The organism is Halomonas stenophila, assembly GCF_014192275.1.
Classification (GTDB): Bacteria; Pseudomonadota; Gammaproteobacteria; order Pseudomonadales; family Halomonadaceae; genus Halomonas; species Halomonas stenophila.
Genome location: NZ_JACHXR010000002.1, coordinates 331,680 through 387,218 on the forward strand (window position 1 = coordinate 331,680; position 55,539 = coordinate 387,218).

General features: G+C 67.9%; 50 protein-coding genes and 8 tRNA genes (1 of these 58 cut by a window edge). 33 read left to right on the forward strand and 25 right to left on the reverse strand.

Annotated elements, in window-relative coordinates; genetic code table 11:
* Positions 1-32: 32 nt before the first annotated feature.
* From FHR97_RS05475 to FHR97_RS05490, 4 genes are all read right to left on the reverse strand, one after another.
* A complete protein-coding gene (locus FHR97_RS05475) occupies positions 33-3,983 on the reverse strand; it encodes a hybrid sensor histidine kinase/response regulator (protein ID WP_183382762.1) in 3,951 nt (1,316 codons plus the stop codon).
* 68 nt (positions 3,984-4,051) lie between these two features.
* Entirely contained in the window at positions 4,052-4,567 is a 516-nt protein-coding gene (locus FHR97_RS05480) for a hypothetical protein (protein ID WP_183382763.1), read from the reverse strand.
* A gap of 93 nt (positions 4,568-4,660) precedes the next feature.
* Positions 4,661-6,427 carry a sodium:solute symporter family protein gene (locus FHR97_RS05485; protein WP_183382764.1) on the reverse strand — a complete coding sequence of 589 codons (1,767 nt, stop codon included), beginning with the start codon at positions 6,425-6,427 and terminating at the stop codon, positions 4,661-4,663.
* 6 nt (positions 6,428-6,433) lie between these two features.
* Positions 6,434-6,694 (reverse strand): DUF4212 domain-containing protein, encoded by a 261-nt coding sequence (locus tag FHR97_RS05490; RefSeq protein ID WP_183382765.1) that lies wholly within the window; start codon positions 6,692-6,694, stop codon positions 6,434-6,436.
* A gap of 663 nt (positions 6,695-7,357) precedes the next feature.
* On the opposite strand from FHR97_RS05490, the gene FHR97_RS05495 reads away from it, so the two are divergent.
* The 3 genes from FHR97_RS05495 to ttcA all read left to right on the forward strand — a co-directional run bounded on the left by FHR97_RS05495 (position 7,358) and on the right by ttcA (position 10,854).
* Positions 7,358-9,181, forward strand: a complete 1,824-nt coding sequence (locus FHR97_RS05495) for a DUF294 nucleotidyltransferase-like domain-containing protein (protein ID WP_183382950.1) — start codon at positions 7,358-7,360, stop codon at positions 9,179-9,181.
* Between the two features lie 40 nt (positions 9,182-9,221).
* A complete protein-coding gene (locus FHR97_RS05500) occupies positions 9,222-9,848 on the forward strand; it encodes a 3'-5' exonuclease (RefSeq protein WP_183382766.1) in 627 nt (208 codons plus the stop codon).
* 94 nt (positions 9,849-9,942) lie between these two features.
* On the forward strand, positions 9,943-10,854 hold the full coding sequence (gene ttcA, locus FHR97_RS05505; RefSeq protein ID WP_183382951.1) for a tRNA 2-thiocytidine(32) synthetase TtcA: 912 nt from the start codon (positions 9,943-9,945) through the stop codon (positions 10,852-10,854).
* 111 nt (positions 10,855-10,965) lie between these two features.
* Here the strand turns inward: ttcA and fnr are convergent, their stop codons facing one another.
* From fnr to ccoN, 11 genes are all read right to left on the reverse strand, one after another.
* A complete protein-coding gene (gene fnr, locus FHR97_RS05510; RefSeq protein ID WP_183382767.1) occupies positions 10,966-11,709 on the reverse strand; it encodes a fumarate/nitrate reduction transcriptional regulator Fnr in 744 nt (247 codons plus the stop codon).
* Between the two features lie 90 nt (positions 11,710-11,799).
* Positions 11,800-12,759 carry a hypothetical protein gene (locus FHR97_RS05515; protein ID WP_183382768.1) on the reverse strand — a complete coding sequence of 320 codons (960 nt, stop codon included), beginning with the start codon at positions 12,757-12,759 and terminating at the stop codon, positions 11,800-11,802.
* A 78-nt stretch (positions 12,760-12,837) separates the two neighbouring features.
* Positions 12,838-13,614, reverse strand: a complete 777-nt coding sequence (locus tag FHR97_RS05520; RefSeq protein WP_183382769.1) for a sulfite exporter TauE/SafE family protein — start codon at positions 13,612-13,614, stop codon at positions 12,838-12,840.
* Entirely contained in the window at positions 13,614-13,853 is a 240-nt protein-coding gene (gene ccoS, locus FHR97_RS05525) for a cbb3-type cytochrome oxidase assembly protein CcoS (protein WP_183382770.1), read from the reverse strand. The genes FHR97_RS05520 and ccoS overlap by 1 nt, the downstream gene beginning before the upstream one ends.
* Positions 13,850-16,309 carry a heavy metal translocating P-type ATPase gene (locus FHR97_RS05530; protein WP_183382771.1) on the reverse strand — a complete coding sequence of 820 codons (2,460 nt, stop codon included), beginning with the start codon at positions 16,307-16,309 and terminating at the stop codon, positions 13,850-13,852. Before FHR97_RS05530 ends, ccoS begins: the two co-directional genes overlap by 4 nt.
* Positions 16,310-16,318: 9 nt before the next feature.
* The gene (locus tag FHR97_RS05535; RefSeq protein WP_183382772.1) at positions 16,319-16,825 is read right to left on the reverse strand and encodes a FixH family protein; all 507 of its coding nucleotides are present in this window, start codon (positions 16,823-16,825) and stop codon (positions 16,319-16,321) included.
* On the reverse strand, positions 16,825-18,258 hold the full coding sequence (ccoG, locus tag FHR97_RS05540; protein WP_183382773.1) for a cytochrome c oxidase accessory protein CcoG: 1,434 nt from the start codon (positions 18,256-18,258) through the stop codon (positions 16,825-16,827). The genes FHR97_RS05535 and ccoG overlap by 1 nt, the downstream gene beginning before the upstream one ends.
* Positions 18,259-18,390: 132 nt before the next feature.
* On the reverse strand, positions 18,391-19,320 hold the full coding sequence (ccoP, locus tag FHR97_RS05545; protein WP_183382774.1) for a cytochrome-c oxidase, cbb3-type subunit III: 930 nt from the start codon (positions 19,318-19,320) through the stop codon (positions 18,391-18,393).
* On the reverse strand, positions 19,317-19,529 hold the full coding sequence (locus tag FHR97_RS05550) for a cbb3-type cytochrome oxidase subunit 3 (protein ID WP_183382775.1): 213 nt from the start codon (positions 19,527-19,529) through the stop codon (positions 19,317-19,319). The genes ccoP and FHR97_RS05550 overlap by 4 nt, the downstream gene beginning before the upstream one ends.
* Positions 19,530-19,531: 2 nt before the next feature.
* Positions 19,532-20,140 (reverse strand): cytochrome-c oxidase, cbb3-type subunit II, encoded by a 609-nt coding sequence (gene ccoO / locus FHR97_RS05555; protein WP_183382776.1) that lies wholly within the window; start codon positions 20,138-20,140, stop codon positions 19,532-19,534.
* Between the two features lie 22 nt (positions 20,141-20,162).
* A complete protein-coding gene (gene ccoN / locus FHR97_RS05560; protein ID WP_183382777.1) occupies positions 20,163-21,587 on the reverse strand; it encodes a cytochrome-c oxidase, cbb3-type subunit I in 1,425 nt (474 codons plus the stop codon).
* A 164-nt stretch (positions 21,588-21,751) separates the two neighbouring features.
* Between ccoN and FHR97_RS05565 the strand changes: the two genes are divergently transcribed.
* The 10 genes from FHR97_RS05565 (at position 21,752) to FHR97_RS05610 (ending at position 30,354) form a co-directional block, all read left to right on the forward strand.
* A complete protein-coding gene (locus tag FHR97_RS05565) occupies positions 21,752-22,474 on the forward strand; it encodes an alpha/beta family hydrolase (protein WP_343065556.1) in 723 nt (240 codons plus the stop codon).
* A gap of 117 nt (positions 22,475-22,591) precedes the next feature.
* Positions 22,592-22,667 (forward strand) — tRNA-Val (locus tag FHR97_RS05570).
* A gap of 39 nt (positions 22,668-22,706) precedes the next feature.
* Positions 22,707-22,783: transfer RNA gene (locus tag FHR97_RS05575), tRNA-Asp, on the forward strand.
* Between the two features lie 25 nt (positions 22,784-22,808).
* A tRNA-Asp gene (locus tag FHR97_RS05580) sits at positions 22,809-22,885 on the forward strand.
* A gap of 32 nt (positions 22,886-22,917) precedes the next feature.
* Positions 22,918-22,994: transfer RNA gene (locus FHR97_RS05585), tRNA-Val, on the forward strand.
* A gap of 3 nt (positions 22,995-22,997) precedes the next feature.
* Positions 22,998-23,074, forward strand: a tRNA-Asp gene (locus FHR97_RS05590).
* A gap of 162 nt (positions 23,075-23,236) precedes the next feature.
* Positions 23,237-25,249: an NADPH-dependent 2,4-dienoyl-CoA reductase gene (locus FHR97_RS05595; RefSeq protein WP_183382779.1), complete on the forward strand. Its 2,013-nt coding sequence runs from the start codon at positions 23,237-23,239 to the stop codon at positions 25,247-25,249.
* A 203-nt stretch (positions 25,250-25,452) separates the two neighbouring features.
* Positions 25,453-27,375: a PrkA family serine protein kinase gene (locus tag FHR97_RS05600; protein ID WP_183382780.1), complete on the forward strand. Its 1,923-nt coding sequence runs from the start codon at positions 25,453-25,455 to the stop codon at positions 27,373-27,375.
* Between the two features lie 119 nt (positions 27,376-27,494).
* A complete protein-coding gene (locus FHR97_RS05605) occupies positions 27,495-28,775 on the forward strand; it encodes a YeaH/YhbH family protein (RefSeq protein ID WP_183382781.1) in 1,281 nt (426 codons plus the stop codon).
* A gap of 19 nt (positions 28,776-28,794) precedes the next feature.
* Positions 28,795-30,354 carry a SpoVR family protein gene (locus FHR97_RS05610; protein WP_183382782.1) on the forward strand — a complete coding sequence of 520 codons (1,560 nt, stop codon included), beginning with the start codon at positions 28,795-28,797 and terminating at the stop codon, positions 30,352-30,354.
* A 65-nt stretch (positions 30,355-30,419) separates the two neighbouring features.
* On the opposite strand, the gene FHR97_RS05615 is transcribed toward FHR97_RS05610, so the two are convergent.
* Positions 30,420-30,734: a high-potential iron-sulfur protein gene (locus FHR97_RS05615; RefSeq protein WP_183382783.1), complete on the reverse strand. Its 315-nt coding sequence runs from the start codon at positions 30,732-30,734 to the stop codon at positions 30,420-30,422.
* Positions 30,735-31,013: 279 nt separating this feature from the next.
* Here FHR97_RS05615 and FHR97_RS05620 point away from each other — a divergent pair, with 279 nt between their 5' ends.
* Positions 31,014-31,289: an Lrp/AsnC family transcriptional regulator gene (locus tag FHR97_RS05620; RefSeq protein ID WP_183382784.1), complete on the forward strand. Its 276-nt coding sequence runs from the start codon at positions 31,014-31,016 to the stop codon at positions 31,287-31,289.
* A 26-nt stretch (positions 31,290-31,315) separates the two neighbouring features.
* Positions 31,316-32,185, forward strand: coding sequence for a DNA/RNA non-specific endonuclease (locus tag FHR97_RS05625; RefSeq protein ID WP_246403792.1), 870 nt, complete (start codon positions 31,316-31,318; stop codon positions 32,183-32,185).
* A gap of 122 nt (positions 32,186-32,307) precedes the next feature.
* Here FHR97_RS05625 and FHR97_RS05630 read toward each other — a convergent pair.
* The 3 genes from FHR97_RS05630 to FHR97_RS05640 all read right to left on the reverse strand — a co-directional run bounded on the left by FHR97_RS05630 (position 32,308) and on the right by FHR97_RS05640 (position 32,663).
* Positions 32,308-32,394 (reverse strand) — tRNA-Leu (locus tag FHR97_RS05630).
* 45 nt (positions 32,395-32,439) lie between these two features.
* Positions 32,440-32,526, reverse strand: a tRNA-Leu gene (locus tag FHR97_RS05635).
* A gap of 50 nt (positions 32,527-32,576) precedes the next feature.
* Positions 32,577-32,663 (reverse strand) — tRNA-Leu (locus tag FHR97_RS05640).
* Positions 32,664-32,897: 234 nt separating this feature from the next.
* Between FHR97_RS05640 and rnr the strand changes: the two genes are divergently transcribed.
* From rnr to hemH, 10 genes are all read left to right on the forward strand, one after another.
* Complete coding sequence (gene rnr / locus FHR97_RS05645) at positions 32,898-35,300, forward strand: ribonuclease R (protein ID WP_183382785.1); 2,403 nt, start codon at positions 32,898-32,900, stop codon at positions 35,298-35,300.
* 42 nt (positions 35,301-35,342) lie between these two features.
* Entirely contained in the window at positions 35,343-36,143 is an 801-nt protein-coding gene (gene rlmB / locus FHR97_RS05650) for a 23S rRNA (guanosine(2251)-2'-O)-methyltransferase RlmB (RefSeq protein ID WP_183382786.1), read from the forward strand.
* 313 nt (positions 36,144-36,456) lie between these two features.
* Positions 36,457-36,831 carry a 30S ribosomal protein S6 gene (rpsF, locus tag FHR97_RS05655; RefSeq protein WP_126483457.1) on the forward strand — a complete coding sequence of 125 codons (375 nt, stop codon included), beginning with the start codon at positions 36,457-36,459 and terminating at the stop codon, positions 36,829-36,831.
* A 31-nt stretch (positions 36,832-36,862) separates the two neighbouring features.
* Complete coding sequence (gene rpsR, locus FHR97_RS05660; RefSeq protein WP_016853668.1) at positions 36,863-37,090, forward strand: 30S ribosomal protein S18; 228 nt, start codon at positions 36,863-36,865, stop codon at positions 37,088-37,090.
* Between the two features lie 12 nt (positions 37,091-37,102).
* Positions 37,103-37,954, forward strand: coding sequence for a hypothetical protein (locus FHR97_RS05665; RefSeq protein ID WP_183382953.1), 852 nt, complete (start codon positions 37,103-37,105; stop codon positions 37,952-37,954).
* A 15-nt stretch (positions 37,955-37,969) separates the two neighbouring features.
* Positions 37,970-38,416 carry a 50S ribosomal protein L9 gene (rplI, locus tag FHR97_RS05670; RefSeq protein ID WP_183382787.1) on the forward strand — a complete coding sequence of 149 codons (447 nt, stop codon included), beginning with the start codon at positions 37,970-37,972 and terminating at the stop codon, positions 38,414-38,416.
* A gap of 196 nt (positions 38,417-38,612) precedes the next feature.
* A complete protein-coding gene (gene dnaB, locus FHR97_RS05675) occupies positions 38,613-40,001 on the forward strand; it encodes a replicative DNA helicase (protein WP_183382788.1) in 1,389 nt (462 codons plus the stop codon).
* Between the two features lie 74 nt (positions 40,002-40,075).
* Entirely contained in the window at positions 40,076-40,369 is a 294-nt protein-coding gene (locus FHR97_RS05680) for a hypothetical protein (RefSeq protein ID WP_183382789.1), read from the forward strand.
* Positions 40,370-40,491: 122 nt separating this feature from the next.
* Positions 40,492-40,794 (forward strand): DUF6482 family protein, encoded by a 303-nt coding sequence (locus FHR97_RS05685; protein ID WP_183382790.1) that lies wholly within the window; start codon positions 40,492-40,494, stop codon positions 40,792-40,794.
* A gap of 307 nt (positions 40,795-41,101) precedes the next feature.
* Complete coding sequence (gene hemH / locus FHR97_RS05690) at positions 41,102-42,187, forward strand: ferrochelatase (protein WP_183382791.1); 1,086 nt, start codon at positions 41,102-41,104, stop codon at positions 42,185-42,187.
* Positions 42,188-42,214: 27 nt separating this feature from the next.
* On the opposite strand, the gene FHR97_RS05695 is transcribed toward hemH, so the two are convergent.
* The 6 genes from FHR97_RS05695 to FHR97_RS05720 are packed head-to-tail and all read right to left on the reverse strand — an operon-like array spanning position 42,215 to position 48,124.
* Complete coding sequence (locus tag FHR97_RS05695) at positions 42,215-42,673, reverse strand: Na+/H+ antiporter subunit G (protein ID WP_183382792.1); 459 nt, start codon at positions 42,671-42,673, stop codon at positions 42,215-42,217.
* A 16-nt stretch (positions 42,674-42,689) separates the two neighbouring features.
* The gene (locus FHR97_RS05700) at positions 42,690-42,959 is read right to left on the reverse strand and encodes a K+/H+ antiporter subunit F (protein WP_183382793.1); all 270 of its coding nucleotides are present in this window, start codon (positions 42,957-42,959) and stop codon (positions 42,690-42,692) included.
* Positions 42,953-43,450, reverse strand: a complete 498-nt coding sequence (locus tag FHR97_RS05705; protein ID WP_183382794.1) for a Na+/H+ antiporter subunit E — start codon at positions 43,448-43,450, stop codon at positions 42,953-42,955. The genes FHR97_RS05700 and FHR97_RS05705 overlap by 7 nt, the downstream gene beginning before the upstream one ends.
* On the reverse strand, positions 43,447-44,958 hold the full coding sequence (locus FHR97_RS05710; protein WP_183382795.1) for a monovalent cation/H+ antiporter subunit D: 1,512 nt from the start codon (positions 44,956-44,958) through the stop codon (positions 43,447-43,449). Before FHR97_RS05710 ends, FHR97_RS05705 begins: the two co-directional genes overlap by 4 nt.
* Entirely contained in the window at positions 44,955-45,302 is a 348-nt protein-coding gene (locus FHR97_RS05715) for a Na+/H+ antiporter subunit C (RefSeq protein WP_183382796.1), read from the reverse strand. The genes FHR97_RS05710 and FHR97_RS05715 overlap by 4 nt, the downstream gene beginning before the upstream one ends.
* Positions 45,302-48,124: a monovalent cation/H+ antiporter subunit A gene (locus tag FHR97_RS05720; RefSeq protein ID WP_183382797.1), complete on the reverse strand. Its 2,823-nt coding sequence runs from the start codon at positions 48,122-48,124 to the stop codon at positions 45,302-45,304. Before FHR97_RS05720 ends, FHR97_RS05715 begins: the two co-directional genes overlap by 1 nt.
* A 253-nt stretch (positions 48,125-48,377) precedes the next feature.
* On the opposite strand from FHR97_RS05720, the gene FHR97_RS05725 reads away from it, so the two are divergent.
* From FHR97_RS05725 to FHR97_RS05760, 8 genes are all read left to right on the forward strand, one after another.
* A complete protein-coding gene (locus tag FHR97_RS05725) occupies positions 48,378-50,708 on the forward strand; it encodes a putative monovalent cation/H+ antiporter subunit A (protein WP_183382798.1) in 2,331 nt (776 codons plus the stop codon).
* Complete coding sequence (locus FHR97_RS05730) at positions 50,701-51,135, forward strand: Na+/H+ antiporter subunit B (protein ID WP_183382799.1); 435 nt, start codon at positions 50,701-50,703, stop codon at positions 51,133-51,135. The genes FHR97_RS05725 and FHR97_RS05730 overlap by 8 nt, the downstream gene beginning before the upstream one ends.
* 12 nt (positions 51,136-51,147) lie before the next feature.
* Positions 51,148-51,495: a Na+/H+ antiporter subunit C gene (locus FHR97_RS05735; protein ID WP_183382800.1), complete on the forward strand. Its 348-nt coding sequence runs from the start codon at positions 51,148-51,150 to the stop codon at positions 51,493-51,495.
* Positions 51,492-53,009, forward strand: a complete 1,518-nt coding sequence (locus tag FHR97_RS05740) for a Na+/H+ antiporter subunit D (RefSeq protein WP_183382801.1) — start codon at positions 51,492-51,494, stop codon at positions 53,007-53,009. Before FHR97_RS05735 ends, FHR97_RS05740 begins: the two co-directional genes overlap by 4 nt.
* Complete coding sequence (locus FHR97_RS05745) at positions 53,006-53,479, forward strand: Na+/H+ antiporter subunit E (RefSeq protein WP_183382802.1); 474 nt, start codon at positions 53,006-53,008, stop codon at positions 53,477-53,479. The genes FHR97_RS05740 and FHR97_RS05745 overlap by 4 nt, the downstream gene beginning before the upstream one ends.
* 20 nt (positions 53,480-53,499) lie before the next feature.
* On the forward strand, positions 53,500-53,769 hold the full coding sequence (locus FHR97_RS05750) for a monovalent cation/H+ antiporter complex subunit F (protein ID WP_183382803.1): 270 nt from the start codon (positions 53,500-53,502) through the stop codon (positions 53,767-53,769).
* Positions 53,762-54,163, forward strand: a complete 402-nt coding sequence (mnhG, locus tag FHR97_RS05755; protein ID WP_183382804.1) for a monovalent cation/H(+) antiporter subunit G — start codon at positions 53,762-53,764, stop codon at positions 54,161-54,163. The genes FHR97_RS05750 and mnhG overlap by 8 nt, the downstream gene beginning before the upstream one ends.
* 125 nt (positions 54,164-54,288) lie before the next feature.
* Positions 54,289-55,539, forward strand: partial view of a lytic murein transglycosylase gene (locus FHR97_RS05760; RefSeq protein WP_183382805.1) — the 5' portion only. The gene runs 3 nt beyond the window's last position; the window shows 1,251 of its 1,254 coding nt (coding positions 1-1,251); its start codon is at positions 54,289-54,291; the stop codon falls past the right edge of the window.

Sequence of the window (55,539 nt, forward strand, 5' to 3'; positions counted from 1 at the left end):
CAGCTTCCAGCTTCCAGCTCGCGCGCAGCGCGCTACCCCTCTTGCCGGGTGGCCGCCCGGCTGGCCTGCAGGGTGCGGGTCAGCAAGGCGCGCAGGGCGGCGGGGCGTACCGGCTTGAGCAGCAGTTGGTAGCCGGCGCGGCGGATCTCCTCGGCGACCTCCTCGGTGCGGTCGGCGGTGATCACGATGCCGGGGACGGCGCCATAGAGACGCTCGCTCAGGGCCTCCATGGCCATCAGGCCGGTGACCTCGTTGTCCAGGTGGTAGTCGGCCAGGATCGCGTCCGGGTCGTCGTCGAGATGACGCAGCACCGACTTGGCGCCGCCGATGGAGGTGGCGGTGAACACCTCGCATCCCCAGCCGGAGAGCATGGCCTTCATGCCCTCGAGGATCAGCGATTCATTGTCGATGCACAGGATGCGCTTGCCGGCCAGCTTGTTGCCGGCGCGCCGCGGGGTGGCCACCTCGACGTCTTCCTGGCGGCGGGCGGCCACCACCGGCACGCTGACCGCGAAGACGGTGCCCACGCCCTCCCAGGACCGCACGGTGATCGGGTGGTCGAGCACCCGGCTCATGCGGTCGGCGATCGATAGCCCCAGGCCCAGGCCCTTCTCGCTCTCCTTGTGTCGCGAGGCCTGGTCGAGCCGGCGGAACTCCTGGAAGATCTCGGCCTGCTTGGTCTCGGGGATGCCGGGGCCCGAGTCCCAGACCTCGATGGACAGCCGCTCGCCATGGCGCCGGCAGCCCAGCAACACCCGCCCTTCCTGGGTGTAGCGGATGGCGTTCGACAGGAAGTTCTGCACGATGCGCCGGAGCATCTGGGCATCGCTGTCGACCCAGCAGCGGGTGGCCACCACCACCAGGTCCAGGCCGCGGTCCTCGGCCATCACCTCGAACTCGGCGCGCAGCGGCCGGAAGATGTCGGCCAGGGCGAAATGGCTGCGCCGCGGGGTCAGCGCGCCGGCGTCGAGCTTGGAGATGTCCAGCAGGGTGCCGAGTAGTTCCTCGGCGGCCTGCAGGGAGTTGTCGATATGGCCGATGGTGCGCTTCATGTCGACGGCCTCCATGTCCTGGGACAGCGCCGAGGTGAACAGCCGGGCGGCGTTGAGGGGCTGCAGCAGGTCATGGCTGGCGGCGGCCAGGAAGCGCGTCTTGGAGGCGTTGGCGTCCTCGGCGACCTGCTTGGCCTGGCGCAACGCCTGCTCGGCCTCGGCGCGCACGCGGTTCTCCTGGCGCAGCGCGGCGTTGGCCTCGGAGAGCGCCTGGGTGCGCTCACGGACGCGCTCCTCCAGGGTCTCGTTGGTCTCCTTGAGGGCGATCTCCGCGCGGCGACGCTCGGTGATGTCCTGGTAGAGGGCGAAGAAGCCCAGGATGGCGCCGCTGTCGCCGAAGTGGGGCGTATAGGTGACCAGCATGTAGCGCAGCCCCTCGGCGAGGCGCAGCGAGACCTCGAAGCTCACCCGCTCGCCGGCCAGGGCGCGCTCGATCCACGGCTCGCGTTCCAGGGCCAGCTCCTCCGGAATCACCTCCTGCAGCGGCTTGCCGATCACCGCGTTGCGATCGATGCCGAAGGCCTGCTCGTAGGCGCGGTTGGTGAAGAGGTAGCGGCACTCCTTGTCGAAGTAGGCGATCAGCGCCGGCACGTTGTCGGTGTAGATGCGGATGTTGTTCTCGGAGCGGATCAGCGCTTCCTCGATGCGCTTCTGCTGGGTGATGTCCTGGTAGGTGTAGACGAAGCCGCCGCCGGGCATGGGGTTGCCCTGGACCTCCAGCACGCTGCCGTCCTGACGGTAGCGCACGTAGCGATGGGGCTGGCCCTCGCGGATGTTGTCGAGCAGCAGCTGGACGTGCTCCTCCGGGTCGCCGGGGCCGTACTCGCCGTTGTGGGCGTTGTAGCGAAAGATGCGGTCGATCGGGGCGCCGACCCGGATCAGGTGGTCCGGGAAGCGGAACAGCTCCAGGTAACGCTGGTTCCACACCACCAGGCGCAGGTTCTGATCCACCACGCTGATGCCCTGGTTGATGTTCTCGATGGTGGCCTGGAGCAGGGCGCGGTTGAACTCCAGGACCTGGGAGGCCTCGTCGACGATGGAGATCACGTCGGAGATGCCGATGCCGCGCCCCTGCAGCGCCGAGTTGACGACGATCCGCGCCGAGGAGGCGCCCAGCACCGAGGCCAGGAAGCGCTCGGTGAACTGGATCACGTCGATGGAGGCCCGGGTGTTGTCCTCCAGGGGCTTGCCGGTGCGGCGGGCGTAATCATCGAAGGCGCGGCCGACCTGGCCGGCCCCCAGGAAGCGCTCGCACAGCACCTTGAGGTCGCCGACGGTGGTGGCCCCGGTCCAGGGCCGGTTCACGGAGGTCTGGCGGGTCTCGACGCTGTCGACGAACAGCGAGGCCTGGATGCGTTCCACCACGCGCTGGGGGGTCATCTGGGAGACGAAGATGTAGGCCACCAGGTTCACGCCCAGCGACAGCATCACCCCATGGGTGAAGCTGTCGCCGACGTTGAGGCCGAACAGCGAGGTGGGCGACAGCCAGCCGATGCCCAGGGGGCCACCCGAGAGCCAGGTGGTCGGCAGCACCCCGGCGCCGATCATCGCCGGCATCAGCAGGCTGTAGGCCCAGATGGCGAAGCCGGCGTTCATGCCGACGATGACCCCCAGGCGGTTGCCGCGCTTCCAGTAGAGGCCGCCGATCAACGCCGGGGCGAACTGCGCCGCGGCGGCGAAGGAGAGCATACCGGTCGCGGCCAGGGAGCCGAACTCGCCGATCAGCTGATAGAAGCCGTAGGCCATGGCCAGGATCACCGCGATGGTGATGCGCCGGGCGCGCAGCACCAGGCGGCCGTAGTCGCGGGCCTTGGTGTCGAACCAGCGCAGTCGGAACAGCGCCGGGATGACGATCTCGTTGGAGATCATGATCGATACCGCCACGGCGGCGACGATGACCATGCCGGTGGAGGCCGAGAAGCCGCCGATGAAGGTCAGCAGGGCCAGCCACTCGCTGCCGGCCGCCATGGGCAGGGCCAGCACATAGCTGTCGGGCTCGACGCTGCCGTCGGCGAACAGGGTCAGGCCGGCGGCGGCCAGCGGCAGCACGAAGAAGGCGAAGGCCAGCAGGTAGAGCGGAAACAGCCAGCGGGCCTTGGCGGCATCGTCGCGATGGGTGTTCTCCACTACCGCCACGTGGAACTGGCGGGGCAGGCAGAGGATGGCGAGCATGGCCAGCAGGGTCTGGGCCCAGAAGCTCTGGCCGAAGTCCTGCTGGGCGAGCTGGCGCTGCAGCTGCAACTGGATGTCGGCGAAGGCCAGCAGATCGCCGAGGCCGTCGAACATGCCCCAGGTGACATAGGCACCGAGGATCAGGAAGGCCAGCAGCTTGACCAGCGACTCGAAGGCCACCGCATGGATCAGGCCCTCATGGTGCTCGGTGGCGTCGGTATGGCGGGTGCCGAACAGGATCGCGAACAGCGCCATCACCGCGGCGACATAGAAGGCGGTATCGCCGAACAGTGGCGTGCGGGTAATGTCGCTGGCCTCGGTGAGCACGCTGAAGGAAGTGGATACCGCTTTCAACTGCAAGGCGATGTAGGGCAGGGTGCCGATCAGCGCGACCAGGCTGGCGAAGGCGGCCAGCGACTGCGTCTTGCCGTAGCGCGAGGCGATGAAGTCGGCGATCGAGGTGACGTTCTGGTGCTTGGCGACGCGGATCATCTTGGCCAGCACCGGCCAGAACAGTAGAAAGGTGAGGATCGGCCCCACGAAGATGCTGGCGAAGGACCAGCCCGAGGTGGCGGCCTGGCCCACGGCGCCGTGGAAGGTCCAGGAGGTGCAGTAGATGGCCAGCGCCAGGCTGTAGATCACTGGTCGCCGGCGGGTGGCGCCTCGCTCGCGGGCCTGACGGTCGCCCCGCCAGGCGATGGCGAACAGCACCGCGACGTAGAGCAGCGAAACGACGATCAGCAGCCAGCCTGCGAACATGGGGTATCTCCCTCGGGTTCCCGCCCATTCTAGGGCAAGGCGGGGGGCGACGGCAGGGGCGGGGTGGGTCAGGCGTCGCGACAGACCGCCTGGAGCAGCGGGTCACCGGCCGCGAGCCGACGCAGCGCCTCGGTGCGGGGGCGACGCGGTTCATCGGCCAGCGGCACCAGCTCCCGGGCGCTGCAGTTCAACAGATAGGCCTGGTGCTGTACCCGGTCGGCATTGGCCATCTCGAAGCGATAGAGGATGAACTCGACCAGCGGCTGGTCGTTGGTCCGGGAGCGCACCAGGTTGTCCCGATCCACCACGGTGAAGCCCGAGGTCAGCGGCACCAGATAGGTCCAGGGGCGCCACAAGACCGGGGTCTGCTCGGTGCTCACCAGCCGGGTGGAAGCGGGGAGCTGGGCGCGCTTGTGCTCGAACCAGGCGTACTCGTGGTTGATCTGGTAGCCCAGCATGCCCAGCCCCGCGCAGACCGGGACGATCCAGCGGGGCAGGCGCTGGCGGCTGAGCATGCGCAGCAGCAGGCCGATGCCGGCGGCGCCGAGGCCGGCGAAGGCCGCCGCAATCAAGTGCCATATCATAGGACAGCTTCCTGACAGCAGTCGGGCTTCCCGAGGGAAGCCCGACGAAGGGTTGGGGCCGGCGCCGCGGAGGCGCCGGTTCGGGATTATGGCTCAGTGGTCGACCGCCATGCCAGCACCCTTGGGATAGCGGACGCTCTCCACCAGGTCCTGGATTTCCTGCGGCGGTGCCGCGGTCGCCTTGGAGACCGAGAAGGCCACGGCGAAGTTGATGATCGCGCCCACGGCGCCGATGGACAGCGGCGAGATGCCCAGCACCCAGTTCTCGGGGACGTCCGCCAGGTTGTTGGTTCCGGGGATGAAGAGCCAGCCCTTGTAGACGAAGATGTAGACCAGGGTGAAGGCCAGGCCGGTGAGCATGCCGGCGATTGCGCCCTTGTTGTTCACGCGCTTGGAGAAGATCCCCATCATCAGCGCCGGGAACAGCGAGGCCGCGGCGATGCCGAAGGCCAGGGCCACCACCTGGGCCGCGAAGCCCGGGGGATTGGCGCCGAGGTAGGTGGCCACGACGATCGCCACCGACATCGAGATCCGCGCCGCCAGCAGTTCGCCCTTCTCGGAGATGCTGGGATTGATCGAGCCCTTGATCAGGTCATGACTGATGGCCGAGGAGATCGCCAGCAACAGCCCGGCTGCCGTCGATAGCGCCGCCGCCAGGCCCCCCGCGGCGATCAGGCCGATGACCCAGCCGGGCAGGTTGGCGATCTCCGGGTTGGCCAGCACCAGGATGTCCCGGTTGACCTCCAGCTCGTTGCCGGACCAGCCACGCTGCTCGGCCGTCGGCGCGAACGCCTCGGTGTCGTTGTAGAGCTGGATGCGCCCGTCGTCGTTCTTGTCCTCGTACTGGATCAGCCCGGTGACCTCCCACTCGCGCACCCAGTTCGGACGCTCGTCGTACTGGATGGGCTCGGCCGTCGGGCCGTCGGGGTAGATGGTGGTCATCAGGTTCAGGCGTGCCATGGAGGCCACGGCCGGAGCGGTCAGGTACAGCAGGGCGATGAAGACCAGGGCCCAGCCGGCGGACCAGCGTGCATCGGCGACCTTGGGCACGGTGAAGAAGCGGATGATGACGTGGGGCAGGCCCGCGGTGCCGATCATCAGCGACAGGGTGAACAGCACCATGTTGAGCTTGTTGTCCACGTCGGCCGTGTACTCGTTGAAGCCGAGCTCGGTGATGACCTCGTTGAGCTTGGTCAGCAGCGGCATGCCCGAGGCGTCGTGCTCGGAGAAGAGTCCCAGCGGCGGCAGCGGGTTGCCGGTCAGCTCCAGCGAGATGAACACCGCCGGGATGGTGTAGGCCGTGATCAGCACGCAGTACTGGGCGACCTGGGTGTAGGTGATGCCCTTCATGCCCCCCAGTACCGAGTAGAAGAACACCACGATGGCGGCGATGATCAGGCCCATGGTGGCGTCGACTTCCAGGAAGCGCGAGAAGGCCACGCCGGCACCGGCCATCTGGCCGATGACGTAGGTCACCGAGGCGACGATCAGGCAGATCACGGCGACCAGGCGAGCGTTCTTGCTGTAGAAGCGATCCCCGATGAATTCCGGCACCGTGAACTTGCCGAACTTGCGCAGGTAGGGGGCCAGCAGGGTGGCCAGCAGGACGTAGCCGCCGGTCCAGCCCATCAGGAAGGTGGAGTTGGCATAGCCGCCGGCGGCGATCAGGCCGGCCATGGAGATGAAGGACGCCGCCGACATCCAGTCGGCGCCGATGGCCATGCCGTTGGTGATGGGATGCACGCCGCCGCCGGCGACATAGAAGTCTTTCGTCGAACCGGCCTTCGCCCAGATGGCGATGCCGATATAGAGGGCGAAGGAGGCGCCCACGAAGAGGACGTTGATCGCGAATTGACTCATGCTGGCTTACTCCCCAAGCCCGAACTTTTTATCCAGCCGGTTCATCTTCCACGCGTAGAAGAAGATGATGCCGATGAAGGTCAGGATCGATCCCTGCTGCGCGAACCAGAAGCCCAGGTCGGTGCCGCCGACGGGGATGCTCGCGAGCAGCGGGCGCAGCAGGATGGCGAAGCCGTAGGACACCAGCGCCCAGACGACCAGACAGCCGGCGATGAGGCGGAGGTTGGCCGCCCAGTAGGCTTCGGCATTGGATTTCTCATCTGCCATGGTGTTGCTCTCCACTTGTTGTTGGGGGGTGGGAAGTTGTCCCGAGCGTTCGCATGACTCAGCCGGGCAATCGCGCGTGGACAGTCATTCAGCCCGCGATGATCCGGGCCGCCGGGGTGCCGGGGGGCGCAACGGGCCTGGAGGAGGTTGGCAATGAGGACATGGTTTCCTCCCTTACCTGGTGACAGGACCTGGGTCGTCCGCGCTTTGGGTTTAGGTGGGCTGTCGACGCGCGATTGCCCTGCACGACTCATCGCTAATGCTGGTCAATAAAGCGGAAAAATAAATCCCAGACTTTGGTATCATGAGGAGAAAACGATTTAAAAGGTTTTGGTAGATTCCTTTGAAATCATTATATTGAATTTAATTGTGAGGTTTTTGTTTCCGGTGTCCCTTCAGTGTATAGGACGATTGTCTATGGGGTGTCGAATTGAACTTTCGTCGAAACGCGGGGCGAATAGTACCAAGGTATAACGCCTCGGTGAGAGGAGATGGCAATACTCGGGAGCCACATAGAACCATGGTCTAGATACTGGACCCGATCCCGACTTTGCTACCCTGATCCTGTCACCTGTCGTGCAACGGCTTACCTCTCGGCGCCCCTGGCCCGCGGTGGGGAGTTCCCGGCAGACGATGCCCGTTTCCCGACACGAGGTCCTCGCCATGGTCGATGTCGATCTCTCTCAGCCGCCGTTCAGCTTTCTCGACGAGGCGGGGCGAGAGCGGGTCCGTGGCGGTATCGACCTCGCCTACTTCGATCGCGACGAGATCATCCTCGAGACCGGCCAGCCCGGCGAGTACGTCTTCCTCATCCACAAGGGCGAGGTGGCGGAACTCGATACCACCCAGCCCGGTGCCCGGGAACGGATCGGCCACTACACCGCCGGCGATCTCTTCGGGGCCATCAGCATCCTCAACGGCACGAGCCGCTATCGCTTCCGGGCCGAGCAGGAGAGCCTCTGCTACCTGCTGCCCAAGGCGCTGTTCCTCAAGCTCTGCGACGACTATCCGGCGTTCGCCGAGTTCTTCCGCCAGACCCTGGCCCACAAGACCCGCCTGCTGACCGAGCAGCGCGCCGCCGGCGGGGTGACCATGGCCGGCTTCATGCTCGCCAGGGTCGACGAGTGCATGCGCGAGCCGCTCTGCGTGGGCCCCCGGGCGACCATCGCCGAGGCGGTGACCACCCTCCACGACAGCCATGCCGACAGCCTGCTGGTCGAGGGCGAGCAGGGCCCGGGGATGATCACCAAGACCGACCTGCTCAACGCCCTGGTCCTCGAGGGACTGCCCCAGGACAGCCCGGTGCAGTCGGTGGCGCACTTCGCGCTGGTCACGGTGACGCCGGGCCAGTACCTCTTCCAAGTGCTGGTACTGATGACCCGGCACCAGGTGGAGCGGGTGGTGGTCACCGAGGGCCAGGCCGCGGTGGGCGTGGTGGAGCTGACCGATGTGCTCAGCTACTTCTCCAGTCGCAGTTACGTGGTCAGCCTGCAGGTCGAGCAGGCGGACAGCCTGGCGGCGCTGTCCGCCGCCAGCCGACGCACCCCGGAGCTGGTCCGCGCGCTGATGGCCCAGGGCGTCAAGCTGCGCTTCGCCATGGGCCTGCTGGCGGCCCTCAACGGTCGGATCATCAACAAGGCCTGGGGCTTTCTGATCGAGGCGCGTTACCACCGCGACAGCTGCCTGATGGTGATGGGCAGCGAGGGACGCGGTGAGCAGATCCTCAAGACCGACCAGGACAATGGCCTGATCCTCGACGATGCCCTGGACTGGCCCGACTGTGCCGAACAGATGCAGCGACTCACCGAGACCCTCTTCGAGCTGGGCTACCCGCCCTGTCCGGGCAACATCATGGTCTCCAATCCCGACTGGGTGGGCACCGAGAGCCAGTGGAAGCGGCGCATCGCCCGGTGGGTGGAGAAGCGGGACGGGGACAGCCTGATGAAGCTGGCCATCGTGCTCGACGCCCATGCCGTGGCCGGCAATCCGTCGCTGCTGGAGCGCCTGCGCGAGGCCCTGTTTCGCCTGTGTGCCGGCGACCAGCTGCTGTTGTCCTACTTCGCGCGGCCGGCACTGCACTTCGCCACGCCCTTGACCCTGTTCGGCTCGCTCAAGAAGCCCCAGCACGGCATCGACATCAAGAAGGGCGGGATCTTTCCCATCGTCCACGGGGTCCGCGTCATGGCCCTCGAGCGACGCATCGCCGTGACCTCGACCCTGGATCGGCTGGACGCCCTGGTGGCGGACGGGCGCCTGGAGGCGCGCTTCGCCGAGGACCTGGAGGAGGCCCTGTCGCTGTTCACCGAGCTGCGGCTCAAGCAGCAGCTGGCGCGGCTCGACGGGGAGGGGGCGCAGGACGGCGAGCCCGACCGGGTGGTGGTCCAGGAGCTGTCCTCCCTGGAGCGCGACCTGCTCCGCGAGGCGCTGCACATCGTCAAGGACTTCAAGCAGCACCTGTCGCACCACTTCCACCTCGAGTACGCGTAAGGCCCGGCCCGGTGGTCAGCAACAACACAGGAGTGCATTCATGCTCAGGACATGGCGACGGGTGACCGACCGCCGGCGACACGCTCATGGCCGCTACGGCTGGCTCTTTCATCCCTATACCGGCGACGAGCTGGTGGCCCTCGGCTGCCAGACCACCGGGGCCAACGCCCGGACCGCCGAGCCGGTGGCCATCGCCGCCGTGCGCCTGCGGCGCGAGCGGGTGCTTACCAGCGAGTCCCTCGACCTCCGCCTGGAGCGTCCGGCCAGCCTGGACGGTGGCGCCATCTGCCGGCATGGCCTGCGGGGGATCGACCTGGACGATGGCGAGAGTATCGACGAGGTCCTGGCACAGCTGCTGGATTTCGTCGGCAACCGGCCCCTGGTGGGCTGGCGGCTGGATTTCGAGCTGGCCCTGCTCAATCGCTACCTGCGCCCGCGCTTCGGCTTCGACCTGCCCAACGCCGGCATCGACGTGGCGCAGGTGTACCAGCGCCGCCAGCGACACCACCATCCCCAGCTCGACACCCCGCCGCGCTTCGAGCAGGTCGCCGAACGCCTCGGCGTGCCCCTGATGGGGCGCCATAGCGCCCTGGGGGTGGCGGTGACCACCGCCCTGATGCATCTGCACCTGGCCCGGGAGGGCCAGCCACCGCGGCTGATGTCCTGAGGGGCCCGGTCGGCGGGCCTGGCTTCGCCAGCCCCCGGGGAGGATGGTAGGATAGGCGCCCGTCCCCCGCAGATGCCCTGGCAGCGCCGTGACCATGCAAGATGCCGTGATGTTCGACCCCCGTCCCGCCGAGGATACCCCCTCCGAGCCTTGCGCCGACGGCGCCGAGCGCCGTGCCGCCCAGGCCAGGCGCGAGTTCAACAAGCTGCAGAAGCGGCTGCGGCGCCAGGTGGGCAACGCCATCATCGACTACGACATGATCCGCGAGGGGGACAAGGTGATGGTCTGCCTGTCCGGTGGCAAGGACAGCTACACCATGCTGGAGATCCTGCGCAGCCTGCAGCGCAATGCCCCGGTCGACTTCTCGCTGGTGGCGGTGAACCTGGACCAGAAGCAGCCGGGCTTTCCCGAGCATGTGCTGCCGGCCTACCTGGACGGCATCGGCGTCGACTACCACATCCTCGAGCGCGACACCTACTCGGTGGTCAAGGAGAAGACCCCGGAAGGCAAGACGACCTGCGCGCTGTGCTCGCGGCTGCGGCGCGGCTCCCTGTACGGCTATGCCGAGGAGATCGGCGCCACCAAGATCGCCCTGGGCCACCATCGCGAGGACATCCTCGAGACGCTGTTCCTCAATCTGTTCTTCGGCGGCAGCCTCAAGTCGATGCCGCCCAAGCTGCTCTCCGACGACGGCAGGAACATCGTCATCCGTCCGCTGGCCTACTGCCGCGAGGCGGACATCGCCGAGTTCTCGCGCCGCATGGACTTCCCGATCATCCCCTGCAACCTCTGCGGCTCGCAGCCCAACCTGCAGCGCCAGGTGGTCAAGGAGATGCTCGCCGAGTGGGAGGCCAGGCACCCGGGGCGGCTCGAGAGCATGTTCAAGGCCGTGACCAACGTGGCGCCGTCCCAGTTGGCCGACCGTGAGCTGTTCGACTTCGCCGGCCTCGAGGACAGGCAGGCGAAGATGCTGGCCGATCGCATCGAGCTCCATCAGCAGTCGTAGCGACAAGACGCGGCTTCGCCGCTTGAAGAACAGCGCTTCGCGCCTCGAAGAGGGAAAAAGGATAGTCTGGCTTCCCTCTTCCCTCTTCCCTCTTCCCTCTTCCCTCTCGTGTCAGCGGCAGCCTTCTTCCTCGGCCACCTCGATCAGGGCGTCCAGGTCGAGGATGTGGACCTCGCGACCGGAGACGGCCACCAGGCCCTGCTGCTGGAAGCGGCCGAGGATGCGGCTGACGGTCTCCACGGCCAGGCCCAGGTAGTTGCCGATGTCCGCCCGGGGCATGGAGAGCCGGAAGCTGTAGGCCGAGTAGCCCCGTCGGCGGAAGCGGTCGGAGAGGCTGGTGAAGAAGGTCGCCAGGCGCTGGTCGGCGGTCTTGCGCGACAGCAGGCGCATCATGCGGCGATCGTCGCGCATCTCCTTGCTCATGCTGCGGTAGAGCTGGGTGCGCAGCTCCGGCAACTTCGCGGAGAGGGCATCGAGCCGGTCGAAGGGGATCTCGCAGACGGTGGTGGTCTCGAGCGCCACCACCGAGCCCGGATAGGTTTCCTCGTCGATGCCGTCGAGGCCCACCAGTTCGCTGGGCAGGTAGAAGTTGGTCAGCTGGTCGTCACCGCTGCCCCCGGTGGTGACCTGCTTGAGACTCCCGGAGCGCACGGCATAGACACTGGTGAAGGGACTGCCCTGGCGAAACAGCGATTCGCCCTTCTTCAAGGGAGCGCGGCGGCGAATGATCGCATCGAACTGATCCATGTCCTCGAGTTCGAGGGCCAGTGGCAGGCACAGCGAACTCAGGCTGCAGGTCTGGCAGCGGGTCTCTTGCAAGAGGGAGCGTCGCCGGCCGGCGGCGGTGTCAGGCATGCTGTCCTCCTTGATGTAGGGCATATGCCACATTATGGCGGATGGGCATCGGCTCAGCATAGTGCTCCTTAGGGCGGATCCGTCGCCGCATCAGCGTACCTGTGGGGGGGCGTCGGCCCGTCGCCAGTGCCCCGAGGCCGTGGCCAGTCGTCCCGCGTCGAGCGCCGCCGCGTAGGCCCAGGGGTTCGTCGTGTTGCGGGCCTCGGCATCGGGCAGCCGAGACACTCCGCCGGTTCCCAGGCCGAGCCGGTCGCGAGCGGCCTCGCGTCGCGCCTGGGCGTGGGCGTCCGCCAGGGCGGCGTTCCGCCGGGCGTAGGTCCCGGGGCCCAGCACGCCATAGCCCCTCGCGAGCAGCAGAGCATCGGCTGCGTCCAGCACATGCCGCAGTCGCAAGCCGGAGGGGCAGGCCACCGGGCGCAGGGTGATCCGTGGCGGACCCATGGCGGCCAACGCGATCAGGGTCTCGGTCAGGGGGGCGCGGGATTGGCACCATGGCCCGATGAGCTGGACCAGTTCCAGTGAGCGCCAGCCGACCCGCTGCGTCTCGTCGAGCAGGGGGTCGATGCAGGCCGCGGCGCTGCGGTCAGCCGTTGCCTGCCTGCCGCGGCGGGTCGGGAGGACCAGGCTCAGGCGGTTGAAGCCCAGGGCCTCCAGGTGGCGCAGGGCGAAGATGTCCGTGGCGAGGGGATCGAGTTCGACGGTGAAGTCACGATCGCGGCCGGTCTCCAGGGAAAAACGCGCTTCCAGACGATCGATCAGCTCGCTCATCTGCGCCAGGCTCATGCCGGGCAGCGCACTGCCCACCCATTGCAGGGCCTGAATCCGCCGGCCGGCGGACAGGCAGCGTCGAATCAGCACCATCTCCCGGTCGAGCCGCGCCAGGTCGACCTCGAACGGGTCCATGCCTCCGGGCCGGCGGGGGGGCGTCGCCTCCGGCGGGCGCAGCGGCAGGCGCAGGTGCAGCGACAAGGGGCGGTCGGTGTCGTTACTGATGGCCAGGGCCTGGGCATAGTCGTCGGCACCGAAGTGGTCAGGGGCAGTGACGGGCATGTGGCGATTCCCGGAGGCTGATGCCGTCATGCTAGTGCCCCCGGGAAAGGCCGGCGTTGCGCTGGATCAAGCGCGGCGTCATTGATGGCTGGCGTGAGCCCCGTCCTGTTCCATGCCGGCGGGCGCCCCGTCTTGCACCCAGCCGGCGTGCGCCGTGTCATGATCCATGCCGCCGGGCTTCAGGCCCCACAGTTGCCAGAGGGCGAAGCCGATGATCGCCACGGCGGCGAGGGTGCGGGTGGCGGGGTGGCGGATCAGGCTGCCGAGCTGGCGGGCGGCGAGACCGGTGGCCAGCAGGGCCGGCAGGGTGCCGAGGCCGAAGGCCCCCATCAGGGCTGCGCCGCGCAGCGGCTCGGCCATGGCCAGGCTCCAGGCCAGCATCGAGTAGACCAGCCCGCAGGGCAGCCAGCCCCAGACCGCGCCCAGGGCCATCGCCTGGGGCAGCTTCACCACCGGCATCAGGTGCCGCCCGAGCGGTTCCAGGTGGCGCCACAGGCGCCTGCCGACCGCTTCGACCTTGAGTAGCCCCTTCCACCAGTCGGCGATGTAGAGCGCCATCAGGATCAGCATCACCGCGGCGAGGACCTGGAGCGCCAGGCGGGCGCCGGGCGCCACGCCGATCAGGGTGCCGAGGCCGGCCACCAGGGCGCCGGCGGCCATGTAGCTGGCGATGCGTCCCAGGTTGTAGCCCAGCAGCAGGCCGCCGAGACGCGCGGGATGGCGCATGCTGGGCGGCACGGCGAAGGTCAGGGCGCTCATGATGCCGCCGCACATGCCGATGCAGTGGGCGCCGCCGAGCAGGCCGAAGACGAAGGCCGCGGCCAGGGGGGGCAGGTCGAGTCCGGTGGGATCCATCAGTCGCGGCCTGACGTCCCGTCGCGGGTGGGGGGCCGCGAGGCACCGCCACCGGAGGTATCCCGGCGTCGCTCGCGCTCCTCCGGGGCCAGGTCGTTGTCGTCGTCGTCGAAGAGGATGCGGTGGGCGGGCCCCTCCAGGTCGTCGAACTGATCATGCTGGACCGCCCAGAAGAAGGCCCACACGGCCAGGCCGAGCAGGATCAGCGACAGCGGGATCAACAGGTAGAGGATACTCATGCGTTCACCGGGCTCGGGGCGGAGGCGTGCCTGGTCCGGGCCAGGCGCAGGGCGTTGCCCACCACCACCAGGGAACTCGCCGACATGCCCAGGGCGGCGAGCCAGGGGGGCACCAGGCCCATGGCGGCCAGCGGCAGGGCGGCCAGGTTGTAGACCAGCGCCCAGCCCAGGTTCTGGCGGATGATGCGGTGCGTGGCGCGGCCGATCTCGACGGCCTCGACGATACGCATCAAGCGCGGTCCCAGCAAGACGGCATCCGCCCGGGTGCGCGCCAGGTCGGTGGCGCCGTTCATGGCGAAGGCGACGTCGGCACCGGCCAGCACCGGCACGTCGTTGATGCCGTCACCGACCATGGCGACCCGCTCGCCCCGGGCCTGCAGGGCCTGAAGATGGGCCAGCTTGGCCTCCGGGCCGGCCGCGGCCCGCCAGGTGGCGATGCCCAGGCGTTCGGCCATGGCGGCCGTGGCTGCCTCGGTGTCCCCGGAGAGCAGCTCCACCGCCAATCCCCGGGCCTGGAGCGCGGCCACGGCCTCGGCGGCGTCCTCGCGGACCCGGTCGCGCAGGGCGAACCAGGCGCGCGGTCGCCCCTCCTCGGCGAGCAGCAGCCACTGGCCAGCGTCGGGTGGCGTCGGCGCGGTGTCGGGGGCGGCGAAGTCGGGCCTGCCGAGCCGCCAGCGGCGGCCGGCGACCCGTCCCTCGAGGCCCTGGCCGGGCCGGCTGAGCACGTCCTCGGCGACCCGCCCGCCGCGCCGGTGGGGCCGGAAGGCCCGGGCGATGGGATGCTCGGAGTGGGCCTCCAGCGCCGCGGCCAGGGCGGCCAGGCTTTCCGGGTCCCCGCCGTCCAGCGGGAGCACCCGCTCCAGGCTTGGCTCGCCGACGGTCAGGGTGCCGGTCTTGTCGAACACCACGCGGTCGAGCCCGGAGAGCGCCTCGAGGGCGTCGGCCCGGGTGATCAGCACGCCGCGGCGGTGCAGCCGGCCATGGCCGGCGGTCAGCGCCGTCGGCGTGGCCAGCGCCAGGGCACAGGGGCAGGTCACCACCAGCACCGACAGGGTGACCCAGAAGGCTCGGGCGGGCTCGATGAACCACCAGGTCACGGCCACCGCCAGGGCGATCAGCAGCACCTGTACCACGAAGTGGTGGGCCAGGCGAGCGGTCCTCCGGGCGAGCCGCGGGCGACTGGCGAAGGCCCGGTCGGTGAGGTCCATCAGGCTCGCCACCCGGGCGTCGCGGCCGGCCCGGGTCACGCGGACCGTCAGCGGACTCTCGATGTTCTGGCTGCCGCCGGTGGCGGTATCGCCGACCCCGCGGGTCACCGGCAGGGTCTCGCCGGTGAGCATCGACTCGTCGAGGCTTGAGGTGCCGCTCTCGATCACGCCGTCGGCGGGCACGCCGTGACCGGGCTTGACCAGGATACGGTCGTCGCGGATCAGTTCGCTGGCCGGCAGGATGCGCTCCTCGCCGTCCTCGGTGAGGCGGATGGCCGACAGCGGCAGGGCGTCGGCCAGGGCGTTACCGCTGCGCCCGCTGCGCCGCCGGGCCCGGCTCTCGACATAGCGGCCGAAGAGCAGGAAGAAGGTGAACATGGCCACCGAATCGAAGTAGACCTCGCCGTGGCCGGCGAGCACCGCCCAGGCGCTGGCCAGGTAGGCGGAGCCGATGGCCAGCGACACCGGGACGTCCATGCCCAGGGTGCCGGTGCGCAGGTCGCGGAGCGCCCCCGCGAAGAACGGCTGGGCGGAGAACAGCACCACCGGGGTGGTCAGGGCGAAGGCCAGCCAGTGGAAGAGGGCATCGAAGTCGGCGCTGATCCCGTCCTGGCCCGCCACGTAGAGGGGGATGGAGAACATCAGCACCTGCATCATCCCCACCGCGGCGACGATCAGCCGGCGCACGTTCATGCGCTCCTCGCGTTGCAGCCGGCCCTGGGCGGCGTCGGGCTCGTAGGGCTGGGCCTGATAGCCGATCGCCGCCATCTCGGCGAGGATCCGCGAGAAGGCGAGGCGTGCCGGGTCCCAGCTGACCCGCACCCGATGGTGGAAGAGGTTGACGGCGCTGGCCGAGACGCCCGCCAGGGCATTCAGGCGATGCTCGATCAGCCAGGCGCAGGCCGCACAGGTGATGCCGTCCACCGCCAGGGTGGCGTGGACCCCGTCCCCCTCGGCCTCGGGGTGCACGAAGCGGGCCTGCAGGCCGGGGTCATCGAACACCGCCCAGGTCTCGGCGCGGGTCGCCTGGCGGTCGTCCGGGCGTTCCGGCAATTCGGTACGGAAGCGGTAGTAGCTGGCCAGGCCGCCGTCGACGATGGCATGGGCCACGGCCTCGCAGCCGGGACAGCACAGCGGGTGGGCGCTGTCGTCCAGGGTGATCGACCAGGGGGCGTCGGCGGGTACCCGGCTGCCACAGTGGTAGCAGTCGGTGGCCTCGGCCGGGGGCGTCAGGGTCGTCGCGGTCATGGTGGCGCGTCAGATCCCCGGAACCAGGGCGATCTCGTCCTCGCTGGGGAAGTGCGCCTCGCCGGTCAGGCGCCATTCGGCTGCCTCGCCCGGGGGCTGCAGGTGCAGGTACCAGCGGTAGCGCAGGGGCTCGTCGACCATGGTCACGTAGCGGCCGTCGTGGACATGCTCGAGGGTCAGGGTGCGGTCGCGGGCGCTCTCGGTGGGGAAGATCAGCTTGAGCGTCAGCCGCTCGGGGCGTCGCTCGCCCGCCAGGTCGACGACGATGTCGCCGGTGCGCGGGTCGGCCCGCAGCGTCGCCGCCAGGCCGAGTCGCTGGGCATGCTCCTGCTTGGCGATCTGCTCGTTGATCGCCAGCCCCTCCTTGTAATAGTCCTGGGCCACGGTGCCGTCGAAGTAATGAATCGACAGCGCCAGGTAGACCAGGCTGAAGGTCACCGACGATGCCAGCAGGCCGATCAGGAACCACGGCCAGAACTGCTTGTACCAGGGGGGAATATCGTGTTCCGCGGCCATCAGCGGCTCTCTCCTATGAAGCGGCTGTCGCGCTCGAGGCCGATGTCGGCGTCGGTGGCCTCGAGGCGCAGCAGGATATCGTGGCTCGGCCGGTCGATGGCCTCACGCGGAACCGTGGCCTCGACCACCAGCTGGCGGGACTCGCCGGCGGGCACACTGACCCGCTCGGTGTCCAGGCGCAGGCCGGGCAGCCCGGAGGCCTCCAGGCGATAGACGTGGTCCTCCTGGTCGAGGTTGCGCACGATCAGGGTGTAGACGTTGCTGATCTCGCCGTCCTGGGTCACCCGGAACAGCTGGCTGCGGTCGCGTTCCACATCGAAGCCCACCGCCGTGCGGTCGGCCACGGCCCAGGCGAACAGCCCGATCATCACCAGCAGGGCCGCCAGGTAGCCGAGCAGCCGCAGGCGCAGGATATGCGTCGGCTTGCCTTCCAGGGCGTTCTCGGTGGTATAGCGGATGAGCCCTCGGGGGTAGCCCATCTTGTCCATGACGCTGTCGCAGGCGTCGATGCAGGCCGCGCAGGAGATGCACTCGTACTGCAGGCCCTCGCGGATGTCGATGCCGGTGGGGCAGACCTGCACGCAGAGGTCGCAGTCGATGCAGTCGCCGTGTCCGGCCGCCCGCGCCTGTTCGTGGCTGAGGCGCCTCTTGCGCGGGCCGCGGGGCTCGCCGCGGGCGGCGTCGTAGGAGACGATCAGGGTGTCGCGGTCGAACATCACCCCCTGGAAGCGCGCATAGGGGCACATGTAGATGCACACCTGCTCGCGCAGCCAGCCGGCGTTGAGGTAGGTGAAGACGGTGAAGAAGCCCACCCAGAAGTAGGACCAGCCGTGGGCCTCGAGGGTGGGCAGCGCCACCACCAGCTCGCGGATCGGCGTGAAGTAGCCGACGAAGGTCACCCCGGTGGCGATGGCGATGACCAGCCAGACGGCATGCTTGGCGGTCTTGCGCCGGGCCTTGTCGGCGTTCATCGCCTGCTTGTCGAGCTTGATGCGGCGGTTGCGGGGGCCCTCGACGCGATGCTCGACCCAGATGAACAGGAAGGTCCAGACGCTCTGTGGGCAGGTATAGCCGCACCACACCCGGCCGGCGAACACCGTGATGAAGAACAGGCCGAAGGCGCAGATGATCAAGAGCCAGGACAGCAGCATGAACTCCTGCGGGTAGAAGGTCGCGCCGAAGATATGAAACTCCCGCCCGGGCAGGTCGAACCACACCGCCGGACGATCGCCCCACGGCAGCCAGGGGATCAGGAAGAAGGCCAGCATCAGGGCCCAGTTGGTGCTGCGGCGGAGCCGCTGGAACACGCCCTTGATCTCGCGTACATAGATATGGCGCCGGCTGGCGTACATCTCCTGGGTGACGGTGCCCTGGGGCTCGTGATGCTGCACGGGCTCCGGGGTGACATCACGGGTGGGGATCTTCTCGCTCATGGCAGGCTCACGGCAGGCAAGGAAGGCAGGGTCCGGGATCCCGGATCCTGGTCTCGATTGTATCGAGAAGGCCGTGCAATGAGAAAGGGTGTGGCCCCTGGCCACACCCTTTCTCGGCCCCGCGGGACGAGCCTACTCCTGGTGGCTCAGGCTGTAGACATAGGCGGCCACGAGGTGGACCTTGTCCTCGCCGATATAGGCGGCCTGGGCCGGCATGTGACCGTTGCGGCCGTTGCGCAGGGTCTGGCGGATGGCCTCGTCGAGGGGCTGGCCGGGCTGGCGATAGAGCCAGGCGTCGTCGGTCAGGTTGGGTGCGCCCAGGGCCTGGTTGCCGGTGCCGTCGGGTGAGTGGCAGGCGGCACAGACGGAGGCGAAGACCGCCGCGCCCTGCTCGGCCCGCTCGGCATCCTCGGCCTGGCCGGACAGCGACAGGACGTGCTGGGTCAGGTTGGCGATGTTCTCCTCGCCGAGCTGCTGCCAGGAGGGCATCAGGCCGTTACGCCCGTTGGTGATGGTCTGGACGATGTTCTCCGGCGCGCCGCCGTACAGCCAGGCGTCATCGGTGAGGTTGGGGAAGCCGTAGCCGCCCTGGGCGTTGGAGCCGTGGCAGATCGCGCAGTTGTTGAGGAAGATCCGCTCGGCCACCTGCATCGCCTCGCCGTCCTGGGCCAGCTCCGGGACGGGCACCTGCTGGTACTGCTCGAAGATCGGCGCGTAGCGCTCCTCGGCCTGGGCCACCTCCTGCTCCCACTGGCCTTCCTGGGTCCAGCCCAGCACGCCGGCATAGTTGCCGAGGCCGGGATAGAGCACCAGGTAGCCCAGCGCGAAGATCACGGTGCACACGTAGAGCTGGAACCACCAGCGCGGCAGCGGGTTGTCGTATTCCTCGATCTCGTCGGCCGCATGACCGGTGGTCTCCACGTTGCCTTCGGCATCCGGGGTCTTGTCGGTCTTGCGGTTGGCGAAGAGCATCCAGGCGCTGATGGCGATGGTGCCCAACGTGATGACGATGATCCAGGTACTCCAGAAGCCGGAAAGGGAGTCACCCCAAAGATTGTTCATGTGTTCCTGTCTCCCTTGTCGTCTCGGGAATCGGCCTCACGGGAGGCATGCGTGTCACGGTTCGGCTGCTCATCCTCGTCGGCGAAGGGCAGGTTGGCCGCTTCGTCGAAGTCCGGCTTGCGGCGCTTCGAGTAGGCCCACCAGACGAGCCCCACGAAGGCGATGATCAGCAGGCCGGTGATGATGCCGCGGACGGTCCCGATATCCATGATCAGCGCGTGTCCTTGAGCACGGTGCCGAGCTGCTGCAGATAGGCCACCAGGGCGGTGATCTCACGCTCGCCGCGCACCTCTTGCCCGGCACCGGCGATCTGCTCGTCGGTATAGGGCACCCCGAGGGCGCGCAGCGCGCGCATCTTGTCGGCGATATGCTCGCCGTCGAGGGTGTTCTCGAACAGCCACGGATAGGCCGGCATCACCGATTCCGGTACCACGTCACGGGGGTTGTACATGTGCGCGCGATGCCAGTCGTCGCTGTAGCGACCCCCCACCCGGGCCAGGTCGGGGCCGGTGCGCTTGGAGCCCCACAGGAAGTTGTGCTCGTAGACCGACTCGCCGGCCACGCTGTAGTGGCCGTAGCGCTCGGTCTCGGCGCGGAAGGGACGGATCATCTGCGAGTGGCAGCCGACGCAGCCTTCCCGGCGATAGATGCCGCGGCCGGCCAGCTCCAGGGCGGAGAGCGGCTTCAGTCCCTCGACGGGTTCGGTCGTCTGCTTCTGGAAGAACAGCGGCACGACCTCGGCGAGGCCGCCGAAGCTGATCACCACCAGCACCAGTACGGAGAGCAGGCCGACGTTCTTTTCGACAATCTCGTGTCTCATTGGCGTTTCGTTCCCTGTTGGCTCAGGCGGACTGCGGAAGCGGCTGGCGGAGGCCTTCTTGATGACGCACGGTCATGAAGACGTTGAAGGCCATGATCAGCATGCCGGTCACCCAGCACAGGCCGCCGATCATCCGCACCACATAGCCCGGGCCGCTGGCTTCCACGGACTCGACGAAGGTGTACATCAGGGTGCCGTCGGGGTTGACGGCGCGCCACATCAGGCCCTGCAGGATGCCGTTGACCCACATCGCGGCGATGTAGAGCACGGTGCCGATGGTGGCCAGCCAGAAGTGCACGGCGATCAGGCCCACGGAGTACATCTCGGTGCGGCCGAACAGGCGCGGGATCAGGTGATACAGGGAGCCGGTGGTGATCATCGCCACCCAGCCCAGGGCACCGGCATGGACATGGCCGATGGTCCAGTCGGTGTAGTGGGAGAGGGCATTGACCGTCTTGACCGCCATCATCGGCCCCTCGAAGGTCGACATGCCGTAGAAGGACAGGGCCACCACCAGAAAGCGCAGGGTCGGGTCGGTGCGCAGCTTATGCCAGGCGCCGGAGAGGGTCATCATGCCGTTGATCATGCCGCCCCAGGACGGCGCCAGCAGGATGATCGACATGATCATGCCCAGCGACTGAGCCCAGTTGGGCAGGGCGGTGTAGTGCAGGTGGTGGGGGCCGGCCCACATGTAGACCATGATCAGCGCCCAGAAATGGACGATGGACAGGCGATAGGAATAGACCGGGCGCTCGGCCTGCTTGGGCACGAAGTAGTACATCATCCCCAAAAAGCCGGCGGTCAGGAAGAAGCCCACCGCGTTGTGGCCATACCACCATTGGGTCATGGCATCGATCGCACCGGAGTAGATCGAGATGGAGTACAGGGCGGAGACGGGAATGGCCGCACTGTTGACGATATGCAGCACCGCCACGGTGAGGATGAAGGCGGCGAAGAACCAGTTGGCCACATAGATGTGGGAGGTCCTGCGCAGCTTGATGGTCATCAGGAAGACGATGGCATAGCCGATCCACACCACGGCCAGCAGGATATCGATCGGCCATTCGAGCTCGGCGTATTCCTTGACCTCGGTGTAGCCCAGCGGCAGGGTCACCACGGCGGCCGCGATCACCGCCTGATAGCCCCAGAAGGTGAAGGCGGAGAGCTTGTCCGAGAACAGGCGTGTCTGGCAGGTACGCTGCACCACGTAGTAGGAGGTGGCGAACAGCGCCGATCCGCCGAAGGCGAAGATCACGGTGTTGGTATGAAGGGGGCGCAGGCGACCGAAGCTCGTCCACGGCAGTCCCAGGTTGAGTTCCGGCCATACCAGCTGTGCGGCGATCGTGACACCGAGGGACATGCCCACGATGCCCCACACCACTGTCATGATCGCGAACTGCCGAACTACCTTGTAATTGTAGGTCGGGTGTTCAAGTGCTGTGCTCATGTCAGGTTCCCATCGAACGCGGTTTGGGGGTAGCCCGCGGCATTCTGCCCCGAGTCGACCGCCCGCAGGATGATGCAGGTCAATAACCACCCCGGATTCTAGCGCAGGCCTGCGTCAAGCTGAACAAGCGAATGGATGGAATCGTGAACGAAAGGAGCCGCCGAGTGTCAAATATTTCTTGCTGTTCTCTGCCCCGCATCGATCCCGAAAGCCCGGGGGAATCCCTGCGGGATGGCCGCCAGGGTCGCTGGGCCATCGATGGCCTGGGGGCCCTGGATGTCCAGGGCGATGGTCGCGCGGGGCGACTGCTGTTGACCCATGGCGCCGGGGCCGGGCAGGACAGTGCCTTCCTCGTGACGCTGCGTCGGGAGTTGGCCGATGCCGGCGTGCAGACGCTGGCGATCGAGTTCGACTACCTGCGCGGCATGCGTGAGGCGGGGCGGCGGCGCCCCCCGCCCCGGGTCGAGCGGCTGGTCGAGGAACTGGCTCGCTGGTGCGACCGCATGTCGCAGTTTTCTCCCTCGCCCCTCTGGCTCGGCGGCAAGTCGATGGGCGGCCGGGTGGCCAGCCTGCTGGCGGCCCGCGAGGGTGCCGCGGGTCTGGTGCTCTGCGGCTATCCCTTCCATCCCCCGCGCCGCCCCGAGTCCCTGCGGCTCGACCATTGGTCCTCCCTGGCCTGTCCGACCCTGGTGGTGCAGGGCAGTCGCGACCCCTTCGGTACCCGCACGGAGGTGGCCGGCTATGCCCTGCCGGCCTGTGCCGAGGTGCACTGGCTCGAGGACGGCGATCACGACTGGAAACCCCGCCGCGGCTCGGGGCGCGATCAGGCCGGCTTGTTGCGCGAGGGCGCGCAACGCATCGCCGCCTTCATGTCCCGCCACCGCTGAGCGGGCCCAAGTGGATGAAAGCCTTGCGGATTCCCCGGCCCGGACGAAGGGGCCCCGGGCGAAAAAACGCGTTGACAATGACCGCGGTCCCTGTAGAATGCAGCGCCACGTGACCGGGGGTGGTTAGCTCAGCCGGGAGAGCACCAGCCTTACAAGCTGGGGGTCACAGGTTCGATCCCTGTACCACCCACCATTGCCCAGGCAATGCCCGATCATGTTGCAGAGACGCTGCGGACCGGTAGTTCAGTTGGTTAGAATGCCGGCCTGTCACGCCGGAGGTCGCGGGTTCGAGTCCCGTCCGGTCCGCCAACGTTTTTGCGCCGCATCATCTTGCGGACCGGTAGTTCAGTTGGTTAGAATGCCGGCCTGTCACGCCGGAGGTCGCGGGTTCGAGTCCCGTCCGGTCCGCCACGATGACGCACACAATCTATGCAGTAACGCGTGGGCGATTAGCTCAGTTGGTTAGAGCACCAGCCTCACATGCTGGGGGTCACTGGTTCGAGTCCAGTATCGCCCACCACGCGGACCGGTAGTTCAGTTGGTTAGAATGCCGGCCTGTCACGCCGGAGGTCGCGGGTTCGAGTCCCGTCCGGTCCGCCATCTGCAAACGAATTCGAAAGCCCCGAGTCCCAGGACTCGGGGCTTTTTCGCGTTGGGCCCCATCGGCTATCCTCGACGAGGGGGTACTCGCCCTTTGCGCATGTCGGCTAGCTATCATACAGTTGTTCGAATTCTGGTCGCCCGACAGCGAGGATTCAGATCGTGAACGCCTTTCCCCACCTGTTTCGCCCCCTCGAGCTGGGGCGCCTGACCCTGCCCAATCGCGTGTTGATGGGCTCGATGCACACCAACCTCGAGGAGGCGCCGGAGGGCTTCGCGCGCCTGGCCGCCTTCTACGCCGCGCGTGCCCGGCAAGGGGTCGGGCTGATCGTCACGGGGGGGGTCGCGCCCAATCCGGAAGGGGCGGTCTTCGAGGGGGCGGCGACCCTGGAGCGTGCCGAGCAGGTGGACGATCATCGCCGGATCACCGCTGCCGTGCACGACGAGGGCGGCCGGATCTGCCTGCAGATCCTGCATGCCGGCCGCTATGCCTACTCCCCGGCGCTGGTCGCCCCCTCGCCGATCCGTGCGCCGATCAACCCCCATGAGCCCCACGCGCTCAGCGACACGGAGGTCGAGGGGCAGATCGACGACTATGTCCGCTGCGCCTCCCTGGCGCGAGAGGCCGACTACGACGGCGTCGAGGTGATGGGCTCCGAGGGCTACCTGATCAACCAGTTCGTCTGTCGGCGCACCAACCATCGCCAGGATGCCTGGGGCGGCACCTTCGACAACCGCATCCGCTTCCCGGTGGCGATCGTGCGGCGCATCCGCGAGGCGCTGGGCCCGGACTTCCTGATCATCTTCCGCCTGTCGATGATCGACCTGGTGGAGGAGGGCAGCACCCACGACGAGGTGGTGGCCCTGGGGCGCGCCATCGAGGCCGCCGGCGCGGATGTCATCAATACCGGCATCGGCTGGCACGAGGCTCGGGTCCCGACCATCGTCACCAGCGTGCCGCGGGCGGCCTTCAGCGAGGTGACCCGGCGCATGAAGGCCGAGCTCAAGCTGCCGCTGATCACCACCAATCGCATCAACATGCCCAAGGTGGCGGAGCGGGTGCTCGCCGAGGGGCATGCCGACATGGTCTCCATGGCCCGTCCCTTCCTCGCCGATCCGGCCTGGATCGCCAAGGCCCGGGAAGGCCGCGAGGCCGAGATCAATACCTGCATCGCCTGCAACCAGGCCTGCCTGGATCACACCTTCCAGGGTAAGCTGGCCTCCTGCCTGGTCAATCCTCAGGCCTGTCACGAGACCGAGCTGATCATCGCGCCGGCCGCCGAGCCGCGGGCCATCGCCGTGGTCGGGGGCGGGCCGGCGGGGCTCGCCGCGGCGGTCACGGCCGGGGGGCGGGGGCATGCCGTCACCCTGTTCGAGCGCCAGTCGATGCTCGGCGGGCAGTTCAACTATGCCCGGCGGATTCCCGGCAAGGAGGAGTTCGACGAGACCCTGCGCTACTACCGGGTGATGCTAGACAAGCATGGCGTGAGCGTGCGCCTGGGAGTGGAGCCCAGCCTCCATGATCTCCAGGCCTTCGACGAGGTGATCCTGGCCACCGGGGTGCGGCCCCGACGGCTCGACCTGCCGGGCATCGATCACCCCAAGGTGCTCTCCTATCCGATGGCCATCATGCATCCCGAGCGGATCGGCGCCCGCGTGGCCATCATCGGCGCCGGCGGCATCGGCTTCGACGTGGCGGAGCTGTTGACCCATGCGGGCCACCCGGCCCTCGACACCGAGGCCTGGTGCGATGAATGGGGCGTGGATCTCACCGTGAGCTCGCCGGGCGGGCTGCGCGAGCCGCAGCGTCCGCCGGTGCCGCGCCGGGTCACCCTGCTGCAGCGCAAGACCTCCAAGCCCGGCAAGGGGCTCGGCACCTCCACGGGCTGGGTGCATCGCGCCTCACTGCGTCATCGCGGCGTGGAGGCCCTGGCGGGCTGCGAGTACGTCGGCATCGACGACGCGGGGCTGCATATCCGTCTCGACGGCGTGCCGCGCCTGCTCAGGGTCGACTCGGTGGTGGTCTGTGCCGGCCAGGAATCGGTCCGCGACTGGCTGGAACCGCTGCGTGAGGCCGGCGTATCGGTGCACCTCATCGGCGGCGCCCTGGAGCCCGCAGAACTGGATGCCAAGCGGGCGATCGATCAGGGCACCCGGCTGGCGGCCGCCCTGTAGGGGGGCGTCTCGCCGGGGGGCGTGAAAATCTGTACAGGTTTCAACGAAACACTTCCCGCCTTCGGGGTTCATAGGAAGTAGTAGCGCTATGCGTTGAAGGCGTGGAACCCCGTGATCCGATTGTGCTGACTACGCTGAAGCTACCGATCCCGGCTGGCAGGCTGGTCCGTCAGGCCGGAGCTCCGGGCTTTAAGGAGGCATCCATGAGCATCTTCGATCATGTGCAGAACCGTTATGAACGTATCCAGCAGGAGGAGTTGAGCCTGCAGGAGTATCTGGAACTCTGCCGTGAGGACCCCTCGGTTTACGCCAGTTCGGCCGAGCGCATGCTGGAGGCCATCGGCGAGCCCGATGTCATCGACACGGCCAAGGATTCGCGCCTGTCGCGGATCTTCTCCAACAAGGTCATCCGGCGCTATCCGGCCTTCTCGGAGTTCTACGGCATGGAGGAGGCGATCGAGCAGATCGTCGCCTACTTCCGTCATGCCGCCCAGGGTCTCGAGGAGAAGAAGCAGATCCTCTACCTGCTGGGGCCGGTGGGCGGGGGCAAGTCGTCCCTGGCCGAGCGCCTGAAGCTGCTGATGGAGCACATTCCTTTCTACGCCATCAAGGGCTCGCCGGTGCAGGAGTCCCCGCTGGGGCTGTTCTCGCCGGAAGACGACGGCGAATTGCTCGAGAAGGAATACGGCATTCCCCAGCGCTGCCTGAAGAGCGTGATGTCGCCCTGGGCCGCCAAGCGGCTCAAGGAGTTCGGCGGCGACATCACCCAGTTCCGGGTGGTGCGTCTCTACCCGTCACGGCTCAACCAGATCGCCGTCTCCAAGACGGAGCCCGGCGACGAGAACAATCAGGACATCTCCTCGCTGGTCGGCAAGGTGGACATCCGCCAACTGGAACTCTACTCCCAGGACGACCCGGACGCCTACAGCTTCTCCGGCGGCCTGTGCAAGGCCAACCAGGGCCTGATGGAGTTTGTCGAGATGTTCAAGGCGCCGATCAAGGTGCTGCATCCCCTGCTCACCGCCACCCAGGAAGGCAACTACAACCCCACCGAGGGCATGGGGGCGATCCCCTTCGACGGCATCGTCCTGGCGCACTCCAACGAGAGTGAGTGGCAGACCTTCCGCAACAACCGTAACAACGAGGCCTTCCTCGATCGGGTCTATATTGTCAAGGTGCCCTACTGCCTGCGGGTGACCGAGGAGATCAACATCTACAAGAAGCTCCTCGAGCATTCCTCGCTGGCCGAAGCACCCTGCGCGCCGGATACCCTGCGCATGCTGGCGCAGTTCTCGGTCCTTTCCCGGCTCAAGGAGCCGGAGAACTCCAGCATCTATTCCAAGATGCGCGTCTATGACGGCGAGAACCTCAAGGACACCGATCCCAAGGCCAAGTCGATCCAGGAGTATCGCGACGCCGCCGGGGTCGACGAGGGCATGAACGGGCTCTCCACCCGCTTCGCCTTCAAGATCCTCGCCAAGGTGTTCAACTTCGACAATGTCGAGGTGGCGGCCAACCCGGTGCACCTGCTGTACGTGCTCGAGCAGCGTCTCGAGCAGGAGCAGCTGCCCAAGGAGGCCTTCGAGCGCTACCTGCGCTTCATCAAGGAGTTCCTGGCGCCTCGCTACGTGGACTTCATCGGCAAGGAGATCCAGACGGCCTACCTGGAGTCCTACTCCGAGTACGGTCAGAACATCTTCGACCGCTACGTCACCTATGCCGACTTCTGGATCCAGGACCAGGAGTACCGGGACCCGGAGACCGGCGAGCTGTTCGACCGCCAGTCCCTCAACGAGGAGCTGGAAAAGATCGAGAAGCCGGCCGGCATCTCCAACCCCAAGGACTTCCGTCACGAGGTGGTCAACTTCGTGCTGAGGGCCCGGGCCCAGAACAACGGCATGAACCCCAGCTGGCAGTCCTACGAGAAGCTGCGCGGCGTGATCGAGCACAAGATGTTCGCCAACACCGAAGAGCTGCTGCCGGTGATCTCGTTCAACGCCAAGGCCTCGACGGCGGATCAGAAGAAGCACGAGGACTTCGTGGCCCGCATGGTCGACCGCGGCTACACCGAGAAGCAGGTGCGCCTGCTCTCCGAGTGGTATCTGAGGGTGCGCAAGTCGCAGTAGCCTGATGGCTACGGGCTACGGGCTACGGGCTACGGGCTACGGGCTACGGGCTACGGGCGGGAAGGGCGGCGATATTGGCCGCTCCTCCTCGCCGCGACCAGCGCCAAGAGGAGGTCCGCATGACCTATTTCATCGACCGTCGTGCCAATGCCAAGCGCAAGAGCGCGGTCAACCGCCAGCGCTTCCTCGATCGCTACCGCACCCATATCAAGCGCTCCGTCGAGGAGGCGGTCAATCGGCGCTCCATCACCGATATGGAGCGCGGCGAGAAGGTGTCGATTCCCACCCGGGACATCTCCGAGCCGGTGTTCCAGCACGGCCCGGGCGGCAAGCGCACCATCATCGCGCCCGGCAACAAGGAGTTCGTCGAGGGCGACCGACTGCGCCGGCCCGGTGGTGGCGGCGGCGGCGGCGCCGGGGAGGGCGGTGCCTCCAACCAGGGCGAGGGCATGGACGAGTTCGCCTTCACCCTCTCCCGGGAGGAGTTCCTGGACTTCGTCTTCGATGGCCTGGAGCTGCCGCACCTGGAGCGCAAGAACCTCGTGGACCTGGACGAGGTGCGCCCGGTGCGGGCGGGCTTCACCCGCGAAGGGGTGCCGGCACGCATCAACATCGTGCGTTCCATGCGCGAGGCCCATGCCCGGCGCATCGCCATGCGTGGCCCCATCCGTCGCGCCCTGCGCGAGGCCGAGCAGGCGCTGGAGGCCGAGGAGCGCAAGGATCCGGTGCTGCGCAATCCCTCGCGCATCGAGGAGCTCAAGGCCGAGATCGAACGCCTCGAGAAGCGCCTGGAGGCGGTTCCCTTCCTCGACACCTACGACCTGCGCTACAACAACCTGGTCGACCAGCCCCAGCCCTCCAGCAAGGCGGTGATGTTCTGCGTCATGGACGTCTCCGGTTCCATGACCCAGGCCCACAAGGACATCGCCAAGCGCTTCTTCCTGCTGCTCTACCTCTTCCTCGAGCGCAACTACGAGAAGGTCGAGCTGGTCTTCGTGCGCCATCACACCGCCGCCAAGGAGGTCGACGAGGAGGAATTCTTCTACTCCCGGGAAACCGGCGGCACCATCGTCTCCAGCGCCCTGTCCCTGGTCGACGAGATCATCGAGGCGCGCTATCCCCCCACCCAGTGGAATCTCTACGTGGCCCAGGCCTCCGACGGGGACAACTGGGACGACGACTCCCTGACCTGTCGTGACCTGCTGGCGAAGTCGCTGATGCCGCGTCTGCAGTACTTCACCTACGTGGAGATCACGCCCCACGCCCACCAGGCGCTGTGGGAGGAGTACGAGCGGGTGGAGGCCGAGTATCCCGAGCGCTTCGCCATGCGCCAGATCGTCGAGGCCGGCGACATCTATCCGGTGTTCCGCGAGCTGTTCCGGCGTCGCAGTACCCAGTGAGTGGCGTCAAGGAGGCACCATGACCGATCGCAAGCCCATCGCCACCGGTTCCGACTGGAACTTCGAGATCCTTCACGAGTTCGAGGACGAGATCGCGCGGCTGGCCGATGAGTATCGCCTGGATACCTATCCCAACCAGATCGAGATCATCACCACCGAGCAGATGATGGACGCCTATGCCAGCGTGGGCATGCCGGTGGGGTACCACCACTGGTCCTTCGGCAAGCAGTTCCTGGCCGTGGAGCAGGCCTACCGGCGCGGGCAGATGGGGCTGGCCTACGAGCTGGTCATCAACTCCGATCCCTGCATCGCCTACCTGATGGAGGAGAACACCCTGATGATGCAGGTGCTGGTGATGGCCCACGCCTGCTATGGCCATAACTCCTTCTTCAAGGGCAACTACCTGTTCCGAACCTGGACCGACGCCAGCTCCATCGTCGACTACCTGCTGTTCGCCCGGCGCTACATCGCCGAGTGCGAGGAGCGCCATGGGGTCACCGCCGTGGAGCAGTTGCTGGATGCCTGCCATGCGCTGCAGAACTACGGGGTCGATCGCTACAAGCGGCCCTCGCCGATCTCCGCCGAGGAGGAGGCGCGTCGCCAGAAGGAACGCGAGGCCTATCTCCAGGCTCAGGTGAACACCCTGTGGCGGACCATTCCCGAGCGGGCCCCGGTCGACGGGGAGCTGGAGACGGTCGCCGGGGAGGGGGAGGACCCCCTGGGCCTGCATGCCGGCGGCCGCTATCCCCCGGAGCCCCAGGAGAACCTGCTGTACTTCATCGAGAAGAATGCGCCGCTGCTGGCGCCCTGGCAGCGCGAGGTGGTGCGCATCGTGCGCAAGCTCGCCCAATACTTCTATCCCCAGCGCCAGACCCAGGTGATGAACGAGGGCTGGGCGACCTTCTGGCATTACACCCTGATGAATCGCCTGTTCGACGAGGGGCTGGTCGACGAGGGCTTGATGCTGGAGTTCCTGCAGTCCCATACCTCCGTGGTCCAGCAGCCGCCCTTCGATAGCCCGCATTACAACGGCATCAATCCCTATGCCCTGGGCTTCGCCATGTTCACCGACATCCGGCGCATCTGCGAGTCGCCCACCGAGGAGGACCGCAAGTGGTTCCCGGATAGCGCGGGCAGCGATTGGCTGGAAACGCTGCACTTCGCCATGCGCAACTTCAAGGACGAATCCTTCGTCCAGCAGTTCCTGTCACCCAAGGTGATCCGTGACCTCAAGCTGTTCATGGTGATCGACGACGATCAGGACGAGATGCTCGAGGTGACGGCGATCCACGACGAGCGCGGCTATCGACGCATCCGTGAGGCGCTGGCCACCCAGTACGCGCTGTCGGTGCGCGAACCCAACATCCAGATCTACTCGGCGGACATCCGTGGCGACCGCTCCCTGACCCTGCGCCATGTCCAGGACAGCCGTCGCCCCCTGGCGCGCAGCGTCTACCCGGTGATGCGTCACCTGCACCAGCTGTGGGGCTTCCCGGTGAAGCTCGAGTCGATCGAGGGCGAGGAAGTCGTGCGCCGTTATCACTGGCCGCTGCCCGAGGAGGATGCATCGGCGGAGTGACAGGCCGTGGCGAAACGGCGAGACCCGCACCGACAGGTGCGGGTCTCATGCGTCTGGGGAGGGGATCAGGCCTGGGCGGTCCAGGACTGGCACCAGCCCTCGGGGGCCACGCTGTTCTGCGGGAACAGCTGGCAGCCCTGGTTGTCGGCGTTGTAGAACATGCAGTTGGCGCAGTGTTCGCCTTCCGCATAGGCCGGGTGGTCGCTGGCCTCGCTGGCGTTCTCCACGTAGTTCAGGGCCTTGGCCTGCTCGCTGTTCGGGTCCAGGGGCGGCAGTTCCTGGGCGAAGGCGGACCTGGACAGGATGCCCGCACCCAGGGGCAGGGCGGCGAGGCCCAGCAGGCTGTGGCGCATGAAATCACGACGGCTGTGATTGGCCATGGTCTCTCCTTGTCATCATCAGTCTTGGTCTGGTCGTGCTGGCCGGTGGTCCGGCCGTTCTTCTGGTCGGGTGGTGAGCCCACCTCTGGATCCGACAGGGTCGTGCCCGCGGAGTTCGTTCGCTTCATGGTAGTCACTCGGCCGGGCGCTGGCGAATGCTGCGGCAACCCGTCGCGTGTGGCGGCGGCGATTCTTCCGGGCCGGCGTCGCTGATATACTCGCGGCAGAGGCGGCCCCTGGCCGTCGTGGAGAGAGCCCCTTTCAGACGGAGAGTGCCCGATGCAGAACGCCGTGATCCTGATCAATGCCGAAAAGGGCCAGGTCAAGGCCGTGGCCGAACGCCTGGCCGATGTCGAAGGCATCAGCGAGGTGTTCTCCACCTGTGGCCGCTATGACCTGGTGGCCATCGCCCGCACCCGGGACTTCGAGAGCCTGGCCGAGCTGGTCACCGGGCGCCTCAACGAGGTGGAGGGCATTCGCGAGACCGAGACCCTCAACGCCATGCAGGTGCACTCCCGCCACGACCTCGAGACCATGTTCTCGCTGGGCTGGTAAGCTCGCCGGCGCGTTTCGCCCCGGTCATGCCGCCTCGTCGTCGTTCCGCCGTGTCCCGGCTGCGCCCCCTGATGCGTCGGGCCGCCATCGCCGTGCTCTTCGCCGCGGTGGGCAGCGGCCTGTGGTATGCCGAGGAGCGCGAGGTCCGTGACGGTCTCAGTTGGATGGGCGTGCCCGACTGGCAGCGGCTGACGCCCTTGAGCCTGCATCGGGTGCTGCGCAACGACGGCTACCTGGTGGGCTGGTCGGACGTGCGGGTCAGCCCGCTGTGGGTCAGCTACCGCCTGGCCGCCGTCGGGGATGCCCGCATCGGCGAGCGTCCCGGCTTTCGCCGCGACTGGCGCACCCTCTGGCCGGTCACCCCGGACAGCTACCTGGGCAGCGGCTACGACCGCGGCCACCTGGCCCCCAACTATGCCATCGCCGCCGTGCATGGCCGTGGCGCCCAGCGCGACACCTTCCTGATGAGCAACATGGTGCCCCAGCGCCCATCCCTCAATCGGCGCCTCTGGCAGCGCCTCGAGGAAGTGGTGATCGATCGTTTCGTGCCGCGTGTCGGGGCCCTGCAGGTCATCGCCGGTCCGGTGTTCGCGTCGCGCTTCCAGCAGGGCGCCCTGCACCGGGTGGGGCTCGTCGAGGTGCCCGTGGCCTTCTACAAGATCCTGGTGGTTCCCGGGGCTCGGCCGCGTGCGCTGGCCTTCGTCATGCCGCAGGCGGTGAGCGGCGACGAGCCCCTGGATCGTTTCGTGGTCAGCATCGACCGTATCGAGGCGCTGACCGGACTGGATTTCTTCCCGCACCTGCCCGCGGCGGCGGCCGATGTCCTGGAGGGGCGGGTCGAAACCGACGGCTGGGGGCTCGAGGCCGTGGCGCGCCTGCCGGGTCGCTTCGACTGACAGCCGGTTTCCGGCTCTTGAGGGGCCTTTCCGGCGAAGACGCACGCAAAAGAACCGCAACTCGGTGCGGCCTGTGATGTGAAGCGGTAACGATGTAGGAGAGGACTCTGCATAACGCGGAATGGTGCCCAGGAGAGGACTTGAACCTCCACGTCCGTAAGGACACTAGCACCTGAAGCTAGCGCGTCTACCAATTCCGCCACCTGGGCGCGTCATGCATATCGTCGTGTCGCGGGCCATCGCGTGAGCGATGATGGTGCCCAGGAGAGGACTTGAACCTCCACGTCCGTAAGGACACTAGCACCTGAAGCTAGCGCGTCTACCAATTCCGCCACCTGGGCGAACACGAGCGATTTCGAGCTGATAAAGAGCGGTGATACCGAGGTATCGTTGGTGCCCAGAAGAGGACTTGAACCTCCACGTCCGTAAGGACACTAGCACCTGAAGCTAGCGCGTCTACCAATTCCGCCATCTGGGCAAGTGGCGCGTATGTTACCGAATCCTGGCGCGGATGCAAGGCCTCCCGTGGGGGCGGGTGCGAATTTTTTTGCCGTCGGCGAGGAAGTGGGTGCCCTCGCATGGTTGGGTGATGCCCATGGCGGCGCTATACTGCCGCCATGACACGATACCCCGACCGCATCATCTCATGCCCGCGGCGCCTGCGCGCCACCCCCCTCATGCCGTCCCCGACCCTGCCAAGGATGCTCTCTGCATGAATCACTGGACGCTCAGCGACGATACGCACGCCAGCCGCGAGGCCCACAAGTACGACAAGCCTGCCCCCAGTCGCGAATACCTGCTGGCCCGCCTGGAAGAGCATGGCAAGCCGATCACCCACGAGGCGATGAGCCAGCTGCTGGGGCTCGAGGACGAGGACCTGCAGGAGGCGGTCCGTCGCCGGCTGGCCGCCATGGAACGGGACGGCCAGGTGCTGCGCAACCGCCGTGGCGCCTATGCGCTGATCGACAAGCTCGACCTGATCAAGGGACGGGTGCTCGGCCACCGGGACGGCTTCGGCTTCCTGTTGCGCGATGATGGCAAGAAACCCGACCTGGTACTGCCGCCGCGGCAGATGCGGCGGGTCTTCCACGGCGACCACGTGCTGGTGCGCGTCAGCGGCCGTGATCGCCGCGGTCGCGACGAGGCCACCATCGTCGAGATCCTGGCCCGCAACACCCAGACCATCGTCGGCGTCTATCGGGAGAACACTCCCGAGTTCGGCGTGCTGATTCCCGAGAACCCGCGCATCGCCCAGGAAGTCATCATTCCCCACAAGGTCAACGGTGGGGCCCGGGACGGGCAGGTGATCTCGGCGACGATCACCCAGCAGCCCGAGACCCGGGTGCAGCCGGTGGGCGAGGTCGCCGAGGTGCTCGGCGAACGCATGGATCCCGGGATGGAGATCGACATCGCCATCCGCAGCTACGAGATCCCCGCCGAATTCCCGCCGGAGGTCCACGATCAGATCGCCGGCATGTCCGCCGAGGTGGCCGAGGGCGACAAGCAGAGCCGGATCGACCTGCGCGACGTGCCCCTGGTGACCATCGACGACGAGTCCGCCAAGGACTTCGACGATGCCGTCTGCGCCTGGAAGACCAAGTCCGGCAGCTGGAAGCTGCTGGTGGCCATCGCCGACGTCTCCCACTACGTGCGGCCGGGCAGCCCGCTGGACCAGGAAGCCATCACCCGGGGCAACTCGGTGTACTTCCCGGGGCAGGTGGTGCCCATGTTGCCGGAGCTGCTGTCCAACGGCCTCTGCTCGCTGAATCCTGAGGTGGACCGCCTGGCGCTGGTCTGCGAGATGAACATCTCCAAGACCGGTGCCATCAGCCGCTACCGCTTCTATGAGGGGGTGTTCCGTTCCCACGCGCGGCTGACCTACAACAAGGTCGCCACCATCCTCGACGACGACGGCGAGCAGGGCGAGGCCCTGCGCGAGGAGCACCGCGAGCTGGTGCCCTCGCTGAAGAACCTTCATGCCCTCTACCGCCTGCTGCGCGAGGCTCGGGTGGAGCGTGGGGCCATCGACTTCGAGACCACCGAGACGGCGATCCTCTTCAACGAGGAGCGCAAGATCGAGCAGATCGTCCCGCGCTCGCGCAACGACGCCCACAAGATCATCGAGGAGTGCATGCTGGCGGCCAACGTCGCCACCGCCCGCTTCCTCGACAAGCACGACCTGCCGGCCCTCTACCGGATCCACGAGCGCCCCTCGCCGGAACGTCTCGACAAGCTGCGCCTGTTCCTCAACGAGCTGGGCCTGTCGCTGGGCGGCGGCGACGAGCCGACCCCCCAGGACTACCGTGACCTGGCCGAGGCCATCAAGGAGCGCGACGACAGCGACATCATCCAGACGGTGATGCTGCGCTCCATGAGCCAGGCCGTGTACTCGCCCCAGAACGAGGGCCACTTCGGCCTGGCCTACCCGGCCTATGCCCACTTCACCTCGCCGATTCGCCGTTACCCGGACCTGATCGTCCACCGGGCCATCCGCTCGGTGATCCGCGGGCCACGCCAGACCAACACCGTGCTGCGCGCCGACGGCGCCTCGGTGGAGCCGCCGAGCAAGTGGTGTCCCTACACCTTCGAGCAGATGCTCGAGCTCGGCGAGCACTGCTCCATGACCGAGCGGCGTGCCGACGACGCCACCCGGGACGTCGAGGGTTGGCTGAAGTGCGAGTTCATGTCCGACAAGCTGGGCGAGGTCTATGAGGGCACCATCGCCTCGGTGACCCAGTTCGGCATCTTCGTGCGCCTCGACGAGGTCTACGTGGAAGGCCTGGTGCACGTCACCTCGCTGCCCTCCGATTATTACCACTACGAGCCGGAGAAGCATCGTCTCAAGGGCGAGCGCAGCGGCATGAGCTACCGCCTCGGCGACGGGGTCAGCGTCCAGGTGGCGCGGGTCGATCTCGACGACCGCAAGATCGACTTCGAGCTGGCCGACGACAAGCCCCGGCCGCGCCGGGCGCCGCGCAAGCGTCGCGGCGGCCAGGGCGGGGCCGCCGGCAAGCCCGAGGCGGCCAAGGCGGCCAAGGCCGGAGCCCGCGGCAAGGCCGGCGGGGACGACGACGGCGGCAAGAAGCGCCGTCGTCGGGGGCCGCGTCGCCGCTGATCCCCGCGCCATCCCTTTCTCCTTCGCCAAGACGTCATCATCATGAAGAAGCACGCTCAACGCCGGGGCCCCAAGGCCCCGGGTGGTCTCGACGCCGTCTACGGCGTCCACGCGGTGCGGGCCCTGCTCGAGCGGGGCGAGGCCCCCCGGGAGCTCTGGGTGCAGGAAGGGGAGGCGGCGTCGCGCCTGGCCGACCTGGTGGCGGCGGCCCGCCGCGGTGGCGCCCGGGTGCTGTCCCGGCCCCGGGACGAGCTCGACCGGCTCGCCCAGGGCGCCGCCCACCAGGGCCTGGTGGCCTTCTGCCCGCCGCTGGCCTTCGAGGCCGAGGCCGCGCTGTGGCATCGCCTCCAGGGCTGGTCGTCGCCGACCCCGCCGCTGCTGCTGGTGCTCGATGGCATCACCGACGTGCATAACTTCGGCGCCTGCCTGCGCAGCGTCGATGCCGCCGGCGCCCATGGCGTGGTGGTGCCCAAGGACCGTGCCGCGCCGCTCAACGCCACGGTGCGCAAGGTGGCCTGCGGGGCCGCCGAGAGCGTGCCCGTCTACCAGGTGACCAACCTGGCCCGGGCGCTGGCCAAGCTCAAGGACCTGGGCGTCTGGGTCACCGGCACCGCCGGCGAGGCCGAGGCCAGCATCTACGATGCCGACTTCGCCGTGGCCACCGCCCTGGTGATGGGCGCCGAGGGCAAGGGCATGCGGCGGCTGACCCGGGAGGCCTGCGACGGCCTGGTCAAGCTGCCCATGGCCGGGCAGGTCTCGAGCCTCAACGTCTCGGTGGCCACCGGCATCTGCCTGTTCGAGGCGGTCAGGCAGCGCGGCCGGGCTTCGCCCGGAGCTCAGTAGGTCGGATAAGCCGAAGGCGCATCCGACGTGCTGGAGGTCTTCGCCCTGAAGCGTCGGGTGCGCTCGCAGGCTCGCTTACCCGACCTACACGGCTGGAAGTGAGAAGTACGGCGCTACGCGCCTTGAAGAGGGAAGAAGCCGACGAACCCTGACTTCCCTCTTCCCGCAGCTTGCGCCCTCGGCGCCCAGTCTTTAGAATACTGGCGCCCGTTCGTCCCGCGGACGGGCGTCGTGCATTTCGATAATCACCTCCTTGCTTCCCCTGGAAGGCACCGCGCCTCCACCGGAAGCTGCCAAACCGCAAGGAGAACCCATGCGTCACTACGAGATCGTCTTCATGGTCCATCCGGACCAGAGCGAGCAGGTCCCCGCGATGGTCGAGCGCTACACCAGCATCGTCACCGAGAACGGCGGCACCGTGCATCGTCTCGAGGATTGGGGGCGCCGTCACCTGGCCTACCCGATCAACAAGATTCACAAGGCTCACTACGTGCTGATGAACGTCGAGTGCCGCGGCGAGACCCTCGAGGAAATCGAGAACATCTTCCGCTTCAACGATGCCATCATTCGCAGCCTGGTCGTGCGCTGCAAGGAAGCCATCACCGAAGCCTCGCCGATGATGAAGCCGGCGGAAGACAAGCGCGCCCGTCGTGACGAGAAGCCGTCACGCACCGCCGAGTCCGCCTGAGCCCACCTCGCACGCCTGAAGGAGTCTCCCCATGGCACGTTTTTTCCGTCGCCGCAAGTTCTGCCGTTTCACCGCAGAAGGCGTGAAGCAGATCGACTACAAGGATCTGGACACGCTCAAGGCCTACATCACCGAGACCGGCAAGATCGTTCCCAGCCGTATCACCGGGACCAAGGCCCGTTACCAGCGCCAGCTGTCCACCGCCATCAAGCGGGCACGCTACCTGGCGCTGCTGCCCTACACCGATAGCCACCAGTAAGACGCAGGCGTGATGCTGCCCGTCGCCCGCTGGTTGATGCGCGGCACACCGCAGGCGGTCCTCGGGGCCGCGGCGGCCACGGTGATCCCCTGGCTGTTCTGGCTGGGGGCCGCCATCGCCGCCCTGGTCACCCTGCGGCGCGGCCTGTCGCCGGCGCTGCCGGTGATCGTCGCCGCCGCCGTGCCCGCGGGCTGGTGGTGGACCCGTGGCGACGTCATTCCGCTGGCCAGCATCCTGCTGGTCACGCTGATGGCGGTGGTGCTGCGGGCTCGGCTGCGCTGGAGCGAGGCGCTGATCGTCGGCGCCCTGGCCGGGGCGGCGATGATCCAGCTCGGCGTCTTCCTGCCGCCGGGGGGCGCCGGGCCGGTGCTGGAGCAGCTCCGCCAGGGGTCGCCGGAGGTCGCGGCGATGCTCGACGACTTTGCCCGGCAGGGCATGCAGACCGAGCAGATCGCCGGCCTGCTGATCGGTGGCATCACCGGCCTGGTGGTGCTGCTGGCGGCGGTGGCCTGCCTGGCCCTGGCCCGCAGCTGGCAGGCCGGGTTGTACAACCCCGGCGGCTTTCGCGAGGAGTTCCATGCCCTGCGGCTGGCGCCCCGCGAGCTGCTGGTGCTGTTCGTGCTCGGCGCGCTCGGCACGGTGCTGGGACTGCCCTCCCTGGGCATGCTGCTGTGGGTGCCGCTGCTGGTGACCGGCATCGCCCTGGTACATGGTTTCATCGGATTGAAGGGAATGAACGGGCTGTGGCTGGTCGCCTTCTATGTGTTGCTGATCACCACCTGGCCCATGATTCTCATCGTGCTGCTCGCGGCCCTGACGGATACCTTCGCGGACTTCCGCGCCCGACTCGGCCGCAGCGATTGACAAGAGGTTAACGAGATGGAAGTCATCCTGCTCGACAAGATTGGCAAGCTGGGCGGCCTGGGTGACCGGGTGGTCGTCAAGCCCGGTTATGGCCGCAACTACCTGGTGCCCTACGGCCTCGCCGTGCCGGCCACCAAGGACAACATCGCCGCCTTCGACGCCCAGCGTGCCGAGCTCGAGGCCGAGGCCGCCGAGCGCAAGGCCGAGGCCGAGGCCCGCGCCGAACAGCTCAACGACATCGAGCTGTCGCTGGTCGCCAAGTCCGGCGACGAGGGCAAGCTGTTCGGTTCCATCGGTCCGCGCGACCTGGCCGAAGCGATCTCCTCCGCCGGGATCGAGGTGGCCAAGAGCGAGGTCCGCATGCCGGAAGGCCCGATCCGCCAGACCGGCGAGTACGACATCGACCTGCACCTGCATGCCGAAGTCGATGCCACCGTGCGCGTGGTGGTCGTGGCCGAGTGAGCCCGACCCCCTGACGCCCCCGACGGCGTCGGCATCGGTTGCCAAGGGGCGCGAGGAGAGATCCTCGCGCCCCTTTTCGATGTCGGGAGCCGCGTCCCCCGGCATCGTCCGGGGGAGGTTTTTCCGGTGGGGCATGGGGTCGGCGCGACCCTTCGGGTAGAATGAGCCGGCCGTTTTCGCGAAGGTCCTCGCCGTCATGAACGAAGCTCTCGAGCTCGACAAGGAAACCGCGGCCCTGAAGGTGCCGCCGCACTCGCTGGAGGCCGAGCAGTCGGTGCTCGGCGGCCTGATGCTCGACAACCAGGCCTGGGACAGCGTGGCCGACCGCCTGGTGGCAGGCGACTTCTATCGCTACGAGCATCGCCTGATCTTCAACGTCATGGCCGGGCTGGCCGAGGCGGCCCACCCCCTGGACGTGGTGACCCTGTCCGAGGCCCTGGAGGGGCGTGACCAGCTGGAGACCGTGGGCGGGCTCGCCACCCTGGCGGAGCTGGCCCGCAACACCCCCTCGGCGAGCAACATCCGCGCCTACGCCGACATCGTTCGCGAGCGGGCCACCCTGCGCAAGCTGATCCACGCCGCCAACCAGGTGGCGGAGAGCGCCTTCGCCCCCCAGGGGCGTCCCGCCGACGAGCTGGTCAACGAGGCCGAGCGGCTGGTCTTCCAGATCAGCGAGGAGCGCCCCAAGGAGGGCGGTCCCATCGGCATGAGCGACCTGCTGGCCAAGGCGGTGGACCGCATCGACGAGATGTTCAACATGCAGGGCGAGATGACCGGCTTGTCCACCGGCTTTCGCGATCTGGACGACATGACCTCCGGCCTGCAGCCCTCGGACCTGGTGATCGTCGCCGGGCGGCCCTCCATGGGCAAGACCACCTTCGCCATGAACCTGGTCGAACATGCGGTGATCGCCAGCGACAAGCCGGTGATGGTGTTCTCCATGGAGATGCCGGCGGAGGCGCTGATGCTGCGCATGCTCTCGTCGCTGGGGCGTATCGACCAGACCCGGGTGCGGACCGGCCAGTTGGAGGACGAGGACTGGCCGCGGCTGACCTCGGCGGTGAACCTGCTCAAGGACAAGCAGCTGTTCATCGACGACACCGCGGCGCTGTCGCCCAACGAGATGCGCTCGCGCATCCGCCGGGTGGTGCGCGAGCACGGCAACCTGGCGCTGATCATGATCGACTACCTGCAACTGATGCAGATCCCCGGCTTCTCCGAGAACCGCACCGGCGAGATCTCCGAGATCTCGCGCTCGCTGAAGGGCCTGGCCAAGGAGTTCGGCTGCCCGGTGGTGGCGCTCTCGCAGCTCAACCGCTCGCTGGAGCAGCGGCCCAACAAGCGCCCGGTGATGTCGGACCTGCGCGAGTCCGGCGCCATCGAGCAGGACGCCGACCTGATCGGGTTCGTCTACCGCGACGAGGTCTACAATCCGGATAACCCCGACAATCAGGGGCTGGCCGAGTTCATCATCGGCAAGCAGCGTAACGGCCCCATCGGCACGGTGCACATGGCCTTCATCGGCAAGTACACCCGCTTCGAGGACCTGGCGCCGGACAGCTACGGCGAGGCCTTCGGCGAGTGAGCCGGCGCGACGCTTGAGCCGTCGGCTGGTCACCGTATAATCCGACCCCCTGAACATCACACTGGAGGCACACCATGGCAGGCGGATTCCGACGCGGCAATCGTCGTCGCACCCCGAAACTCGAGGCCCGCGGCGAGCTGCAGTCCATGGAGCGGGAAGGCCCGTTCAAGGAGTGGCTGGGCATGCCGGACCTCTACCGCTACCACATCGTGGTGGACGGCGAGAGCTACAGCTATCAGACCGAGGACTCGGAGCTGCCGGTCCGGGTCGGCGACCGGGTGGTCTTCCGCTACAAGGAGACCAAGGCCGGCAAGTGGGTCGACCGCAACTCCCTGGGCAAGGCCATCGACCCCGCCGACTACCAGTAGCGCCGGGAACCCCTGATCCCGCCATCGGTCACACTTACGACACGGATCGGTCATGCGCGTGTCATCGGTCACCCTCAGGCTGTGACCGATCCGACAAGTCGACTCTTCTGATGGAGGGATCCATGGAATTCAATGACCTCAAGGCCTTCGTGGCCGACCACGACAACTTCGAGATCCGCGTGATCGGCCATGCGGGCAGCCATTGCTACCAGGTCGAGCTCGAGGACGTGGAGGGCCAGCGCCATATGCTGACCCGCAGCGGCAAGCCGATGCTGTTCCGCGCCCTGGACGATGTCTACCTCGAACTCAAGCGCGCCGGCATCCACCGAGCCTACCTCGTCCAGCAGGTGCCCCACGACGAGATGGTCGGGCGCGAGACCCACTACGCGGACCCGCTGGCCTCGCGCATGCCGCTGGTCTTCTGATCCTCACCCCCGGCATTACCTCAAACGACGCCCGAGCCGCTCCCGGTGGCGGGCGAAGAGGCGATGCCTCGCCTCTGGCAGCCCTGCCGGCCGCTGATCCTGCCCGCCGCCGATAGCCCAGCACCGCGCAGCGGGCGCGGAGTTCGTCGGCGAAGTGGTGCCTCGCCGAGAATCCGAATGCGGGGTTAGGATTATCCAAAGGCTGTACATTTTCAGGGTTCAGTATAACTGCATTCCGCCTGCCTGCCTGCCGATGGTATCTTGGGTGGCTGACACTCGCTTCACGCCACCACAGGGACCGCGCACCATGGCAGCTCACGAGAATTCCGCCGGCAACGACCTCGTCCGTCCGGGCGAGGACCGCCTGGCCCAGGCTCCCGTCGATCACCCGCCCGTCGCGCGCCGGAAGGTCGGCGTGGTGCTGGCCAACCTGGGGACTCCGGATGCCACCGACTACTGGTCCATGCGCCGCTACCTCGGCGAGTTTCTCTCCGACCGGCGGGTGGTGGACTATTCCCGCTGGCTGTGGCAGCCGCTGCTGCAGCTGGTGATCCTCACCAAGCGGCCCTTCGCCTCGGGCCGGGCCTATCGCAGTATCTGGAATGAGGCCCTCGACGAGAGCCCGCTGCTGACCATCACCCGGGAGCAGACGGAAAAGCTGGCGGCACGGCTCGAGGCCGAGCATGGCGGGCGGGTCGAGGTGGACTTCTGCATGCGCTACGGCAATCCCTCGACCGATAGCGTGCTGCGTCGGCTTCAGGCCCGGGGCTGTGAGCGCCTCCTGTTCTTCCCGCTCTATCCCCAGTACGCCTCGCCCACCACGGCCACCGCCAATGACCAGGCCTTCCGCACCCTGATGCGGCTCAAGTGGCAGCCCGCCATCCGCACGGTCCCGGCCTACTTCGAGCACCCCGACTATATTGCCGCCCTGGGCGCCTCGGTGCGGGAGGCCTATGAGGCGGCGACGTCGGAGCCCGAGGTGCTGGTCGCCTCCTACCACGGCGTGCCCAAGCGCTATCTCGAGGAGGGTGACCCCTATCACTGCCAGTGCCTGAAGACCACGCGGCTGCTCAAGGAACACATGGGGCTGGCCGACGGGGCCATCGTCACCGCCTTCCAGTCGAAGTTCGGGCCCGAGGAGTGGGTGGGGCCGGCCACCGTCGACCAGGTGGCGGCGCTGGCCCGCCAGGGCAGGAAGCATATCGCCGTGATCTCGCCGGCCTTCGCCGCCGACTGCGTGGAGACCCTGGAGGAGATCCAGCAGGAGATCCGCGACGCCTTCCTGGCCGCCGGCGGCGAGACCTTCACCTATGTACCTTGCCTCAACGCCCGGGACGATCATGTCGCGGCACTCGAGGCCATCGCCCGCCAGGAACTCGCGGGCTGGGTCTAGGGGCCGCGACGGCCGCCCTGGCCGACCCTAGCCCTCGTCCGTCGACTGCTCGCGGGCCGTCCGGCGGGGCAGGGGCGATCGCTCGTGGGTAATGTGCTCGTGATCCGGGGTCGGGTGGGGGACCGGTTTGTCGCCGAGTTCCTCGCGGCGCAGCTCCGCCGGGCGTCCGAGGGTCTTGTCGACGTGGGGGAGCCTCTGGTGGAGCCCCGACTTGGCCAGCAGGTGGGCGCTGACCGGGGCGGTGATGAACAGGAAGAGGGTGATCAGCATCTCCTGGACCACCGGCTGGCTGTCGATCACCCCGAAGTAGAGCATCGAGGCGATCAGCGTGCAGCCGATGCCCATGGTGGTGGCCTTGGTGGGGCCGTGCAGGCGCATGTAGAAGTCGCGCAGGTGGGCCATGCCCAGCGAGCCGATGAAGGCGAAGGCCCCGCCGGCGATCAGGAAGAGGGAGATCACGCCCTCGAGGATCACAAAGGTCGTCATGATGGCTCCGGTTCGCCTATTCGATGATATCGCCACGCAACAGGTACTTGCAGACGGCCACGGTGCCGATGAACCCGAGCATGGCGATCAGCAGGGCCGCCTCGAAGTAGGTCTTGGTGTTGAGCCAGAGCCCCATCAGCACGATCAGCGCGATGGAGTTCACGTACATGGTGTCCAGGGCCAGGATGCGGTCGGGCATCGAGGGGCCGATCGTCAGGCGGAAGGCGTTCAGGACGATGGCCATCAGGATCAGGGCCAGGCTGATCTTCAACGCGATGTCTAGCATTCGTAGATCTCCTTGAGCGGCCGCTCGTAGCGATCCCGGATCTCGGCGATGAGCGCGTCCTCATCCTCCACGTTGAGGGCATGCACCAGCAGCGTCTTGCCGTCCATGCGCAGGTTGGCCGACACCGTGCCCGGGGTCAGGCTGATGGTATTGGCCAGCAGGGTGATGGTGAACCGCTCCTCGAGCATCAGCGGATATTCGACGAAGTGGGGGCGGGAGCGCTGCCAGGGGTTGATGATCAGCCAGGCGACCTGGAAGTTGGCGACGATGATGTCGCCCAGCACGCGCAGGATGAAGCGCAGCAGCAGGCCGGGGCGCTTGACCCGGGGCTGCACGTCCCAGAAGCGATAGGTAAACAGCGGGATGGCGACCGCCAGGGCGCTGCCCAGCAGCAGGTGGCCGACGGTCAGGCTGCGCACCAGCAGCAGCCAGACCAGCAGCAGCAGCAGCGACAGCAGCGGGATGGGAAGCCAGGAACGGGGGGTGATCATGGAGCGTCTCCAGCATCGGGCAGCAGGGCATCGACGACGTTGTCCGGGTTGGCCAGCTGACTGGCGGTGGCCAGGGTGTAGTCGCTGACCGGCCCGGCCAGGGCCGCCAGCAGCGGCGAGGCGGCGAGCAGCAGGCCCACCCCCGTCCACTGGTGGCGGGACAGGCGCTCTCCGCTGCGCTCGCCGGACTTGTTGCGCCAGAAGAAGGTCGAGCCGGCGCGGGACAGCGCGACCATCGCCCCCAGGCCGCTGGCCAGCAGCAGGGGCCATAGCCAGGGCTGCTGGGCCGGGGTGGCCGCATTGAGCAGCAGGGCCTTGCCGATGGCACCCGACAGCGGCGGCAGGCCGGCCACCGCCATGGCGCCGACCAGGAACAGCAGTGCCAACAGGCCGCCCTGGGTCAGCGGCCTGCCCTTGACGATGCGGGTGCCGGCCTTTCCGCGCTGCAGGCCGATCATCTCGGCGAGCAGGAAGAGGCCGCCGGTGACCAGGGTGGAGTGCAGCAGATAGTAGAGCAGCGACGCGGTGGCCTCGACGGTGCCCATGCCGACCCCGGCCAGCAGGGTGCCCACCGAGACCAGCACCAGATAGGCGATCAGCAGGCGCAGGTCGCGGGCCGCCAGCACCCCCAGCGTGGCGATTGCCAGGGTCGCCAGCGACAGCCACCAGACCCACGGCTGTTCGAGGTCGGCCAGGTCCCCGGCATGCTCGCCGAAGATCAGCGAGTAGACCCTCAGGATGGCGTAGATGCCGACCTTGGTCATGATCGCGAACAGCGCCGCCACCGGTGCCGGGGCCGCGGCATAGGCTCGGGGCAGCCAGAAGTACAGCGGCAGGATCGCCGACTTCAGGCCGAACACCACCAGCAGCATCAGGGCTCCGGCGGTGACCAGGCCGGCGCGCTCGGCGGGCAGCTCGCCGAGGCGTACCGCCATGTCGGCCATGTTGAGGGTGCCGGTGGCGCCGTACAGGGTTCCCACGGCGATCAGGAACAGCGCCGAGCCGGCCAGGTTGAGCACCACGTAGTGCACGGCGGCCTGGGTGCGCGACTTGCCGCCGCCGTGCAGCAGCAGGGCATAGGAGGCCAGCAGCAGCACCTCGAAGAACACGAAGAGGTTGAACAGGTCACCGGTGAGGAAGGCGCCGTTGATGCCCATCAGCTGCAGCTGGAAGAGGCCATGGAAGTTGCTGCCCTTCTCGTCGTCGCCGCCGCAGGCGAAGATCACGCAGCCGAGGGCGAGTACGGCGGTGAGCAGCACCATCAGCGCCGAGAGGCGGTCCAGCACCAGCACGATGCCGAAGGGCGGCTGCCAGCCACCCATCGCGTAATAGGCGATCTCGCCATCGGCGGCGCGCAGCAGCAGGGCGAGAGCGATGACCACGAGCAGCCCCGTCGAGGCCACGCCGAGCACGCGCTTGAGGCGGGTACTGCCGTGGAGGCCGCGCAGCAGGAACAGGCCCGTCAGTAGCGGCAGGACCACGGGGAGGACGATCAGGTGCTGCATCACCGGTGGTTCTCCTCTCGTTCCTCTTGCTTGCGACCGTCGACATGGTCGTTGCCCATGTCGCCGCGGGCCCGCATCGACAGGATGACGGCGAAGGCCGTCATGGCGAAGCCGATGACGATGGCGGTCAGCACCAAGGCCTGGGGAAGGGGGTCGGCATAGTCGCGGGGGCCGTCGATGATCGCCGCGCCATCGGTGGTCAGCCCGCCCATGGAGAACAGGAAGAGGTTGACCGCGTAGGACAGCAGGGTCAGCCCGACCACCACGGGGAAGGTGCGTCCCCGCAGGATCAGGTAGAGCCCGCAGGCGCTGAGCACGCCGGTGGTGATGGCATAGAGGCTTTCCATCAGCGTTTCTCCTTGGCGATGGTCGTGGCGGGGGCGGTCTCGTTCTTGGCCGGCCGGTGCGGCGTGGTCACCTTGCCGAGATTGGCCAGGATCATCAGGGTGGCGCCGACTACGGCCAGGTAGACCCCCAGGTCGAAGATCATCGCCGTGGCCAGCTCGAGATCGCCGATCAGCGGCAGGTGGAAGTGGCCGAAGGCCGAGGTCAGGTAGGGATGGCCGAACAGCCAGCTGCCCACCCCGGTCACCGCGGCCACGCCGACCCCGACGATGGCCACCGGCTGGTACTGGAAGTCGAGGCGTTCCTGGGCCCACTCCACGCCCCGGGCCATGTACAGCAGGATCAGCGCCACCGCGGTGATCAGCCCGGCGATGAAGCCGCCGCCGGGCAGGTTGTGGCCGCGCAGGAAGATGAACACCGAGACCAGCAGGGCCAGCGGCAGCAGCGCCTGGGAAATGGTCGTCAGGATCATCGGGTAGCGATCCGGCGACCATACCCGGCCCTCGCCGTCACTGTGGGGCATGAACAGCCTCAGGCGGTTGAGCAGCTTGAAGATCGCCAGGCCCGCCAGGGCCAGCACGGTGATCTCGCCCAGGGTATCGAAGCCACGGAAGTCGACCAGGATGACGTTGACCACGTTGTGGCCGCCGCCGCCCGGCACGCTGTTGTCGAGGAAGAAGCCCGAGATGCTCGGTGTGCCGCGGGTCAGCACGGCGTAGTTGAGGCTGGTGATGGCCATGCCCAGGGCGCCGGCCAGCAGGGTGTCGCGCACGTTGCGTGGCAGCGAGGATTCGCGCGGGGTCTTCTGGGGCAGGAAGAACAGCGCCAGCATCAGCAGGATCATGGTGACCACCTCGACCGACAGCTGGGTCAGGGCCAGGTCGGGGGCCGAGAAGCGGGCGAAGGTCAGCGAGACCAGCAGCCCGACCATGGACAGCAGCAGCAGCGAGATCAGGCGATAGCGGTGGGCGAGGACCGTGCCCAGGCCGCTGAAGATAAGCAGGATCGCCCCGGTCAGCAGCACGCCGTCCACCGGGCGCTGGGGCTGGTCGCCGGCGAGGCTCGGCACCATGACCAGGCCCAGGGCCGTCAGTGCCAGGGCGCTGAACAGCAGCAGGCCCATGTAGCGCTGCAGCGAGGCATTGTCGAGCCGCGCGAGCAGGCTCTCCGACCGCCGCCCCAGGCGCTGCACGCTGGCCTCGAAGATCATCCGCGCGTCCATCGGCCGAAAGCCCCGCAGAAAGCGTCTCAGGTAGCGGTGCAGATGATAGAGGCCGATGCCGGCGACGAGCGCGATGGCACTCATCAGCAGCGGCAGGTTGACGCCGTGCCAGATGGCCAGGTGGAACTCCAGTGGCTCGAGCAGCACGGCCTGGGTGGCCAGGTCGAGCAGGCCCCCGGCCATCGCGGACGGGAAGAGCCCCACCAGCACACAGAGAACGGCGAAGATCTCCACCGGCAGGCGCATCAGCCGGGGTGGCTCGTGGGGGGACTTGGGGGGCGACTGGCGGGGCGGTTTGAAGAAGACCGCATGGACCAGGCGCAGCGAATAGGCCACCGAGAGCACGCCGCCCAGGGTCGCCATCACCGGCATCAGCCAGCTCAGGCCGCCCAGCACCGGCGTGGCCAGGCTCTCGGCGAAGAATAGCTCCTTGGACAGGAAGCCGTTGAGCAGCGGCACCCCGGCCATGGCCGCGCCGGCGATCGAGGTGAGCAGGGCGGTGATCGGCATGGCCCTCGCCAGGCCGCCGAGGCGTGCCAGTTCGCGGGTGCCGGTCTCGTGATCGATGATCCCGGCGCTCATGAACAGCGCCGCCTTGAAGGTGGCGTGGTTGAGGATATGGAACAGCGCCGCCAGCACCGCCATGGGGCTGCCGATGCCCAGCAGCACCGTCACCAGGCCCAGATGGCTGACCGTGGAGAAGGCCAGGATACCCTTGAGCTCGGTCTTCATCAGCGCGAACCAGGCGCCGTAGAGCAGGGTGGTCATGCCCACCAGGGAGACCACCACCGTCCACAGCTCGTTGCCGGCCAGCGCCGGGTGCAGCCGGGCCATCAGGAAGATGCCGGCCTTGACCATGGTTGCCGAGTGGAGATAGGCCGAGACCGGCGTCGGCGCGGCCATGGCGTGGGGCAGCCAGAACTGGAAGGGAAACTGCGCCGACTTGGCGAAGGCCCCCAGCAGCACCAGGCTCAGCATCAACGGGAAGCGGGGATCGGCCTGGATGGTCTCGCTGCCGGCCAGCACCCGATCCATCTCGAAGCTGCCGACCATGTCACCCAGCAGCAGGAAGCCGGCCAGCAACGCCAGCCCCCCGGCGCCGGTCACCACCAGCGCCATGCGCGCCCCCTTGCGGGCATCGCTGCGGTGGGACCAGAAGCCGATCAGCAGGAAGGAGGAGAGGCTGGTGAGTTCCCAGAACATCCACAGCAGCAACAGGTTGTCGGCCATCACGATGCCGACCATGGAGGCCATGAACAGGATCAGGTAGGCATAGAAGCGTCCGTAGGGTTCCTCGGGCGCGAGGTAGTAGTGCGCATACAGCAGGATCAGCAGGCCGATCCCCATGATCAACAGGTTGAACAGCAGCGACAGCCCGTCCAGTCGGAAGGCCACCTCGAGGCCCAACGCCGGGACCCATTCGGCGGAGAAGCGCAGCGCTTCCCCGGCGTTGAGGGCCGGCACCTGGGACAGGGTCAGCACGAGGGCCAGGGCCGGCAGGGCCGCCGTGGCCAGGGAACAGTCACGACGCCCCCGGTTCGCCACCAGCGGCGGCACCAGTACACCGAGGAGGGGCAACAAGGCGATCCACAGCAATGTCATCGATCGGTCATCCTGCGCGTTTGCGTTGGGCCAAGGGTCCCATCCTGCCGAGGGACGGCCCCGCGCAAGCGGCAAGGCGTCGCATCCGTCCCTGGGCGAACAGGCCCATCAATGGCATTCGCCCCATACTCTACCGCAAAGAGGGCGTCTCGCGCCCTCCTTGCCTTTCAACTCCCCGCCTCGACTAGAGTGAAGCGATAGGGCCGGCAAAACCGACCCACGCCGAGGGCCACGTCTGGCGCGGAGGAACTTCATGCAACAGGCTGTGCTGGCAGGTTTCGTGATGGCGGGGCTGGCGCCACTGCTGCACCGCTGGCTCGGCGTCCGGACGGCGCCGATGATGGCCCTGCTGCCAGCGAGCCTGGTGCTGTGGCTGCTCTGGCAGTGGCCGCTGATCGCCGCCGGCGAGACGCTGCTGCTGGCCTGGCCCTGGGTTCCCGCCCTGGAGGTCTCCCTGACCTTCTTCCTCGACGGCCTGGCCTGGCTGTTCGCCTTGCTGATCTGTGCCATCGGGGCCCTGGTGCTGGTCTATTCGGGAGACTATCTGCGTGACGATCCCGACCAGCCCCGCTTCCTGGTGCTGCTCGTCGCCTTCATGATGGCGATGCTCGGCCTGGTGCTGGCCGACAACCTGGTGACCCTGTTCATCTTCTGGGAGCTCACCAGCCTGACCTCCTACCTGCTGATCGGCTTTCATCACGAGGATCCGGCGGCGCGCAGGGCGGCGCTGCAGAGCCTGATGGTCACCGCCGGTGGCGGCCTGGCGCTGCTGGCCGGTCTGGTCATGCTGGCCCAGGCCGGGGGCAGCTGGTCGCTGACCGAGCTGGCCGGCCGTGGCGAGGCCGTCCAGGCGCATGCGCTGCACGGACCCTTGCTGGTCTGTGTGCTGCTGGGGGCCTTCACCAAGTCGGCGCAGTTTCCCTTCCACTTCTGGCTGCCCAACGCCATGGTCGCACCGACGCCGGTCTCGGCCTATCTCCACTCGGCGACCATGGTCAAGGCCGGTATCTACCTGCTGGCCCGCCTGCACCCGGTGCTGGGCAGCAGTGACGCCTGGGTCGTCACCCTCTCGCTGGTAGGGGCGTTGACCATGGCCCTGGGCGCCTGCCTGGCGATCCGCCAGACTCACCTCAAGATCATGCTGGCCTACTCCACGGTGATGGCGCTGGGGGCCATGACCCTGCTGCTGGGCATCGGCAGCCGCGCCGCGCTGGCCGCCTTCGTCGTCTTCCTGGTGGCTCATGCGCTCTACAAGGGCGCGATGTTCCTGGTGGCCGGCATCCTCGACCAGGCCACCGGGACCCGGGACCTGACCGGCATGGGGGGCCTGCGCCATCGCATGCCCTGGACCGCCCTGGTGGCCGGGCTCGCCGCCCTGTCGCTGGCCGGCCTGCCGCCGCTGTTGGGCTACATCGGCAAGGAGGCGCTGTTCAGCGCGGTGCTCGAGGCCGACCATCTGCGCGGGGCGATCCTGGCACTGGCCTTCCTCGCCGCCCTGCTGACCCTGGCGGTGGCGGCGCTGATGGTCCTGCGTCCCTTCTTCGGGGCCGTTAGGGAGACGCCCCGGCCGCCCCGAGAGGGCTCCCCGGCGATGCTCGCCGGCCCGGCCCTGCTGGCGGGCCTCTCGCTGTGGCTGGGGCTCGCGCCGCACGGGCTCGAGGGCCTGGTGACGGCCACCGTGCAGGGCCTGGGCGTGCGCGAGGCGGCGGTCCACCTGACGCTCTGGCATGGCCTCACCCTGCCACTCGGCCTGTCGCTGGCCAGCCTGCTGCTGGGGGCGCTGGTGGTGCGCCACTGGGAGGGTTTGCGGACCTGGTCGGCGCGGCTCGAACCGTTCATGACCCTCGGCCCGGAGGGCGGCTACTGGGCCGTGATGCGCGGCTGGCTGCGTCTCGCCGAGGCGCAGACCCGATGGCTGCAGAATGGCCACCTGCGCAGCTACCTGGTGATGACCCTGCTGGTGCTGCTGGGGCTGGTCGGTCATGCCCTGTTCGTGCGCAATGGCGCCCTGGCGGCCCCCGGGCCGTCGGCCCGGATGCACGAGGCCGTGGTCGCCGCGCTGATGGTGGCCGGGGCGATGACGGCCTGCCTGATGCGTTCCCGGCTGGCGGCGGTCGCCGCCCTGGGGGCCATGGGGTTCTCCATCGCCCTGACCTTCGTGCTGTTCAGCGCGCCGGACCTGGCGATCACCCAGCTGCTGGTGGAGACCATGACGGTGGTCCTGCTGGCACTGGTGCTGTTTCGCCTGCCGCGCTTCGCCATCCTCTCCACCCCGCTGCAACGCCTGCGGGACCTGGTGGTGGCGAGCCTGGTCGGCGGGCTGATCAGCCTGCTGATGCTGTCGGTGCTGGGCGGCGAGCAGCTGCCGCGCATCTCCGAGTACATGATCGCCAACGGACAGCCACTGGGGCATGGCCACAACCTGGTCAACGTCATCCTGGTGGACTTCCGGGCGCTGGATACCCTCGGCGAGGTCATCGTGCTGGGCCTGGCCGCCACCGGCGTCTTCGCGATGCTCGGCCTGCGTCCCGAGGGCCCCGCGAGCCGGCGGGACGCGCGAGCGGAGGAGGACGATCATGGTTAAGTCCGGCACCCTGATCCTCGAGGTCGCGGCGCGCCTGCTGGTGCCCCTGCAGCTGCTGTTCTCGCTGTTCCTGCTGCAGCGCGGCCATGACGAGCCGGGCGGCGGCTTCATCGCCGGCCTGGTAGCCGCGGGAGGGCTGGCCCTGTTCCTCTTCGCCCACGGGCGCCAGGCCCTGCGTGCCCTGCTCAAGGTGTCACCCCGCGACTTGATCGGTCTGGGGTTGCTGATCGGCGTGCTCTCGACCCTGCCCGCCTGGTGGCGGGGCGAGCCCCTGTTCACCGCCCAGTGGTGGCGGATCCCGGGCATCGGGCTCGAGATCTCGACCCCGCTGATCTTCGATATCGGCGTCTACCTGGCGGTGATCGGCTCCGTGCTGACCGCCATCACCGCCCTGGTGGAGACCGACCGGGACGATGCCATCCGCTGACGAGGAGGTCCCATGGAACCCGTGCTGGCCGTGACCATCGGCATTCTCTTCGCCGCCGCCATCTACATGATGCTGCGACGCTCCATCGTCAAGCTGGTGATCGGCCTGATGCTGCTCTCCAATGCGGCCAACCTGTTGATCTTCGTCACCGCCGGCCTGACCCGCGACGCGCCCCCGCTGGTACCCCAGGGGATGAGCGTGCCCGCGGGGGCGGTGGCCGATCCGTTGCCCCAGGCGCTGGTGCTCACCGCCATCGTCATCTCCTTCGGCGTGCTGTCCTTCGCCGTGGTGCTGGTGCATCGTGCCTGGGAGGTGGTGCGCACCGATGACCTGGACCACCTGAAGGAAACCGATACGTGAATCCGGCGGTCACGCTGCCCCTGCTGATCCCCCTGCTCGCCGGGACCCTGTCGCTGATGGCCTGGCGCCTGCCACGGCTGCAGCGAGGGCTCGCCGTGGCCGGGACCGGCGGCCTGCTGTTGGCCGGGGGCTGGCTGCTGCATCGGGTATGGCAGGAGGGCATCCAGGTGGTACAGGTGGGCGCCTGGCCGGCGCCCTTCGGCATCAGTCTGGTCGCCGACCTGCTGGGCACCCTGATGGTGGTCATCACCGGCCTGATCGGCCTGGCCGTGGCGCTCTTCTCGCTGGCGACCAGCGGCCGAGAGCACCAGGCCTTCGGCTATTTCCCGCTGATGCATCTGTTGCTGGCGGGGGTCGTGGGCGCCTTCCTCACCGGCGACCTGTTCAACCTCTACGTGTGGTTCGAGGTGATGCTGGTGGCGTCCTTCGCGCTGCTGATCCTGGGCGGCGAGAAGGCCCAGATGGAAGGGGCGATCAAGTACGTCACCCTCAACCTGCTGTCGTCGGTGATCTTCCTGGTCGCCGTGGGCCTGCTCTACGGCAAGCTCGGCACCCTGAACATGGCCGATGTCGCCCGGCGCGTGGCGATGCTCCCGGGGGACGGCATGGTCGAGGCCCTGGCGATGATGTTCATGGTCGCCTTCGGCATCAAGGCGGCGGCCTTCCCGCTGTTCTTCTGGTTGCCGGCCTCCTATCACACGCCGCCGGTGGCGGTCTCGGCACTGTTCGCGGGGCTGCTCACCAAGGTGGGCGTGTATGCCCTGTTTCGCATGTTCACGCTGATCTTCCCCCACAACCCGGGATATACCCATGAGGTCCTGCTGTGGGGGGCCGGCCTGACCATGCTCTCGGGGGTGCTCGGGGCGGCGGCCCAGTTCGAGTTCCGGCGCATCCTGTCGTTCCATATCGTCAGTCAGATCGGCTACATGCTGCTGGGCCTGGCGCTGTTCACGCCCCTGGCCGTGCTCGGCGGGCTCTTCTACATCGTCCATCACATCATCGTGAAGACCAACCTCTTCCTGATCAGCGGCATCGTCCATCGCCTGCGCGGCAGCTATCGTCTCGAGCGGCTGGGCGGGCTCTATCGGCAGCGTCCCGGGCTGTCGGTGCTGTTCCTCGTGCCGGCACTGTCGCTGGCCGGCATGCCGCCGCTCTCCGGCTTCTTCGCCAAGTTCATCGTGATCCGGGCCGGCCTCGAGGCAGGAGCCTACGGGGTGACCGCCATTGCCCTGCTGGTGGGGCTGCTCACCCTGTTCTCGATGGTCAAGATCTGGGCCGAGGTGTTCTGGAAGGCCTGCCCGCAGGACGTCGACACGCCGGCACCGGCACCGGTGGGGCGGGGCGAGCTGTGGTTGATGATGGCGCCGGTGGTGGGGCTGGCGCTGTGCACGCTGCTCCTCGGCCTGCATGCCGGCCCCCTCTATGGCCTGGCCGAGGCCTCGGCCGAGGAGCTGCTCGACCCCGAGCGCTATATCCGCGCGGTGCTCGGCTCCGAGGGGAGGGGGGCGCCATGATCGGCATGATGTGGAACCTGCTGCTGGGGCTGGGCTGGCTGCTGCTCACCGGCGACTTCAGCGGCACGAACCTGTTGACCGGGCTGGTCTTCGCCTATCTGGTCCTGGCGCTGGTGCAGCCCCGCATCGCCGCCCTGTCGGGCTATGCGCAACGCCTGCCACGGCTGATCGCCTTCATCGGCTTCTTCATCCGGCAACTGCTGCTGGCCAACCTCAAGGTGGCCTACGACATCCTCACGCTGCCCTGGTACATGAAGCCGGGGGTGATCGCCATGCCGCTGACGGCGCGCAGCGACTTCGAGATCGCCTTCGTCGCCAACCTGATTTCCCTGACCCCGGGGACCCTGAGCCTGGACGTCTCCGACGACCATCGCGTGCTCTATATTCATGCCATGTTCCTCGGCGACGAGCCGGCGCTGCGACGCAGCCTGGCCGAGCTCGAGCGCCGGGCCCTGGCGCTGTTCCGCTAGCCAAGGGAGGGAGGTTCGCCATGCCGATCATTATCCTGTTCTGCCTGACGTTGCTGACCCTGGCACTGGGCCTGGTCTTCCTGCGCCTGTTTCGCGGGCCCGGCCTGCCCGACCGGGTGGTGGCCCTGGAGCTCTTCGCGACGATCACCGTGGGGATCATCGGGCTGCTGGCCATCGCCACCGACATCGCCCTGCTGCTCGACGCGGCCATCGTCATGGCGCTGATGAGCTTCATGGCCACCATCGGCTTCGCCCGCTTCGTGGAGCGGGGAGGGCCGCGGGATGATTGAGTGGCTCGTGATCGGTCTGATCCTCGCCGGCACCACCTTCATGCTGGTGGCCGCGATCGGCGTGGTCCGCCTGCCCGACCTGCTGACCCGCATGCATGCCACCACCAAGGCGGCCACCCTCGGCGTCTCGCTGATCATGCTGGCGGTGGCGCTGCATTTCGGCGAGGTGGCGGTGGTCGCCCGGGCGCTCGGGGTGGTGCTCTTCCTGATGATGACGGCGCCGGTGGCGGCCCATGTCATCGGCCGGGCGGGCTACTTCGTCGGCACAAGGCTGTGGAGCGGCACCGTGAAGGACGAGCTGCGCCCCCACTATCACCCCCTCACGCACCGCCTCGACAGCGGCCTGGAACGGTCGGACGAGCCGTCGGCCCCCGTCCCACGCGATCCCTCCTGAGCCGACCGGTCCGCCACGCCTGCTGTCCGTCACCCTGTTGCTGGTCACCCGGTTGCTGCTGCTGGCCTGAAACGGCGTTCTGCGCGATGATCGTCGGCCTGATGTCGCCAAGGAACGCCACCCCCATGATGTCCAGGATCCTCTCCCTCGCCCTGCTGTGCACCGCCCTGGCGGGTTGCCAGGCCCGGGCCGCCTCCCCCGATGTCGTGGCCGTCGCCGCGAGCGACGCGCCGGCCGCCGAGCGGCCGGAGGCGGCCGGCTTCGATGCCTGGCGGGCGTCCTTCCGGGCGCGGGCCCGGGCGGCGGGCATCGCGGAGGCGACCCTGGAGCGGACCCTCGACGGCCTGCGTTATCGCCCCCGGGTCATCGAGCTGGATCGCAGCCAGCCGGAATTCGTCCGCCCGATCTGGACCTACCTGGACGGCGCCGTCTCCCCGTCCCGGATTCGCAACGGTCGTGCGCGTCTGGCCGAGCATCGGGTCGCCGCCCGGGAGGCGGCCCGGCGTTACGGGGTGCCGGCCGAGATCCTGGTGGCCATCTGGGGCATCGAGAGCAGCTACGGCGATTATCTCGGCGACTTCTCGACCCTCGAGGCCCTGGCCAGCCTGGCCTACGAGGGGCGTCGCCGCGACTTCGCCCGGGACGAGCTGATCGCGGCCCTGCGCATCATCGAGGCCGGAGACATCGCCCCCGAACGCATGGTCGGCTCCTGGGCCGGGGCCATGGGCCACACCCAGTTCCTGCCTTCGAGCTTCCTGGCCCATGCGGTGGACGGGGATGGCGACGGACGTCGCGACATCTGGGGCAGCATTCCCGATGTACTGGCCTCCACCGCCCACTACCTCGACGCGGCCGGCTGGCGCGAGGGCGACCCCTGGGGCGCGGAGGTCGTGCTGCCGGCGGACTTCGATCACGGCCTGGCCGATCCGACGATCCGTCGCACCAGCGCGGAGTGGGCCGCCGCCGGCGTGCGGGGCCGGGAGGGCCGACCGCTGCCGGATCTCGCCGCCGCCGCGGTGATCGCCCCGGCGGGGGCCCGGGGGCCGGCCTTCCTGGTCGGCCACAACTTCCGGGTCATCCGCCGCTACAACAATGCCACCAGTTATGCCCTGGCGGTGGCCAGCCTGGCGGAGGCCCTGGCCGGGCGCGACGCCATCCAAGGCGCCTGGCCCCGAGAGGAGCCGCCGCTGAAGCGTGCTCAGGTGAGCGAGATGCAGCGTCGGCTGAATGCCCTGGGCCACGATGTCGGCCCGCCGGACGGCATCCTCGGGCCGAACACCCGGCGTGGCCTGCGCGCCTTCCAGCGCCGGCTCGGCCTGATCCCCGACGGCTTCGCCACCCTCGACCTGCTCGAGCGCCTGCGGCGCCAGAGCCTC

Bases quoted from the DNA above. Each gene is read 5' to 3' on its own strand.
- FHR97_RS05475 (WP_183382762.1), bottom strand. From the start codon at position 3,983: ATGTTCGCAGGCTGGCTGCTGATCGTCGTTTCGCTGCTCTACGTCGCG.
- FHR97_RS05480 (WP_183382763.1), bottom strand. From the start codon at position 4,567: ATGATATGGCACTTGATTGCGGCGGCCTTCGCCGGCCTCGGCGCCGCC.
- FHR97_RS05485 (WP_183382764.1), bottom strand. From the start codon at position 6,427: ATGAGTCAATTCGCGATCAACGTCCTCTTCGTGGGCGCCTCCTTCGCC.
- FHR97_RS05490 (WP_183382765.1), bottom strand. From the start codon at position 6,694: ATGGCAGATGAGAAATCCAATGCCGAAGCCTACTGGGCGGCCAACCTC.
- FHR97_RS05495 (WP_183382950.1), top strand. From the start codon at position 7,358: ATGGTCGATGTCGATCTCTCTCAGCCGCCGTTCAGCTTTCTCGACGAG.
- FHR97_RS05500 (WP_183382766.1), top strand. From the start codon at position 9,222: ATGCTCAGGACATGGCGACGGGTGACCGACCGCCGGCGACACGCTCAT.
- ttcA (WP_183382951.1), top strand. From the start codon at position 9,943: ATGCAAGATGCCGTGATGTTCGACCCCCGTCCCGCCGAGGATACCCCC.
- fnr (WP_183382767.1), bottom strand. From the start codon at position 11,709: ATGCCTGACACCGCCGCCGGCCGGCGACGCTCCCTCTTGCAAGAGACC.
- FHR97_RS05515 (WP_183382768.1), bottom strand. From the start codon at position 12,759: ATGCCCGTCACTGCCCCTGACCACTTCGGTGCCGACGACTATGCCCAG.
- FHR97_RS05520 (WP_183382769.1), bottom strand. From the start codon at position 13,614: ATGGATCCCACCGGACTCGACCTGCCCCCCCTGGCCGCGGCCTTCGTC.
- ccoS (WP_183382770.1), bottom strand. From the start codon at position 13,853: ATGAGTATCCTCTACCTGTTGATCCCGCTGTCGCTGATCCTGCTCGGC.
- FHR97_RS05530 (WP_183382771.1), bottom strand. From the start codon at position 16,309: ATGACCGCGACGACCCTGACGCCCCCGGCCGAGGCCACCGACTGCTAC.
- FHR97_RS05535 (WP_183382772.1), bottom strand. From the start codon at position 16,825: ATGGCCGCGGAACACGATATTCCCCCCTGGTACAAGCAGTTCTGGCCG.
- ccoG (WP_183382773.1), bottom strand. From the start codon at position 18,258: ATGAGCGAGAAGATCCCCACCCGTGATGTCACCCCGGAGCCCGTGCAG.
- ccoP (WP_183382774.1), bottom strand. From the start codon at position 19,320: ATGAACAATCTTTGGGGTGACTCCCTTTCCGGCTTCTGGAGTACCTGG.
- FHR97_RS05550 (WP_183382775.1), bottom strand. From the start codon at position 19,529: ATGGATATCGGGACCGTCCGCGGCATCATCACCGGCCTGCTGATCATC.
- ccoO (WP_183382776.1), bottom strand. From the start codon at position 20,140: ATGAGACACGAGATTGTCGAAAAGAACGTCGGCCTGCTCTCCGTACTG.
- ccoN (WP_183382777.1), bottom strand. From the start codon at position 21,587: ATGAGCACAGCACTTGAACACCCGACCTACAATTACAAGGTAGTTCGG.
- FHR97_RS05600 (WP_183382780.1), top strand. From the start codon at position 25,453: ATGAGCATCTTCGATCATGTGCAGAACCGTTATGAACGTATCCAGCAG.
- FHR97_RS05605 (WP_183382781.1), top strand. From the start codon at position 27,495: ATGACCTATTTCATCGACCGTCGTGCCAATGCCAAGCGCAAGAGCGCG.
- FHR97_RS05610 (WP_183382782.1), top strand. From the start codon at position 28,795: ATGACCGATCGCAAGCCCATCGCCACCGGTTCCGACTGGAACTTCGAG.
- FHR97_RS05615 (WP_183382783.1), bottom strand. From the start codon at position 30,734: ATGGCCAATCACAGCCGTCGTGATTTCATGCGCCACAGCCTGCTGGGC.
- FHR97_RS05620 (WP_183382784.1), top strand. From the start codon at position 31,014: ATGCAGAACGCCGTGATCCTGATCAATGCCGAAAAGGGCCAGGTCAAG.
- FHR97_RS05625 (WP_246403792.1), top strand. From the start codon at position 31,316: ATGCCGCCTCGTCGTCGTTCCGCCGTGTCCCGGCTGCGCCCCCTGATG.
- rnr (WP_183382785.1), top strand. From the start codon at position 32,898: ATGAATCACTGGACGCTCAGCGACGATACGCACGCCAGCCGCGAGGCC.
- rlmB (WP_183382786.1), top strand. From the start codon at position 35,343: ATGAAGAAGCACGCTCAACGCCGGGGCCCCAAGGCCCCGGGTGGTCTC.
- rpsF (WP_126483457.1), top strand. From the start codon at position 36,457: ATGCGTCACTACGAGATCGTCTTCATGGTCCATCCGGACCAGAGCGAG.
- rpsR (WP_016853668.1), top strand. From the start codon at position 36,863: ATGGCACGTTTTTTCCGTCGCCGCAAGTTCTGCCGTTTCACCGCAGAA.
- FHR97_RS05665 (WP_183382953.1), top strand. From the start codon at position 37,103: ATGCTGCCCGTCGCCCGCTGGTTGATGCGCGGCACACCGCAGGCGGTC.
- rplI (WP_183382787.1), top strand. From the start codon at position 37,970: ATGGAAGTCATCCTGCTCGACAAGATTGGCAAGCTGGGCGGCCTGGGT.
- dnaB (WP_183382788.1), top strand. From the start codon at position 38,613: ATGAACGAAGCTCTCGAGCTCGACAAGGAAACCGCGGCCCTGAAGGTG.
- FHR97_RS05680 (WP_183382789.1), top strand. From the start codon at position 40,076: ATGGCAGGCGGATTCCGACGCGGCAATCGTCGTCGCACCCCGAAACTC.
- FHR97_RS05685 (WP_183382790.1), top strand. From the start codon at position 40,492: ATGGAATTCAATGACCTCAAGGCCTTCGTGGCCGACCACGACAACTTC.
- hemH (WP_183382791.1), top strand. From the start codon at position 41,102: ATGGCAGCTCACGAGAATTCCGCCGGCAACGACCTCGTCCGTCCGGGC.
- FHR97_RS05695 (WP_183382792.1), bottom strand. From the start codon at position 42,673: ATGACGACCTTTGTGATCCTCGAGGGCGTGATCTCCCTCTTCCTGATC.
- FHR97_RS05700 (WP_183382793.1), bottom strand. From the start codon at position 42,959: ATGCTAGACATCGCGTTGAAGATCAGCCTGGCCCTGATCCTGATGGCC.
- FHR97_RS05705 (WP_183382794.1), bottom strand. From the start codon at position 43,450: ATGATCACCCCCCGTTCCTGGCTTCCCATCCCGCTGCTGTCGCTGCTG.
- FHR97_RS05715 (WP_183382796.1), bottom strand. From the start codon at position 45,302: ATGGAAAGCCTCTATGCCATCACCACCGGCGTGCTCAGCGCCTGCGGG.
- FHR97_RS05720 (WP_183382797.1), bottom strand. From the start codon at position 48,124: ATGACATTGCTGTGGATCGCCTTGTTGCCCCTCCTCGGTGTACTGGTG.
- FHR97_RS05725 (WP_183382798.1), top strand. From the start codon at position 48,378: ATGCAACAGGCTGTGCTGGCAGGTTTCGTGATGGCGGGGCTGGCGCCA.
- FHR97_RS05730 (WP_183382799.1), top strand. From the start codon at position 50,701: ATGGTTAAGTCCGGCACCCTGATCCTCGAGGTCGCGGCGCGCCTGCTG.
- FHR97_RS05735 (WP_183382800.1), top strand. From the start codon at position 51,148: ATGGAACCCGTGCTGGCCGTGACCATCGGCATTCTCTTCGCCGCCGCC.
- FHR97_RS05745 (WP_183382802.1), top strand. From the start codon at position 53,006: ATGATCGGCATGATGTGGAACCTGCTGCTGGGGCTGGGCTGGCTGCTG.
- FHR97_RS05750 (WP_183382803.1), top strand. From the start codon at position 53,500: ATGCCGATCATTATCCTGTTCTGCCTGACGTTGCTGACCCTGGCACTG.
- mnhG (WP_183382804.1), top strand. From the start codon at position 53,762: ATGATTGAGTGGCTCGTGATCGGTCTGATCCTCGCCGGCACCACCTTC.